Raw genomic sequence first — 56638 nt, 5'->3', positions numbered from 1 at the left:
TCGAGCAGCGGGCTGGCGATCGCGATCTCGGCGGCCTGGCGGGCGCGGTTGTCGCCGCGGGCGGCGCCGATGCCCATGAGGGCCGAGCCGGCGCCGCTCATGACCGACTTCACGTCGGCGAAGTCGAGGTTGATCAGGCCGGGCGTGGTGATCAGGTCGGTGATGCCCTGGACACCGGACAGCAGCACCTGGTCGGCGGCGCGGAACGCGTCCATGACCGAGACGTTGTGCTCGCTGATCTGCAGCAGGCGGTCGTTCGGGATGACGATGAGGGTGTCGCACTCGGCCCGCAGCGCCTCGATGCCGTCCTCGGCCTGGGTGGCGCGCTTCTTGCCCTCGAAGCTGAACGGGCGGGTGACGACGCCGATGGTGAGCGCGCCGAGCTTGCGGGCGATCGCGGCGACGACGGGCGCGCCGCCGGTGCCGGTGCCGCCGCCCTCGCCCGCGGTCACGAAGACCATGTCGGCGCCCTTGAGCACCTCTTCGAGCTCGTCGCGGTGGTCCTCGGCGGCCTTGCGGCCCACCTCGGGCTGCGCGCCGGCGCCGAGGCCGCGGGTGAGCTCGCGGCCGACGTCGAGCTTGACGTCGGCGTCGCTCATCAGCAGGGCCTGGGCGTCGGTGTTGACGGCGATGAACTCGACGCCCTTGAGGCCGACCTCGATCATCCGGTTGACGGCGTTGACGCCGCCGCCGCCGACGCCGACGACCTTGATGACCGCCAGGTAGTTGTGCGGTGCTGTCATGGGGAACTCCCGGGGGTTGCTGGTCTGTCGGGTCGGACGGGTCCTGGCTGAACCCTCACCCTCAGGTAAACGGTTAACGTTATGTCAACCTGGGATGTTGGGACCGAAGTTAGAACGCGCGCACGGCGAAGCGGCGCAGGCGCGCCGTACGACACGCCGGGGTTGCCGAACTGGGTCGTCAGCGGGTGACGGGACGGTCCGGGTCGGACACGTCGATCACCTGCTGCTGCGGCCGCCGGTCCTCGAGGACGGCGACGACGGTGGCCTTCTGCGCGCTGCGGGCGGCACTGCCCCACCGCACCAGCAGACCTCCGCGGAAGAGCACGGTGACACTGTTCGCGTCGAGCGCCTGCACGGTGCGCACCCGTGCGCGCAGGGCGGCGGGCAGGGCCGCCGCCACCTCGGCCACGGCCCGCGCGGTGGCCTTCGCGGCCGCGGACGTGCCCGTGGTCAGGCCGAGTTCGGGCAGCCCCGTCGGCATCGCCGTCCGCTCGCCGGCCACCGGCGGGTAGCGCACGCCGGTGCGGTCGACGAGCAGCGCACGCCCGGCCACGGCCACGTAGCCGACGGGCGTGCGTTCGCGCACGGTGATGACGAGCGTCGACGGGAACGACGTGCTCACCTGCACCGACTCGACCTGCGGCACCGCCTCGACACGAGCGGCCATCGCGGCGGTGTCGACGCGGACGAGCGGCTGACCGTAGTCGACCTGTGCCGCGCGTTCGACCGTCGTCGCGGTGAGCGTGCGCGCACCGTGCACCTCGACGCCACGGACGCCGAACACGGGCGAGAAGGCGACGAGCCACGTGCCGAACAGCGCGACCACGACGCCCAGCGCCACCCACAGCGCGACGCGCCGGCGGCGCCGGGCCGGCGCAGACACCCGCGCGGGACGCTCGTCGTCGGACGGGTCGCCCGAGAGGGTGGGCTCGTCCCAGTCGTCGGGCCCGCTGCGCGCGGGACGCCACTGGGTCGAGGTCACGACTCCGCTCCCCCGAGCCGTTCGGCGCACGCCTCGCGGATGTCGTCGCAGAGCAGGTAGACGTCGCCGATGCCCATGGTGACGACGAGGTCGCCCGGGCGTGCCAGCTCGGCCACGCGCGACGGCACCGCCACGTACCGCGGCTCGAACACCACCTCGACGCCCGGCGCGTCGATCAGGTCGCTGATCGTGGCGCCGGTGACGCCGGGGATCGGCTCCTCGCGGGCGGGGAAGATGTCCATGACGACCACGACGTCGGCCGTGGCCAGCGCGTCCGCGAACTCGCGGGCGAAGGTCTGGGTGCGGCTGTAGGTGCCCGGTTGGAACACGGCGACCAGCCGTCCGGTGCCGGCGAGCGCGGCGCGCGCCGCGGCGAGCGAGGCCGCGATCTCGGTGGGGTGGTGGGCGTAGTCGTCGTAGACCCGCACTCCCCCGCCCTCACCGTGCGGCTCGAAGCGACGGTGCACGCCGCCGAAGCCGGCCCACGAGGCAGCCGCAGCGTCGACGTCCAGGCCGAGGTCGGCGGCCAGCACCAGCGCGGCCGTGGCGTTGAGGGCCATGTGCTCGCCGATGAGGGCACCGACCCGCACCTGCCGCTCGCCCAGCAACGGTCCGCGGACGGTGAAGGTCACGGCATCGGCGCTCGAGCGCACGTCGGACACGCGTTCGTCCGCGTCCTCGCCCGTGCCGTACGTGTGCACCCGGCGTCCCTGCGCCCGCGCGTGCTCGGCCACCCGGCGCGCGCCGGCGTCGTCGGCGCACGTGAGCAGCAGACCGTCCGGTGCGATGCGGTCGACGAACAGCTCGAAGGCCCGGAAGATGCCCTCGAGGTCGCCGTGGTTCTCGAGGTGGTCGGCCTCGACGTTGGTGACGACGGCGGACGCCGGGCGCGTCAGCAGGAACGATCCGTCGCTCTCGTCCGCCTCGACCACGGCGAACGGTCCCGTGCCCAGGTGCGCGTTCTTGCCGGTCTCGTAGAGGTTGCCGCCGATGGCGAACGACGGGTCGGCGCCGCACGCCTGCGCAGCGACGACGAGCAACGACGTGGTGGAGGTCTTGCCGTGGGTGCCGGCGACCGCCACGCAGCTGCGGTCCTCGAGGGCGGCGGCGAGCGCGGCGGCGCGGCGCAGGAACAGCACGCGTCCCTGCTGTCCGGCCTCGCGGGCGGCCACGAACTCCTCGTGCCGCGGGTTGATCGCGGTCGTGAAGACGAAGGTGTCGGCGGCGTCGACGTGCGACGGCGAGTGGCCGATGTGCACGTCGGCGCCGAGCGCGCGCAGCCCCTTGACCGTCATCGACTCCCGGGCCTCGCACCCGCTGACGGGCACGCCGCGTTCGAGCAGGATGCGCGCGAGCGCGCTCATGCCCGAGCCCGCGATACCCATGATGTGCACGCGGCCGAGGTCGGCCAGGGGCGGGATGACGTCGGTCGCGGCGCTGCGGACGAGCGCGGCTCCCGGCGCGGCCCAGTCGTCCGGACGGTCGCCGTCGTGGTCGCGGGTCGGTCGGCTCACGGCAGCAAGTCCAGCACGGCGCGGGCCATCGTGGCACCGGCGTCCTGGAACCCGACCGATGCGGCGGCGAGCGCCATGCGCGAGATCTCCTCGGGATTGGCCAGGACGGGCACCAGACGGCGCTGGATCCACTCGGCGTCGAACTGCTCGTTGGCCACGATGATCGCGCCGCCGGCGGTCTCGACGGGGACGGCGTTGAGCCGCTGTTCACCGCCGCGCAGCGGCAACGGCACGTAGACCGCCGGGAGGCCGACCGCGCACAGTTCGGCGCACGTCATCGCGCCCGAGCGACACACGACGAAGTCGGCGGCCGCGTAGGCGTAGTGCATCTCGTCGACGTACGGGACGGCGACGTACGGCGGGGCGTCGGGACCAGCAGCCGGGACCTCGACGGTGTTCTTCGGACCGTGGATGTGCAGCACCTGCACACCCGCCTCGCGCAGCGGGCCCGCCGCCGCGGCGACCGCGGCGTTGATTGCCTGCGCGCCCTGCGAGCCGCCGGTGACCATGAGCACGACGCCGTCCTGCCGCAGTCCGAACCTTTCGCGCGCTTCCGCGCGAAGTGCCGGACGGTCGAGGTTGGCGATGGCGGGACGCAGCGGGATGCCGACGGGCTGCGCGTGCGGCAGCTTCACCGCGGCTGACGCGGTGAACACGTGCTCGGTGAACCGGGCGGCCACCCGGTTCGCGACGCCGGGACGCGCGTTGGCCTCGTGCACCACGAAGGGCACACCGAGCCGGCGGGCCGCGACATAGGCCGGCATCGCCACGTAGCCACCGAAGCCGACGACCACCTGCGCGCGGGTGCGCTCGATGACGGCGGCCGCGGCGCGCACCGACGCGCGCAGCGCCACGGGCGTCCGCAGCAGCGCGCCGTTCAGCTTGCGCTGCAGCGGCACCGGCGGGATGAGCTCGAGCGGGTAGCCGCGCGCCGGGATCAGCGTGGTGTCGAGGCCGCGCTCGGTGCCGAGAGCGGTGATCTCGGCGTCGGGCGCGAGCCGCCGCACGGCGTCGGCGAAGTTCATGGTGGGTTCGATGTGGCCCGCGGAGTGCCCGCCGGCGACGACCAGCCGGGGCGCGCTCATCCGGTCCGCCTGCGCGCGGCCGAGGTGCGGGGGGCGGTGCCCGGACGGGCCGGACGGGCCGACCGCGCCGCGGGCACGGCGCGCAGCGGCGTCGGGACGGCGGTGACGCGGCGGGCCGGTGCCTTCGGGGTCGTGGGGACGGACGGCACGGGGATGCGGCACCAGCGCTCGAGACGCGTGCGGCGGCCGAGCCGTTGGCGCTTGCGGGCGGCGTTGACCGCGTCGCGTTCGTGGCGGGCGAAGCTGGCCAGCATGCCCATGACGAAGAAGGTGATCAGCAGCGACGTGCCGCCCGCCGAGATCAGCGGCAGCGTGATGCCGGTGACGGGCAGCAGGCCCGTGACGTACCCGATGTTGATGACGGCCTGGCCGACCAGCCAGATGGTGGCGCCGCCCCCGGCGACGCGCACGAACGGGTCGGCGGTGCGGCGCACGATGCGCATGCCGGTGTAGGCGAACAGCGCGAACAACGCGATGACGGTGAGGCAGCCGACCAGGCCGAGTTCCTCACCGATGATCGCGAAGACGTAGTCGGAGTTGGCGTTCGGCACCCAGCCGTACTTCGACGTGCCCTGCCCGAGACCGACGCCGAAGATGCCGCCGGACGCGAGCGCGTAGAGACCCTCGACGGTGTGGTAACCCGACGACTGCGCGTCCTTCCACGGGTCGACGAACGTCGTGAGGCGTTCGAGCCGGTACGGCTCGACGACGGCGAGCACGGTGACGGCGAGCGCGACCACCGCGAGCATCAGGCCGAAGTACCGCATGGGCATGCCGACCATCCACAGCACGCCCAGCAGGATGAGCATGAAGCACAACGTGGTGCCGAGGTCGGGCTCGAGCATGACGAGCCCGATCATCATCACGAAGCCGGGCAGCAGCGGCACGAAGAGGTGGCGGGCCCGCTTCAGCGTCCGCAGCTGCTGCTTGCGGGTGAGCAGGTCGGCCGCCCAGAGCAGGATCGCCAGCTTGCCGAGCTCGGACGGCTGGAACTGGAACGGGCCGAGCGCGAGCCACCGCCGGGCCTCATTGATCTCGACGCCGACGCCCGGCACGAGCACGGCGACCAGCAGGATCGTCGAGACGATCAGCAGCGGGTACGCGAGCATCCGGAACCCCCGCGGCCGCATGCGCGCGGCCACCCAGAAGAACCCGAGGCCCACGATCACGTAGACGGCGGCCTTGACCGCCTGCCCCCAGATCGAGCCGCCCACGTTGCGGAAGTCGTCACTCTCGTGCGCGGCCGCGATGGTGGTCGACACGGCCATCAGCAGGCCGAAGCCGGCCAGGCCGGCACCGCAGAGGACGACGAGCTGCAACGACGCGTGCGGACGCGCGAGCAGACCGCGCAACGCGGTGCGCACCCGACCCGCACCGGCGACGCCTTCCGCGGCGCGTGTGGCGGTGCGCTCCGTCGGGCGTCCTGCGGTGGCGGTCACTGCTGCCCGCCGTCGAGTGCCCGCGCGGCCGCGGCGAAGGCGTCGCCCCGTGCGCCGAACCCGGCGAACATGTCGTACGACGCGGCGGCCGGTGCGAGCAGCACCGTGTCGCCCGGGCGTGCCAGCCGGGCCGCGGCGGCCACCACCTCGGTCATCGCTCCATCGTCACGGGTGTCGACCACGATCACGGGGACATCCGGCGCGTGTCGTGCGAGTGAGGCTGCGACCTCGGCGCGGTCCTGCCCGAGCAGCACCGCGGCGGCGATGCGGTGCGCGTGCCGCGCCACGAGCGGGTCGACGTCGACACCCTTCAACTGGCCGCCGGCGACCCACACGATGCGCGGGTACGCCGCGAGCGACGCGTCGGCGGCGTGGGGGTTCGTGGCCTTGCTGTCGTCGACCCAGCGCACGCCGCCGCGCTCGAGCACGAACTCGTTGCGGTGGGGGTCGGGGACGAAGGCGCGCAGCCCGTCGGCCACCGCGCCCGGCGCGACCCCGTGGGCGCGCGCGAGCGCCGCGGCCGCGAGGGCGTTCGCGACGTTGTGCCGGCCGGCGGGGCGGACGTCCGCGACGTCGGCGAGGACGGCGCCGTCGTCGCCGAACGCCCTGGACACCAGCCGGTCGCCGGTGACGCCGAGCTGCCCGTCCGCAGGCTCGCCGAGGGTGAAGGTGACCGCTCCGGGCGGCGTCAGCGCGGCGACACGGTCGTCGTCGGCGTTGGCGATCGCGACGTCGGCGAGCAGGATCCGCGCCTTCGCCTGCTCGTACGCCTCGAGCGAGCCGTGCCAGCTCAGGTGGTCGGGGGCGAGGTTGAGCAGCGCACCCGAGGCCGGGCGGACCGAGGGTGCGAAGTGCAGTTGCTGGCTCGACAGCTCGACGGCGAGCACGTCGTAGCGGTCGGACACGACGGCATCGATGAGCGGTTCGCCGACGTTGCCGACCGCGACCGCGCGCGAGCCCGCCGCGCGCAGGATCGACTCGAGCATGTGGACGGTCGTCGTCTTGCCGTTGGTGCCGGTGAGCGCGAGCCACGGCGCGGCGCCGGGACCGCGCAGCTGCCAGGCCAGCTCGACCTCGCCCCAGACCGGCACACCGCGCGCGGCCGCGTCCGCCAGCAGGGGGTGGTGCGGTGGGAGGCCGGGCGAGGCGACGACGAGGTCCGGCAACCCGCTGTCGGCGTCGGTGGGCACGGCCCGCAGCGGGCCGTGGACGCGGTGCACCTCGTCGACGACGTCGGCTTCCAGCTCGACCGGACCGTCGCTCGTCACCTCGACGATCGCGTGGGCCGCGAGGAGTGCGCGGACGGCAGAGCGTCCGGCGACGCCGTACCCGGCGACGAGCACGGTCCAGCCGCAGAGGAAGTGGCCGGGCGGCTCGCGGTCAGCCATTCCCGAGGAAGTCCGCGTAGAACAGGCCGACCCCGAACGCGACGGCCATGCCGGCCATGATCCAGAACCGCACGATGATCGTCACCTGCTCCCAGCCGGCGAGTTCGAAGTGGTGGTGCAGCGGGGCCATCCGGAAGACACGTTTACCCGTGCCGGTGCGTATTCGGGTGATCTTGAACCAGCCGGTCTGGATGATCGACGAGACCGTGATGGCCGCGAACAGGCCACCGAGCGCGATGAGCAGCAACTCGGTGCGCGCGAGGATGGCCAGCCCCGCCATGAGCCCGCCGAGCGCGAGTGAACCGGTGTCGCCCATGAAGATCTGCGCCGGCGGGGCGTTCCACCACAGGAACCCGAAGCACGCCGCCATCGCCGACGCCGCGACGATGGCGAGGTCGAGCGGGTCACGCACGTCGTAACAGCCGGGATAGGGACTGCCGGCGCAGAGATTGCGCGACTGCAGGAACGTGATCAGCGTGAACGCGCCGAACACCATCGCCGCCGCCCCCGCGGCGAGACCGTCGAGGCCGTCGGTGAGGTTCACCGCGTTCGAGGTCGCCGCGATGATCAAGTAGGACAGGATCACGAAGCCGACGGCGCCGAGCCCGATCGCGGCGATGTCGCGGACGTAGGACAGCTTCGTCGACGCCGGGGTCAACCCGTACTTGTTGTCGAACATCAGCGACATGACGGCGAAGGCCACGGCGACCACGAGCTGGCCGAGGAACTTGGCGCGGGCCCGCAGGCCGAGGCTGCGCTGCCGGCGGATCTTGATGAGGTCGTCCAGGAAGCCGACGGCGCCGAGTCCGACCATGAGGAACAGCGCCAGCAGGCCGGACGCCTGCGGTCCGCCTTCGCCGCTGAGGCCGCGGACGAGGCTGGCGACGCCGTAGCCGACCACGGTCGACAGCACGATGGCGACGCCGCCCATGGTCGGGGTCCCGCGCTTGACCAGGTGGGTCTGCGGGCCGTCGAGGCGGATCTCCTGTCCGAAGCCGCGGCGCCGGAAGTACACGACGACCAGCGGCGTGACCAGGATCGAGGTCAGCAGCGCGAAGATGGCGGCGATGAGGACGGTCTTCACCCGTGCCGCTCCTCTCCTGTCAGCGCGGCCGCGACATGTTCCAGTCCGGCCGACCGGGACGCCTTCACCAGCACGGCGTCGCCGGGCGCGGCCTCGGCCTGCACGAGGGCCGCCGCGGCCGCGGTGTCCGGCACCCACCGCGCCTCACCGCCCCACGAGCCTTCCAGAGCGGTTCCGCTCACGATGGGGCGGGCCGGTTCGCCGACGGCCACGACGTGCGCTACCCCCAGCTGAGCGGCGAGGCGTCCGACGGCCTCGTGCTCGGCGTCGGCCGCCTCGCCGAGCTCGGCCATGGGCCCGAGCACCGCCCATGACGCGCCGTCGCGGGCGGCGTCGACCCGTGCGAGCGTCTCGAGCGCCGCGCGCACCGACTCCGGGTTCGCGTTGTAGGCGTCGTTGATGACCATCAGTCCGTCCGCCCGTTCGGTGACCTCCATGCGCCAGCGGCTCACCGGACCGGCGGCGGACAACGCGGCGGCGACGTCGGGGACCGTGAGCCCGCACTCGAGCGCGATCGCGGCGGTGGCCAGGGCGTTGGACACGTGGTGGGCGCCGACCAGCCGCAGCGCCACCGGCGCCCGCTCGCCCGCGGCGACCAGGGTGAACGCCGCCCGGCCGAGCTCGTCGAGCCGGACGTCCGTGGCGTGCACGTCGGCCTCGGCCGACACCCCGAAGGTGACGACGCGGGCGGACGTGCGCGGCGCCATGCCGATCACGAGCGGGTCGTCGGCGTTGAGCACCGCCATCCCGCCCTCGTCCGCGGCGGGCAGCGCCTCGACCAGCTCGCCCTTGGCCTGCGCGATCGCCTCACGGGACCCGAACTCCCCGAGGTGGGCGCTGCCGACGTTGAGCACCGCGGCGATGCGCGGCGGGGCGATGCGGCACAGGTAGGCGATGTGGCCGACGCCGCGGGCACTGTTCTCGAGCACGAGGAAGCGGGTGCCGGTGTCGGCACGCAGCACCGTGTACGGATGGCCGAGCTCGTTGTTGAACGACCCGGGCGGCGCGACGGTCGTGCCTGCGGTTGCGAGCACCTGCGCGAGCAGGTCCTTGGTCGACGTCTTGCCCGACGACCCGGTGACGCCGACGACGACGGTGGCGGGCAACCGGCGGACGACGGCCGCCGCGAGCTTCGCCAGCGCGTCGAGCGCGTCGGCGACCACGATGGCGGCCGTTGCCCCGCCGGCCCCGGCCCGGGTGGGGTCGGTGGCCAGCGTGGCCACCGCACCGGCGGCGACGGCGGCGTCGATGTAGTCGTGGCCGTCGACGTGCTCGCCGGCGAAGGCGACGAACAGCCCGCCCGGCGTGACCTTGCGGCTGTCGAACTCGACGGTGCCGGTGACCACGGTGTCCGGGTCGCCGGAGACCACACGTCCGTCGGTGATCTGCGCGATCTCGCGCACAGTGAGTTGGATCATCGGACCGACTCGATCGCCTCGCGCAGCACGATCCGGTCGTCGAACGGGAGCACGACCCCCGAGACCTCCTGGCCCGTCTCGTGACCCTTGCCGGCGACGAGAACGGTGTCGCCGGGCTCGGCGCGCCTGACCGCCTCGACGACGGCGGCGCGCCGGTCGCCGATCTCGACGACCTCGCCGCGTTCGACGGCGGGCAGCGCGGTGATGCCGGCCAGCATGGCGCGCCGGATCGCCGCCGGGTCCTCGCTGCGGGGGTTGTCGTCGGTGGCCACCAGGACGTCCGCGTCGCGCGCTGCGATCTCGCCCATGTGCGGGCGCTTGCCGCGGTCGCGGTCACCGCCGCATCCGAGCACGATGATCAGCTTGCCCTTGGTCAGTGGTCGCAGGGCGGCGAGCGCGCCGGCCACGGCGGCGGGCTTGTGGCTGTAGTCGACGACGGCAAGGAAGGGCTGGCCGGCGTCGACCCGCTCCATGCGTCCCGGCACCTGCGCCGACGAGATCGCGGCGGCGACGTCCGGACCGGTGACGCCGACCGTCTCGAGCATGGTCCAGGCGAGCGCCACGTTGGCCACGTTGTACCGCCCGGGGATCGCGCTGCCCAGCTCCTGCGTCCCCCACGGGCCCGCCAGCCGGAAGGAGGTGGTGCCGTCGGCGCGCTCGCGCACGTCGGCCGCGCGCACCGCCGCGTCGCCGCCGTCCGTCGACAGCGTGGTGGAGCCCGGGATCTCGCGGGCGGCCCGGCGACCCCACTCGTCGTCGACCACGACGACCGCCTGCCGGGCCGCCGTCACGAAACGCATCTTGGTCGCGAAGTAGTCGTCCATGCCGTCGTGGAAGTCGAGATGGTCCTCGGACAGGTTCGTGAAGCCGCCCACGGCGAAGTCGATCGCGTCGCTGCGGTGCATGGCGATCGCGTGGCTCGACACCTCCATGGCGACGGTGTCGACGCCGCGCTCGACCATCACCGCGAGCAGTGACTGCAGTTCCGGTGCCTCGGGGGTCGTGAACGCGGCCTCGAGGGTCTCGTCCCCGATCATCGTGGCCACGGTGCCGATCAGGCCGACCGTGGCGCCCGACGCCTGCAGCCCCGCCCGCAGCAGGAACGTGGTCGTGGTCTTGCCGCTCGTCCCGGTGACCCCCAGCATCCGCAACCGGCGGGCCGGGTCGCCGTAGATGCGGGCCGCGACCGGCGCGAGCGCCGGGCGCACCTCGGGCACCACCACCACCGGCACGTCCGACGGCAACTGCTGCCGTCCGGCCTCGTCGGTCAGGACGGCGACCGCGCCACGCCCGAGGGCGTCGGCGGCGAAGCGGGCTCCGTGCGCGTTGCGTCCCGGCACGGCGGCGAACAGGTCACCGGGACGCACGGCGTCACTGGCGGCGGTGATGCCGGTGACGGACGCCTCGCCCGTGGCCGTGCCGCGGCCGTCGGCGAGGGCGGCCGTCGTCACGGGGGTGACGCGGGCGGGGCGGGGAACTGCGGTCGAACCGGCGGGCACGTCAGCAGACGTTAGCGGGCAGGAAGGCGGGGTTCTGTCCCTTGCACACCATCAGCGGCACGTGGCGCGGGTGCGAGCCGGTCGGCGGCACCTCCGCGCGCTGCAGCTCGTAGGTCGCGATGTGGTGGAACAGCGGCGCGGCCACGTCGCCGCCCTCGAGCCCGTGGGCGGGGTTGTCGACCATGATCGCCACGACGAACTGCGGGTCGTCCGCGGGCACCATGCCCGCGAAGGTGTCCCAGTTCATCGACGACGAGTACTTGCCCCCGTTGTTCGGGTCGGGTTGCTGCGCGGTGCCCGTCTTGCCGGCGACGCGGTAGCCGGGGACGGCCGCCTTCACGCCGGTGCCGCCGGGCATCACGACCGACTCGAGCATGGTGCGCACGGTGCGGGCGGTGTCGGCGTCGACGACGCGGATGCCCTTCGGCTGCTTCGTCGCGGTGACGGTGCCGTCGGCGGCGGTCACGGTCGACACGATGCGCGGCGGGATGCGGACGCCGTCGTTGGCGAGCGCCTGGTACGCCGACGCGAGCTGCAGGACGGTCATCGACAGGCCCTGCCCGAACGGCAGGTTCGCGAACGTCGAATCCGACCAGGACCTGTACGGCGGGATCTGGCCGGCGCTCTCGCCCGGCAGCTCGATGCCGGTGCGCTGGCCGATGCCGAACCTGTCCATGTAGTCGAGCCACGTGCGCGGCCCGAGCTTCTGCGCGATCTTCAGCGTCCCGACGTTCGAGGACTGCGCGAGGATGCCGGTCGCGGTGAACTTCTGCGTCGGGTGCACCCAGGCGTCGCTGACGCGCACACCGCCCATCGTGATCGCGCCCGGCACGTTCATCGTGGTGGCCTGCGACAGCTTGCCCTCCTGCACCGCGGCGGCGAAGGTCAGCGCCTTCTGCACGGAGCCGGGCTCGAACGCCGACATCACCGGCGGGTCGATGGGGACGTCCGGGTCGATCGTGTTCGGGTTGCGGGCGTCGAACGTGCCCGAGGACGCGAGCGCCAGCACCTGTCCGGTCTTCGCGTCCATCACCGTCAGCATGGCGCCGCGCGCACCCGACTGCTTGACGTCGGTGTCGAGCAGTTGCTGCGACGTGTACTGCAGGTCCTGGTCGATGGTCAGCGCGACGGTCGAGCCGTTCTGCGGCGGGGTCGTGATGGCGCGGCTGCTCGGGTTGACGCCGCCGACGTTGTCGACCGAGTAGGTCTGGCTGCCGTTCTTCCCGGCCAGGACCTTGTTGTAGTACGACTCGATCCCGGCGGCACCCACACCGTCGGAGTGCACGGTGCCGACGACGTTCGCGCCCGTCCGTCCGGCGGGGTACTGCCGCTGGGTGGTGGCCTGCGAGTAGATGCCGCCGTAGTCGAGCGCGGCGATCTGCTCGGCGCGCGCGAGCGGGATCGCGGTGCCCAGCAGGGCGTACTTGCCCGGCTTCGACAGCTGCGCGACCACGTCGGCCTGCGTGGTGCCGAGCAGCGGCGCGAGGTGGATCGCGTACTCCTCGCGGTCGGCGGCGTCGACCTGCGACGGGTCGGCGGTGATGTCGCGGGCGTCGGACGTGTAGGCCAGCGGCACGCCGTTGCGGTCGACGATGGACCCGCGCATGGCGTTGAGGGTGACAGTGTCGACCCGCTGCGCGGCGGCCGCGCCGGCGTAGTCCTTGTGGTCGACGCCCTGCAGCTGCACGAGCCGTCCGGCGATCACGAGCAGCAACACGCACACCGCAGCGAGGCACCAGGTGCGGCGACGCTCCGGGGTGCCGAGCCGCAGCGCGCGGGGTGGCCGCGGTGGACGGGTCGGACGCCGGGCGGCCTGACGAGGCGGCGGGGTGCGGCGGGGTGCGGCCGGGCGGGCCGGCCGGCGGTCGGGCTGACGGTTGGGCCGGCGGGTCGGCTGGTGGGTCGGCTGGTGGGTCGCGGTGCGGACGTCGTGGCGGGCCCGGTCCGGACCAGCCGGCCGGCCGGCGCTCCCCCGCTGCGGTTCCCCGCGGCGCGCGCCGGCCGGCGGCGGTCCGAAACGCTGCGGCCGTCCTGTCCCCTGGGGCGCAGCGTGTCCCCTCGGTCTGCCGGCCTCCCGGACCCCCCCATGGGTCCGGCGGCCGTCGGTGGTGTGGGTGCGAGGTGCCGCACCGGTGCGGGCGGACGGTCGGGACGGGCGGCGCTCGGTCATCGGGTGCCTCCCGGCGTGCTGGACGGTGTCGGCGAGGACGTCGGTGTCGAACGGGGGCCCCGGGATCGGTTGGTGGCCGTCCGCGTCCGCGTCGTGTCCTTGGACTTCGTCGTCCTCTGCTTCGACGTCGTCTTCTGCTTCGACTTCGGCTTCGGCTTCTCGGTGGTGCCGGACTTCGTCGTCTTCGCGGACTTCGACGACGTCGGCTTCGGCTTCGGCTTCGGCTTCGGCTTCGGCTTCGGCTTCGGCGGCTGCGGGGTGGGCGGCGCGGTGACCGGCGCCGGGTGCCCCATGACGCGCGCCTTGCCGTCCGCGCCGACGACGACGAAGGCCGGGTTGCCGGCCGGCACCATGCCGAGTGCGGCGGCGGCGCGGGCCAGCGCGTCCGGGGCCCCGCTGGCGGCGACCTCGGCGCGCAGCTGCTCGAGCCGGGCCGAGACGGCCTCGTCCTTCTGGTCGAGGTCGTGGCGGCGCAGCTCGTTGGCCGCCGACGCGGTGTTCAGCGCGAGCAGCAGAGCGAGCGCGCCGACGATCAGGCCGGTGACGAGCAGCGCGAACGGCACCCGCGGCGCGCGGCGGCCGGTCCGCTCGGTCTCGTCCGGCACCAGCGGCGGGCGGGTCACGAGGCCACCGCCGCGGGTCGGATGCGTTCGGCTGCGCGCAGGCGGACGGACGCCGCGCGCGGGTTGGCGACCGTCTCCTCCTCCGAGGCGCCCTCACCGCGGACGAGCAGCTCGAGCTGCGGTCCCCGGTCGGGCAGGGACACCGGCAGGTCGGGCGGGGTGGTGTCGCGGGCGAGCTCGGCGAAGGCCTGCTTGACGATGCGGTCCTCCAGCGAGTGGTAGGCGAGCACGACGACGCGGCCGCCGACGGTGAGGGCGTCCAGGGCGGCTGGCACCGCGGCGCGGACGGCGTCGAGCTCGCCGTTGACCTCGATGCGCAGCGCTTGGAACGTGCGTTTGGCCGGGTGGCCCCCGTGCCGGCGCGTCGCGGCGGGGATCGCCGTGCGCACCAGCTCGGCCAGTTCACTCGTCGATCGGAGCGGGGCCACCCGGCGCCGGCGATCGATGGCCTGGGCGATCCGCAGCGCGAACCGTTCCTCGCCGTACTCGCGCAGCACCCGGGCGAGGTCGGGCACGGCGTAGTCGTTCACCACCGACTCGGCCGTCATGCCGGTCGTCGGGTCCATCCGCATGTCCAGCGGGGCGTCCTGCGCGTAGGCGAACCCACGTTCGGGACGGTCGAGCTGCATCGACGAGACGCCGAGGTCGAACAGCACCCCGTCGACGCCGTCGATGCCCAGCTCGGCGAGCACGTCGGGCATGCGGTCGTAGACGGCGTGCACGAGGTGCACCCGGTCGGCGTAGGGGGCGAGCCGGTCGCGGCTGCGCGCGAGCGCCGCGGGGTCGCGGTCGAGGCCGACGAGGGTGAGCTGCGGGTGGGCGGCGAGCAGCGCCTCGGCGTGCCCCCCGAGGCCGAGGGTCGCGTCGACGGCCACCGCGGGACGGTCGCTGAGCGCCGGGGCGAGCAGGGCGAGGACGCGGTCGAGCATCACCGGCACGTGCTCGGGGGCCGGCCGCGGGTCGTCCGCTGCGTCCATCTGGGTGTGCTCCTGCCTGGGGGGTGGGGCGGAGTGGGGAAGTCGCGTCCTTCGCTCTGGTCCCCGCCCGTCCCGCCTGGCGCCGGGGAAGTGACGCCAGGAGGAGGACGGGTGGAGGCCGGACCGCAGGTCCGCTGGTGGTGAGGGGCTACAGCACGCCCGGCAGCACCTCCTCGGCGATGTCGGCGAACGTCGACTCGGCGGACTCGAGGTACTCGGCCCACGCGGCGGCGTCCCACACCTCGATCCGGGTGTTGGCGCCGTTGACGACGCAGTCCTTGGTGAGCCCCGCGTACTCGCGCAGCTGCGGCGGGACGGTGATGCGGCCCTGCCCGTCCGGGGTCTCGTTGGAGGCGCTGGCGAACAGCACGCGGCCGTAGTCGCGGACGCGCTTGTCGGTGGTGGGGGCGTTGCGCAGGGACTCGGTGAAGCGGGCGAACTCGGCGACCGGGAAGACGAAGAGGCACCGGTCCTGTCCCTTGCAGATCACCAGGCCTCCTTCCAGGTCCGGCCGGAACCGCGCCGGCAACGCCAGCCGTCCCTTGTCGTCGAGGCGCGGGGTGTGCGTTCCGAGAAACACCGGCCCGCACCTCCGCCGTCCGTCCGCGAGTGGCCCCTGGAGTCACCCCGACTCCCCACTCTCCCCCACTGTAACCCACTGCACTCCCCGGTCAATGCGAATCGAGGGCGTGGCGCACCACTTCTCAGGTACGGGGCGCCCGGACGGCCGGGGGCAGCGCCCGCCACCGGTTCCCCCTCCGCTCCCAGGCGCGGACGGCATACTTGGCACTCCACGGCGCTCCGCACGGCGGGGCCGACCGGCGACACACTGGCGAGGGACATCGGTGGATCACCTGCACGAGGACCTGCACCCGAACGGACGCACGAACGGCACGCCGAGCGGTGCACCGGTCGCCGCTCCCGGTGTCAGCCGGCACGGCGCGCCCGAGTCCCCCGGGCGGACGTTGACCGTCGCCGAGGTGCGCGACGCCGGTGCCCGCATCGCCGGCAACATCGAGCAGGTCATCGAGGGCAAGCAGACCGCCATCCGCCTCGGCCTCGCGGTGCTGCTCGCCGAGGGCCACCTGCTGCTCGAGGACGTGCCCGGCGTCGGCAAGACCAAGTACGCGAAGGCGCTGGCCCGCTCGATCGACTGCTCGGTGCGGCGCATCCAGTTCACGCCCGACCTGCTGCCCAGCGACGTCACCGGCGTCAGCGTCTACAACGCCGAGGACCGCGACTTCGAGTTCAAGCCCGGTCCGGTCTTCGCCAACCTCGTCGTCGGCGACGAGATCAACCGCGCCTCGCCGAAGACGCAGGCGGCGCTGCTCGAGTGCATGGAGGAGCGCCAGGTCACCGTCGACGGTGTCACCTACGGGCTCGAATCGCCGTTCATGGTGCTGGCCACGCAGAACCCGGTCGACATGGAGGGCACCTACCCGCTCCCCGAGGCGCAGCGCGACCGCTTCACCGCGCGCATCTCGATGGGCTACCCCGACCGCCGCGCCGAGGTCGCGATGCTCAACGAGCACGCCGCTCTCGACCCGCTCGACAGCCTGCGGGCGGTGTCGGACGCGACCGAGATCAGGGCGCTCATCGCGGCCGTCCGTTCCGTGTACGTCTCGGACGCGGTGAAGGAGTACGCCGTCGACCTCGTCGAGGCCACCCGCCGCTCGAGCGAGGTGCGGCTCGGCGCGTCCCCGCGCGCGACGCTGCAGCTGCTGCGCGCGTCGAAGGCGTGGGCCGCCCTGCACGGCCGCGAGTACGTGATCCCCGACGACCTGCAGTACCTGGTCACCCCCGTGCTCGCGCACCGCCTGCTGCTGACGGCCGAGGCGCACGTGGCCGGACGGTCGGCGTCCGACCTGCTGGGGCGCATCGTCCAGGCCACGCCGATCCCCCACTCCGCGGTGAGCGCCGCGCCAGGGACGTACTGACGCGTGGCCCCGTTCCGCACCGGCCGGCGCATCGGCTTCACCACCCGCGCGAGCTGCCTGCTCGCCGCGGGTCTGACGGCCGTCGTCTGCGGTCTGGTGCTCGGCGAGACCGATCTGGTTCGCGCCGGGGTCCTCGCCGCCGCAATCCCGATCGCGGCTGCGGTCGTGGTGCACCGCTCGCGCGTCCGCATCGCCAACCGCCGCACCGTCGAGCCGCGGCAGGCCGCGGCCGGGCAGTCGGTCACCACGCACCTGACGATCACCAACCGCTCCCGGCTGCCCACCGGCGCGCTGATGCTCGAGGACCAGCTGCCCGACCGCTTCACCGGACGGGCCCGTTTCGTGCTCGATTCGCTGCGCACCGGCGAGTCGCGGACGGTCTCCTACCGGCTGCCCGCGCTCGGACGGGGCCGGTACCGGGTCGGGCCGCTGCACGTGCGGCTGTCCGACCCGTTCCACATGATCGACCTGACCCGGTCGTTCACCGCCACCACCGAGTTCCTGGTGACGCCGACGATCGACCAGCTGCCCGGTGCCGAGCCGCCCCGCAGCGACGACCTCGGCGACGGGGCGGGCAGCCGGTCCGTCGGAGCCCACGGCGCCGACGACGCGTCCACCCGCGAGTACCGGATCGGCGACGACCTGCGCAAGATCCACTGGAAGTCGTCGGCTCGGGTCGGCTCGCTCATGGTGCGGCAGGAGGAGCGGCCGTGGCGCTCCCGCAGCACGCTGCTGCTCGACCTGCGCGCCGCCGCGCACGTCAGCGTCCCGGCCACCGACGCCTCCGGTGCCCCGATCGACCCGCGCGACGTCGACCCGCGCAGCCTCGACACCCTCGAGTGGGCCGTGAGCGCGGCGGCGTCCATCGCGATGCAGTCGGTGCGCGGACGGCGTGAGATCGCACTGCTCGACGACCCGGCCCGGCCGGAGCCGCTGCGCCTCGCCGGCCCCAACCACCTGGCCACCCACCTCGCGACCGTCCGCGCGGTGCACGTCGCCGACCTGACGCCCATGGCGGCGCAGCTGCGGGCGGCGGCGCGCGAGTCGAGCCTGCTGGCGGTGCTCGGACGGCTCGACGCGGCCACCCTGAACCTGCTGGTGTCGGCCACGCCGCGCGGCCGGTCGGCGCCCCACGCCCTGCTCATCGACACCGCGAGCTGGACCGCCCCCGGACGGGGACGGACCGTCCGCGAGGGCGACCCGACCTCGGACGTCCGCGCCGCCGCCACCGCGCTCGGCCATGCCGGCTGGCGGGTGGCGATCGTGCGCCGCGGCACGACCACCGCACAGGCCTGGCAGCTGCTGTCGTCCGTGCCGACCACAGGAACGGAGGCGCGGACATGACCGCCACCCTCGACCGTCCCACGGACCGCCCGTCCGGGTCCCGCCCACCGCGGCGCCGCGTCACCGGCTCCGCTGCCCGGCGCACTCTGCTCGCCTTCGTCGCCAGCGCGTGCGGCATCGTCCCGCTCAAGGGGCTGTTCACCGACACGGAGTGGCTCGTCGAGGTCTGGCTGGCCATGGCCGTGGTGCTGGTGCCGGCCGCGCTGCTGCGGTTGCGCCGGGCCCCCGGCGCACTCGACATCTGGCCCGGCATCGTGCTGCTCGTCCCCTGGCTCACCGCGCGCTTCCTGGGCGACACCGCGGCGCTCGGGTTCGTCCCCACGGGCGAGACGTGGACGCGGTTGTCGCAGCTGATGACGCAGCTGCACGAGACCACGCGCAACGAGGTCGCCCCGATCGAGACCACGCCGGCGGTGCGGCTCGTGGTGTGCGCGCTGCTCGCCCTGCTCGCCGCGCTCATCGACCTGATCGCCGTCGTCGGACGCCGGGCCGCGCTCGCCGGTGTCCCGCTGCTCGTCGTGTTCACGATCGCGGGCGCCGTCCCGCGGACGCCGGTGGCCTGGAGCTGGTTCGTCGTCGGAGCCGTCGGGTTCCTGCTGCTGCTCGCTCTCGACTCCGGTGACGACCTCGAACGGTGGGGGCGGCGGGTCCGCTCCCCCGACGGACGCACGCCCCGCACCGCGCTCGCCGTCGCGGCCCCGCGCATCGCGGTCGCCGCGCTGGTGGCCGCGGTCGCGCTGCCGCTGCTCGTGCCCGGCGAACCGCGCAACCTGCTCGCCGAGGCGTTCCGCGGCGGCGACGGCGGGTCGGGGGTCTTCGGCGGCGGCGGGGGCGACAACGGCCGCATCAGCCCGTTCGCGCAGCTCAAGGGCGAGCTCACCCGCAAGACCCCCCGGCAGCTCGCCGAGGTGCAGATGCTCTCGCGCGGTGACGCCGTGCCCTACTACCTGCGCGTCAACGTGCTGTCCGACTACACCGACGACGGCTGGCGCGCCGGCGAGCGCGGCGACGAGACCCCGGCCGCCGACGGCGACTACCCGGTCGAGGCCGAGGGCGACGGCGACACCGTCACCCTCGACGCGCGGGTGAACGTGACCGGCATGCGGGGCAACCCGCCCGTCTTCGCCCTTCCCGAGCGCATCGACGGCCTGCCCGGCGACACCCGCTGGAGCTCGCAGGACCAGCTGCTGCTCGGGTCCGACATCGGCGACGGGACGGTGCTCACGCAGCGGTTCCGGCAACCGGCCCCCACCGTCGAGCAGCTGCGCGCCGCCGGCGACCGCATCGACCCGGCCGTTCGCTCGCAGTTGACGGTGCCCGGAAGCCTGCCCGAGTTCGTCCGCACGACCGTGCGCGACACGATCGCCGGAGTGCGGGGGCAGTACGCGAAGGCCCGGGCGTTGAGCGATTTCTTCGCCGACCCCGAGAACGGGTTCGAGTACGACCTGCAGACGCAGGTCGGCGACTCGGGCAGCCTGCTCGTCGACTTCCTGCAGAACCGCCGCGGGTTCTGCCAGCAGTACGCCGCGGCGCTGGCGATCATGCTGCGCGTCGCGAAGGTCCCGGCGCGGGTGGTGCTCGGCTACATGCACCCCGACCCGAACGCGCAGGGCCGCTTCGCGGTGCGCTCGACCGACGCGCACGCGTGGGTCGAGGCCTGGTTCGAGGGCGTGGGCTGGGTGCCGTTCGACCCCACTCCCGCGGCCGGACGTTCCAGTGCCGAGAACAACCTGCCGTGGGCGCCGCAGAACAGCGAGTCCAACAGCCAGTCGTCGGCGCCGAGTGCGGCGACGTCGAGCGTTCCCACGCAGTCGTCGTCCGCGGCGCAGGCGTCCTCGAGCGCGGCGGCTCCGCGCGCCGAGTCGACCTCGGGCTCCTCGACCTCGCTCACGCCCTTCGTCGTGGCGCTGCTCGTGCTCGCCGTGCTCGCCCTGCTGTTCCTGCCGGCGCTGCTGCGGGCCGGACGACGGCGGCGCCGCCTCGCCGCCGCCCGCCGCGCCCACGACACCGAGTCGCTGTGGGCGGAGCTGTCCGACACCGCGGTCGATCTGGGCTACGTCTGGTCCGACGCACGCTCACCACGCCAGGTCGCGGCCTGGTTGGGCAAGGACGTCCCGACCTCCGCGGACGGATTGCAGCAGCTCGCCACCGCCGTCGAACGCGACCGGTACGCCGGCGGCAGCGCAGGCGGCGATCCCGACCAGCTCGAGCAGACGCTGCGCCGCGTCACCGACGAGCTGCGCGGACGGCGCACCGGCCGCGACCGCGCCCGCGCGCGCTTCGTCCCCGCCTCGCTCGGCTGGACCGCCGGCCTCGCCTCGCTGTTCAGCGGCCGCCGGCGGTGATTCCGGCGGGGCCGGCGGGGAGCGGTGGCGTCGCTCTGCCGCGATCTTGAGGTCTGCGCGCCGCCATACGGACGTCCGGCCATCAAGATCCACGCTTGACCCGCGATCTTGAGGTCTGCGCGCCGCCATACGGACGTCCGGCCATCAAGATCCACGCCGGGACGGGAGACGACGAAGGCCGGACCCGATCGGGTCCGGCCTGGCGTCGTGAACGGTGCGGGAGGGTCAGTTCTCCTCGAAGCGGCGACGGAGGCGGTCCTCCATGCGGTTGCGCAGGCCGCCGTTCTGCTGCTTCTGCTGGGCGCCGCTGCCGCGGATGGCGCCCTCGGGCGTGTCCGGGGTCTGCGAGCGGCCGCGGATCGCCTGGACGGCGAGCGCACACGACGCCACGACGAGGACGAAGCCGACCACGCTGAGCACGATGACCGGGACGACGAGACCGACCAGCACCAGGCCCAGGCCGAGCACCACGCCGAGCGCGCTGAGCAGGACCGAGCGTCGAGTGCGGGATTTGGCCCGGGCGGAACGCACGGACGCAGCGAACTTCGGATCCTCGGCGTAGAGCGCCTGCTCGATCTGATCGAGCAGCTTCTGCTCATGCTCGGAGAGCGGCACGGGGCCCTCCTTCGGTCAACCGGCCCGATCCCGGGGCGGCGAACTATCGGCGACTATGTCGTGTGAACCCGCAATTGGCTCCACACCACGAGCATACGAGCCGTTGCTGGGATCGGAAAGCGAACCCGGTCAGGAATTGCTCCTCCGTGACCGAGGAGATCGCCACGAACCCGAAGATCATCACCGATCGGGCGTGCGCGGCGGCGCCGCGGGCGGCGTCACGCCGGCTGCGAGGACCCCGGATCGCCCGGTCGACGCTCGGGCTGCGGCGCCGACAGCAACGTGCCGGACACGATGGCGGCGGACCCGAACCGGGCACGCGCGGCGTCGACGGCGCGGTCGGCGGACGGCCGGTCGGGCTGCGGCCGGACGGGTCGCGGCCGGACGGGGTGCGTCGGGGCCGGGTGCGGCGCGCCCGCGAGGGCGGCGGCGCCGGGACGCGGCTGGGGGTCGGCGGTGGCGACGTCGAGCGTGAGCTGGTGCGGCGCGTCGGTGGCCTCGCGCAGGTTCTCGGCCTTGACCCCGACGAGCCGGATCAGCGGGTCCTCGAGACCGAGCGCGTCGTACAGCTCGACGGCGATGGCGTGGATCTCGGACGTGGAGTCGGTCCAGCCCGGCAGGGTGCGCACCCGGGTGATGGTGCGGAAGTCGCTGAACCGGATCTTGATGCCGATGGTGCGGGCGACGAACCCACGCCCCCGCACCCGGGTGCCGACGTCGGTGGCGAGCCGCAACAGTTCGCGATGCACCTGCTCGGCGGTGGTGAGGTCGACGTCGAGCGTGCGATCGGAGCTGATCGACTTCTCGACCTCGTCGGGCTGCACGGGCCGGGGGTCGATGCCGGCGGCCAGCTCGCTGATGTGCTCGGCAGTGGCGTTGCCGACGGCGCGGCGCAGCGTGGCGAGCGGCGTGACGGACAGGTCGCGCACGGTGCGCACGCCCAGGCGGTGCAGCTGGTCGGCAGTGCGCTCCCCGACCCCCCAGATAGCGGTGACCGGCAGCGGGTGCAGGAATTCGAGCACGCGGCGGACGGGCACCACGAGCATGCCGTCGGGCTTGCACCGCGCGGACGCCAGCTTGGCGACGAACTTCGTCGGCGCCACGCCGACCGAGCAGGTCAGCCCGAGCTCGGCGACGACGCGGGCCCGGATGGCCGCGGCGATGACCCCCGGACGGCCGTGCAGCCGGACCGCACCGGACACGTCGAGGAAGGCTTCGTCGAGAGACAGTGGTTCGACCAGCGGCGTGACGTCGCGCAGGATCGCCATCACCCGTGCGGACGCTGCCGCGTACGCCTCGCGGTCCGGGGGCAACACGACGGCCTGCGGGCACAACCGCAGCGCCCGCGACATCGGCATGGCGCTGCGCACGCCGTAGCGGCGCGCCTCGTACGACGCGGCGGCGACGACACCGCGGACGCTGCCGCCGACCACGACCGGGCGGTGCCGCAGCTCGGGCCGCCGGCGGATCTCGACGCTGGCGAAGAACGCGTCCATGTCGACGTGCAGCATCGTGCAGCCGTCGTCGTCGCCGTCGAACTGCCCGGCGGTGCGGGGCAGTTCGTGACTGCGCCCCATCGGCTACCCGGGCCGGCGCAGGACGAGATGGATGCGTGACGCGATGGCGGCGTAGGGCTGGCGGTCGACGGCGGCCGCGTCGAGAGCGGCGATCGCCTCGCGACCCGCCGCCGTCTCGCCGGCCGAGCCCGGCATGAGGTCGGAGAAGGCGCCGATGCCGAAACGGCCGGCCACGTCGAGACCGGCGGCCGCGGCCAGCCGGACGATCTCGTCGGGTGCCGTGGCGTGGCCGCCGGATGCGGCCGCGCCGTCCCTGCGCAGCAGGTCGAGCGCGGCGGGCGCGTCGCCGGCGAGGGCGCGGCCGAGCACGGCGGCCACCGGGTTGGCGACGAGCACGCTGAGCACGCCGCCCGGACGGACGAGGGCGGCCATCGCCGAGAAGGCGGCGGACGGATCGGTGACCGCGTCGAGCACGCCGTGTGCCAGCACGAGGTCGAAGCGGCTGTCGTCGAAGAGATCTGCGAGGGAGTCGACGTCACCGGCGAGGTCGACGATGGACCCGTCGGGCAGGTTCTGTTCGGCAGCCCGGCGCCGCAGCGTGGCCAACGCATCGGCGCTGATGTCGACGACCGTGACCTGGGCGCCCTCGGCGGCCAACGGGACGGCATAGGTGCCGCTGCCGCCGCCGCAATCGAGCGCCCGAGCGCCGCGCACCCCGCCGAGGGCCTCGCCGAGCAGCTCGATCACGAGCCCGACGCGCGAGCGGCCGGCGCGTACCTGCGGTGGGTGCGTCACGTGCGCCAGCCTAGGCGGGCGCACCGACACCGGACGGGCAGCGCACCGCGGCTCAGGCGGCCAGCAGGCCCAGCCCGCTCTCGACCAGGGCGAGGAACTCGGTGGCGGCCCGGACCTGGTCGTCGGCCGCCCGCGTGGTCACCGCCGACACGGCACCGGCCTCGACGGCGGCGCGGACCTGCGCGCCCGCGGCGAAGAGCGCGGCCCAGTCGGACAGTTCGGGCGCCACCCGCTCGAGCAGCACCCACACGTTCATGAGCCGGCGCCGCGCCGAAGCAGGCCGGCCCCGGTCGGCCGCGACCGCGGCCGCGGTACGCAGCGCGGACAGGTGGGCCAGCCGGAAGCGCTCGCCGGCGTCGTCGGTGGCGACGGCCTCGAGCAGCACCGAGCGGGCCTGCGACAGCAGCGAGAACGCGGAGGTGCGTGCGAGGACGGAGGTCGGTGCGGCGGCCATGGCTACTCCCTCAATCGAATACGTGTTCGATAGTAGCGACGGGGCCGGCGGCTGTCGACCCCTCGTGGACACAGCGTGCCGAGGGGTACCGACAATTCCGGGCACAGGCGGTTCGTGACCAATCCGCGGAGGCGATGTGAGGAACGGGCGCGGCCGGACATCTCCCGGTGTGAAGCCACCCGCCCCGACCCGCCACGAGCGCGCGGTGCGCGCGACCGCGTCCGGCGATGCCGGGGACTTCGCCGAGGTCTACGACCGCTGCGCGCCCCGCGTCTACGCCTATGCGCGGCGGCACTGCGAGGCCGCCGACGCGCCGGACGTCGTCTCCGACACGTTCCTCGTCGCCTGGCGGCGGTGGGACGACGTGCCCCGCGACGATCCGCTGCCCTGGCTGCTGGTCGTGGCCCGCAACACCATCCGCACCCTGCGGCGTTCGGCCCTGCGCCGGGACTCGCTCACCGCGGCCGTCCGGCTGCAGGCGATCGCCGCCGCCGGACCGGCCGGACAGGGCGCCGACGACCGGACCGTCGACCGCGACGCGGTGCTGCGGGCGCTGGCGAGCCTCACCGACCGCGAACGCGAGGCCGTGCTGCTCGTCGCCTGGGACGGGCTGACCAACTCCGCCGCCGCGCGCGTCGCAGGCTGCTCGCAACGCGCCTTCGAGGTCCGGCTGTCCCGGGCCCGTGCCCGGCTCGAACGCTGTCTGGATCGCGACGACACCCGCGACGACGTCCGCGACGCCACTCCTCGCACGACCCGTGACGAACCCCGAACCCGCCCGAGCTGCGACGACGCCCGTCCTCGCCGCGTCGCCGGCGACCTCCACGAGCAGAGGTGACACCCGTGTCCAGAACCGACCCTGCCGGACGCCCCGGCATCGACGTCCTCGACGCCGTCCGCGCCCTGTCCCCCGACGACCGGACCCTGCAGCGCGACTGGCCGCCGGCGGCGCGGGCCCACCAGCGTGCGCTGGTGCTCGCGCCCTGCACCGCCGACTCCACGGACGTGGACGACGTGTTCGACCTCGTCGGCACGGCCGCCCCACCCGACGCGGTCGGCACGGTCGGCACCGCCGGCACGGCCCGCTTCCGCGCGCGCCGCGGCGTGGGGGTCCGGCTCGCCCCGATCGCCGCGGCCGTCGCCGTCGTGGTGGCGGGTGCCCTCGCCATGGCCGTGCTGTGGCCGTCCGGGGGCGACGAGCCGGGCCTGCGTCCGGGCGGGGCACCGTTCGCCGCCACGGACGTCGTCGACACCCCCAGGGTGGGCCCGGGCCAGTACGGCCGGATCGTCAGCGACGTGTTCACCGTCCGCGACGGACGGCTGGTGGCCACGGGTGAGCGCAGCCAGGACTGGATCGCCCCGGACGGAACCGTGTGGTCCTACCGCACGGGCGGGACGGGCGGCCCCGAGTGCTTCCGCTTCCCGCTCGACGGGGCCCCCGGCACCTCGAGCCCGACGCGCAGCTGGTTCGACGGGTTGCCGACCGACCCCGCCGCCCTGGACCGGTGGCTGCGCTCGCACGTGTCCGGCTCGACCTCGCGCGACGAAGCGGTGTTCGTGGCGGTCGGCGACATGCTGCGCGACGGTGGCCCGCTCGCGTCGTCGCGGCTGCGCGCCTCGCTGGTGAGCGTGCTCAGCCGCACCGGCGGGGTCACCGTCCACCGCGCCGTCACGGGCCCCGACGGACGAGCCGCCGTCCGCGCCGACTTCGTCGACCAGGACAAGCGGCCGGGCGAATTGCGGTCGCTCTACTTCGCGCCCGGCAGCTTCGAGCTCGTCGCCGAGACCTCGGCACGCACCGGGGGTCCGCGGACGGCGACCGGCGGGTCCCCCGCCTACTCGTCGCCGCCCCGGGCGGGAGCCACCGCCCGCGACCTGCCGGTGTCGGCGCTCAGCGGGGGGAGCACGTCGCGGGTGGCCGTCGTCGACACGCTTCCCGCGGACGTGAAGGACTGCCGCAGCGACGGCAGCTGATCGCTCAGCCGTCGACCGCTCAGCCGTCGACGGCCGGGGCCGACTCGCCCAGCACGTCGACGACCTCGCCCACCACGACGATGGCCGGGGCGCCGAGGCCTGCCGCCTCCGCGGCGTCGGCCAGCTCACCGAGCGGCGCCCGCAGCACCCGCTGGCCGGTGAGGGTTGCGCGGTGCACGACGGCGGCGGGGGTGTCGGCCGGACGGCCGTGGCGCACGAGGTCGCCGGTGATGACGCGCAGCCGCTCCATCGCCATGAGGACGACCAGCGTGCCGCGGTGGGAGGCGAGGCCCGGCCAGTCGACGCCGCTGCCCGCCGGCCGTCCGGGGTCGAGGTGGCCGGACACGATCGTCACGTCCGCGGCGACGCCGCGGTGCGTGACCGGGATGCCCGCGAGGGCGGGGGCCGCGAGGGCCGACGAGATGCCCGGCACGACCTCGACGGGAATGCCCGCGGCCGTGCACGCCAGCCATTCCTCGCCGCCACGGCCGAACACGAACGGGTCGCCGCCCTTCAGCCGCACCACCCGCTTGCCGGCCCGCGCCCGCTCGACGATCACGGTGTTGATCTGGTCCTGGGTGAGGTTGTGGCGGTGCGCCGACTTGCCGCAGTCGACGACCTCGACGTCGTCGGGGAGGTTCTCGAGCAGGGCGCGCGGCGCCAGCCGGTCGACGACGACCACGTCCGCGTCGGCGACCAGCCGCCGGCCGCGGACGGTGACGAGGTCGGGGTCGCCCGGGCCGCCGCCGACGAGCGCGACCGTTCCGACACCGTCCGCCGGAACGCGGCGATGGCGGCGCAACGGCAGGGCGCCGGTGTCGAGCGCGGTGGCGATCGCGTCGCGCAGCGCGACCGCGCGGCGGGGGTCGCCCCCGCCGCCGACGGCGACGGTGGCGTCGTCCGTCCGCACGACCGCGGGCACGCGGGCACTGCCGCCGGACGCGTCGTCGGCGCGGACGCAGAACACCCGCCGCGCGTCCGCCTCGGCCGCGACGACGGCGTTGACCCGGGCGTCGTCGGTGCAGGCGAGCGCGAGCCAGGCACCGTCGAGGTCGGCGGGGACGAAGGCCCGCTGCGTCACGGTCACCCCGGGCAGCGTCGTGATCGTGCGGTGGACGGACGGAGCGATGACATGGACGTCCGCGCCGGAGTCCGCCAGCGCCGTGACCCGGCGCGACGCGACCGCTCCTCCCCCCACGACGACGACACGACGGCCACGCAGGTCGAGCAGGAGGGGCAGGTCGGGTGTCTCGGCGCCGTTCGCACCGTCCGTTCGGTCGGTCGTCACGCAACGCATTGTCCCGGTCCGGCACCGAGGCCCCTTGCCCATAGGGCTTGTCGGCATGTGGCGCGTCCCGCGTGTGCTGCCGTCACCGCCGCCGCTGTGGGACCATGGTCGACATGACGACCCGCGGCACGCTGCGCACCGCGCAGCTGACTGCGCGTCGTCACATCGATCTGCTGCGGGTCACCACCGCGGCGTGTCGGGTCTGACGACTCCCCACCGGGCACCGTTCGGGCGCATCGTCGCGCCCTCCTCGTAGGCGCCCGCCTCGTCCCCGACCGAACCCCAGGGAAGGACCCGCGCATGCCGGCGCGACCCGACGTCGAACCTCGTTCCAAGCCCAAGAAGGCCCAGGGCCAGTGGGCCCTCGGCTACCGCGAACCGCTCAACCCGAACGAGCGCAGCAAGCGCGACGACCCCCCGCTCAACGTGCGGCGGCGCGTCGAGGAGATCTACTCCAAGCAGGGCTTCGACAGCATCGACCCCGCCGACCTGCGCGGCCGGCTGCGGTGGATGGGCCTGTACACCCAGCGCAAGGAGGGCATCCCGGGCGGCAAGACGGCCACCCTCGAGCCCGAGGAGCTCGACGCCGAGTACTTCATGATGCGGGTGCGCATCGACGGCGGCGCCCTCAGCGCCGAGCAACTGCGGGTCGTCGCCGACATCTCGACCGAGTTCGGACGCGACGTCGCCGACGTCAGTGACCGTCAGAACGTCCAGCTGCACTGGATCCGCATCGAGGACGTGCCCGAGATCTGGCGGCGGCTCGAGTCCGTGGGCCTGTCGACGACAGAGGCGTGCGGCGACTGCCCGCGCGTGATCCTGGGCTGCCCGGTCGAGGGCGTGGCCGCGGACGCCGTGTTCGACGCCGGTCCCGCGCTGCGGGCGACGGTCGAGAAGTACCTGGGCGACCCGGCCTTCCAGAACCTGCCCCGCAAGTTCAAGACGTCGATCTCGGCGTGCAGTCACCACTGCGTCAACCACGAGATCAACGACGTCGCGTTCGTCGGCGTGGTGAACGACGACGGCGAGCAGGGCTTCGACGTGTGGGTCGGCGGCGGGCTGTCGACCAACCCGCGCTTCGCCGAGCGGCTCGGTGTCTTCGTCCGTCCGGACGAGGTCAGCGACGTGTGGGCGGCCGTCGTGTCGATCTTCCGCGACTACGGGTATCGCCGGTCGCGCAATCACGCCCGGCTGAAGTTCCTGATGGCCGACTGGGGTGCCGAGTACTTCCGCCGCATCCTCGAGACCGAGTACCTCGACCGGGAGCTGCCCGACGGTCCTCCCCCGCCGCCCTCGCCGGCCCACCGGGGCCACGTCGGCATCGAGGCGCAGGTCGACGGGCTCGTCTCGATCGGTGCGACCACGGCGTCCGGACGCACGTCCGGCACGGCCCTGGCCGGTCTCGCCGCGCTCGCCGAGAAGCGCTCGCGCCGCGCCGACGGGTCCCGGGTGGCGCTCACGGCGCAGCAGGGCATCGTGCTGCTCGACGTCGACCCGTCCGAGGCGGACGCGGTCGTCGTCGAACTGCGGGAGCTCGGCTACGAGGCGCAGCCGTCCGCCTTCCGCCGCGGCACCATCGCGTGCACGGGCATCGAGTTCTGCAAGCTCGCCCTCGTCGAGACGAAGGGCCGCGCGAACGCGGTCCGCGAGGAGATGGAGCGGCGTCTGCCCGGCTTCGACACCCCGATCACGATCAACGTCAACGGTTGCCCGAACTCCTGCGCGCGCTTCCAGGTCGCCGACATCGGCTTCAAGGGCATGGTGTCGAAGGGTCCTGACGGCGACGTCGAGGCCTTCCAGGTGCACCTCGGCGGACAGATGGGCACCGATGCGGAATTCGGGCGCAAGTTCCGTGGTTTGAAGGTGACGGCGGACGAGGTGCCCGACTACGTCGAGCGGATCCTCACCGGCTACCTCGAACGGCGGGAAGGGGACGAGCCCTTCGCGGCCTACGTGTCGCGGGCGGACGAATCATGGTTGCTCTGACAGCGGACGGGACCACACCGGTCGACCGCATGACCCGTGACGAGCTGCGCGTGCTCGCCGAGAACGCCGGCCGTGACCTCGAGGGCGCGAGCGCGATCGAGATCCTCACGTGGGCGGACGACACCTTCGGCAGCTCGTGGGCCGTCGCCTCGTCGATGGCCGACGCCGTGGTGCCGAGTCTCGCGGCCAAGGTGCGCGAGGGCGTCGACATCCTGTTCCTCGACACGGGTTACCACTTCGCCGAGACGGTCGGCACGCGCGACGCCGTCGCCGCGTCCTTGCCGGTCAACGTGATTTCGATCGAACCCGCGCAAACGGTCGAGCAGCAGGACGCGTCGTTCGGTGCCCGGCTGTACGAACGCAACCCCGATCAGTGCTGCGCCCTGCGCAAGGTCATGCCCCTGCGCAAGACCCTGAAGGGCTACAAGGCCTGGGCGTCAGGTCTGCGCCGCGACGAGGCGCCGACGCGTGCCGGCACGAAGGTCGTCGTCTGGGACGACGGGCGCGGCATGGTGAAGCTGAACCCCATCGCGGCCTGGACCCAGGACGACGTCGACCGTTACATCGCCGAGAACGGCGTGCTCGTGAACCCGCTGCTGTTCGACGGGTACGGCTCGGTCGGCTGCGCGCCGTGCACCCGCCGGCTCAAGCCGGGCGAGGATGCGCGCGCCGGTCGCTGGTCCGGCAGCAACAAGATCGAGTGCGGCATCCACTGACCCGCACCGATCAGTTGTTGCTGCCGGACATGTTCTTGTAGAGGTAGTAGCCGCCGAGGACGAGGACGGCCACCACGATGATCGCGATGACGGCGCCCGCGCTCAGGCTGCCGTGACCGTGCGAGGTGTTGTGGTGGTAGTAGTGCGGCCGGGTGGCCAGCAGGACCAGATCGCTCGTGTTCGTCATAGGTCCATCACAACGCGGGCCGACGGCGGCCGCCATGGGAACCGCTGCCCCGGGAAGCGGTCCCCGCGGCCGCACTAGGGTGCTTGGCGTGCACCGCAACTGTGACGCCGTGAACGCCGTCCTCGAGCACGCGGGAGCGGCGGGCCGCGTGCGCATGCTGCCCGAGGCCGCGCCCACCGCGCAGTCGGCCGCCGACCAGCTCGGCGTCGAGGTCGGCGCGATCGCCAACTCGCTCGTGTTCGCCACCCCGACCGGCGAGGCCGTGCTGGTGATGACGAGCGGGGCCCACCGCGTCGACACCGACCGGGTCGCCACCGTTCTCGGCGTCGAGTCGCTGTCCCGCGCCGACAAGGACCTCGTGTACTCCGCGACCGGCCAACGCATCGGCGGCGTGGCGCCCGTGGCCCACCCCGCCCCGTTGCGCACCGTGGTCGACACCGCACTGGCCGCCCATCCCGAGGTGTGGGCCGCCGGTGGGGTTCCGCACGCCGTGTTCCCGACCACCTTCGACGAGCTGGTGCGCCTGACCGGTGGGACGCCCGCCGAGGTGGCGTGAACCGGACGGGTACCGCGCGCCCCTGTGACCTGCGGCGCGCCGTGGGGCACGATCACGGGGTGCGTTCCGCAGAACACCCGCCGGCCGGCGTCGACGTCCGCGTCGAGGCCTGGTCGCGGCGCCGGTTCGCCGCCCACGTCGCCGACGCGATGTCCATCTACGTGCAGGCGATGGGCTACCCCGAGCACACCGGCACGCAACGCGCGGTGAGCGCGCGCAAGCACGCCGACCACGAGGGGTTCGCCTGCCGCGCCGCCGTCACCGACGACGGCGTCCTCGTCGGCTTCGGCTACGGCTACACGACGTCGCCGGGTCAGTGGTGGCACGACCTCGTCCGCCGGGCGATCAGCCGCGAGCAGCACGAGGCCTGGCTGCACGACGCGTTCGAGCTCAGCGAGCTGCACGTGCTGCCCGAGTACCAGGGCCGCGGCATCGGGCGCCGGCTGCTGGTGTCGCTGGCCGAGGGGCTGCCCCACACGGCGCTGCTGCTGTCGACACCCGACTCCGACACCCGCGCGTTCCGGCTCTACCGCGACCTCGGCTTCGGCGACCTGGCCCGCAACTACCTGTTCCCGGGCGACGCCCGGCCCTTCGCGGTGCTGGGCGCCCGGCTGCCGCTCGGGTCCTAGTTCTCGAAACGGGCGCCGAGAGCCAGGTTCGCCCACACCTCACGCGTCGCCTTCGAGCGGTTCAGCGTGTAGAAGTGAATGCCCGGCACGCCTTCCTCCAGCAGCCGCTCGGCCAGCTTCGAGGTCTCGTAGATGCCCATGGCGCGTATCGACTTCGGGTCGTGGGCGACGGCGGCGAAGCGCCGTCCGAGCTTCTCCGGGAACGGCGAACCGGTGAGCTGTTCGGAGCGCCGGATCATGCCCATGTTGGTGACCGGCATCAGTCCCGCGATGATCGGCTTGTCGCACCCGGCCGCCTCGACGCGGTCGCGCAGCCGCAGGTAGTCGTCCGCCACGAAGAACATGTTGGTGATGGCGTAGGACGCGCCGGCGTCGAACTTCGCGACGAGGTGGCGGGTGTCGTCCTCGACGGACGTCGACCGGGGGTGGCCGTTCGGGAACGCGGCCACGCCGACACTGAAGTCGCCGAGGGTGCCCATGAGCTCCACCAGCTCGGCGGCGTACTCGAGCCCCTCGGGGTGCTTGACCCACTCCCCCTCGGGGTCGCCCGGCGGATCGCCCCGCAGCGCGAGCACGTCGGTGACGCCCGCGGCGGCGAGATGACCCGCGATGCCGCGCAACTCGGCCACCGAGTGTCCGATGGCGGTCAGGTGCGCGACGGGGGTGAGGGTGGTGTCGGACGCGATCTGCTCGGTGATCTCGACGGTGTGCTCGCGTGTCGAGCCACCGGCGCCGTAGGTGACGGACACCCACGACGGCTGCAGCGGCTCGAGCTCACGGATCGTCTTCCACAGCAGGGCGTCCTCGGTCTCGTTCTTCGGCGGGAAGAACTCGAAGGAGAACGTCGGTCCGGACTCGTTCAGCGCCTCGCGGACCGTCGGTGACATGCCGTCCAGGATAGGTGAAGCGCCGGTGACGACGCGCCACGAACGCGCGTGTGCGTGGTGGGCCACGGGTAGATCGGCGTCATGGTGCGACACCCGGGGGCCGAGAGCTTCGTTCCCGACACGACCCAGCTCGAGACGCTGGCGGACGCGGCCGCCGGCTGCCGCGGCTGCGACCTGTACGGCCCCGCCACGCAGACCGTGTTCGGTGAGGGCGAGCCGACCGCCCGCCTGCTGCTCGTCGGCGAGCAGCCCGGCGACCAGGAGGACCGAGCGGGCAGGCCGTTCGTCGGCCCGGCGGGACAGCTGCTGGCCCGGGCACTGGACGAGGCGGGCCTGGCCGACGTCCCGCGGTGGACGACGAACGCGGTGAAGCACTTCCGCTACACCGAGCGCGGCAAGCGCCGCATCCACGAGAAACCGACGGCGGCGCAGTCGACCGCCTGCCGGCCCTGGCTGCAGGCCGAGCTGCGGGCGCTGCGACCGGACGTCGTCGTCGCGCTGGGGGCCACGGCGGCGGGGTCGCTGTTCGGCCCCGGATTCACCCTGACCCCGAACCGCGGGGTGCCGCTGCCCTGGCCGCCCGCCAAGGGGCAGTTCGCCGGAAGCGACCTCGACGTGACGGCGTTCGCCACGATCCACCCGTCCGCCGTGCTGCGCGCCGCGGACGAGGACCGCGCGGCGTTCATGAACGGGCTCGTCAGCGACCTGAGGACCGTGGCCGCCGCGCTCTGACCTGGTGCTGTCGGTGGCCGGACCTACCCTCCCGGCATGACGGAACTCATCCCGATCGTCCTGGGCGGCGTCGGCGACGCGCACGAGCGACTGCGGGCCCGGCTGCGCGGGCTCACGCGTGACGAGTACTTCTGGGAGCCGGTGCCCGGCATGTGGTCGGTGCGGCTCGAGGACGGCACGTGGGTCCCGCACCCGAACACGCAGAGCGGGCCGCCGGCGACGATCGCGTGGCGGGTGTGGCACGTCGCCGAGTGCCTCGCCGGATACGTGACGCCGCACCTCGGCGAGTGGCCACTCGCCGCTTCCGACGGCACCTGGCACGGCGAGGTCGACCCCGCGCTCGCCGACCTCGAGACGTCGTGGCGGGTCTTCGCCGAGCGCATCCGCGGTCTGGGCGAGGACGGCATCCGCCGTCCGCTCGGCCCCGCGTGGGGCCCCTTCGCCGAGTCGTCGTGGGCCGACCTGGTGGTGCACGCCCTCGACGAGGTCGCCCATCACGGCGGCGAGATCGGCGTGCTGCGCGACCTCTACCCGCACCTCGGGCAAGGGGGTGCGACGATGACGCCATGACCGGCGCGCGCGAACTCGACGCCGCCGGCATCACCGGGGCCGCGCTGCGCGACAGCTACCTGCGCTGCCGGGCGCTGAACGCCCGCCACGGCCGCACCTACTACCTCGCGACCGCGCTGCTGCCGCGCGAGAAGCGTCCGTTCGTCCACGCGCTCTACGGCTTCGCCCGCTACGCCGACGACATCGTCGACGACTTCGGCGGTTCCGCCGACGAGCGGGGCGCCCGGCTGCAGTCGTGGTGGGACGACCTGCACGCCGACCTCGAATGGGGCGAGACCAGCGACCCGGTCGGACGGGCGGTGCTCGACACCGTTCGGCGCTTCGACATCCCCATGAACTACCTGGTCGACTTCATCGACTCGATGCGCTCCGACCTCACGGTCACCGAGTACGAGACCTACGCCGACCTCGAGAAGTACATGTGGGGCTCGGCGGCGGTCATCGGGCTCGAGATGCTGCCCATCCTCGGCCGGCGCGACGACGACGTCCGCTGGGACGTGCTCGAGTCGCACGCCATCGCCCTCGGTACGGCTTTCCAACTGACCAACTTCATCAGGGACGTCGGCGAGGACCTACGACGCGGTCGCGTCTACCTGCCCCAGGAGTCGTTGCGGCAGTTCGGCGTCGACCGCGACCGGCTGCGGCGCGGCACCGTCGACGAGTCGATCCGTGCCCTGCTGGCCTGGGAGATCGAGCGGGCACGCGGCCTGTACGCCCGGGCCCGTCCGGGCATCGCCCTGGTCGACCCCACGTCGCAGGACTGCCTGCGGACGGCGTTCACCCTCTACGGCGAGATCCTCGACGAGGTCGAGGCCAACGACTACGACGTGTTCTCGCGCCGGGCGCACGTCAGCACCCGCCGCCGCGCCGCCGTCGGCCTGAACGGGTTGCGCCGCGCGTACGCGGCCCGCCGCCGGCAGTCCTAGAACCCCTCGGCCTGGGCGCGCCGCTTGACCTCGCTGCCGCGGTTGCCGCGCAGGGCGTCGACGGGCGTGCCGGGCAGCGTGTCGTCCTCCCGTTGCAGCCACGCGACGATCTCGTCGTCGTCGAAGCGGGCGTCGCGCAGCAGCGTGACCACCTGCTGCAACGCCTTGAGCGGCGCGCCGTCCTGCAGGACCCAGCCGGGGATGCCGCGCTTGCCGTCGGGCGACGGCACGGCGACCAGCCTGCCCTCGCGCACCCACTGGTGCACCCGGGTCACGGGAACGCCGAGCAGGGCTGCGGCGTCGCGGAAGGTGAGCACGTCCGACACGTCCGGGTTCACGGTCGCACCCCCGAGATCAGGTGGCAGTCGTAGCTGACGGCGATGCCGCCGAGCTCGGCGACGGCGTCGCCGACGGCGTCGAGCAGCCGCGCCCGCTGCCCGTCGGGCAGCAGGTTGTGATCGCTGAACGTCTGGACCAACAGCACGTACTCCTCGGGTGTGTACCGGCGTTCCCAGGGGAAGTCGCGCTCGCCGACCTCGACGAAGCCGGCGCCGGTGAGCGCCTCGAGCACCGGTTCGCGCGGCGCGTTCTTGCCCCCGTACGTGCGGTTGCGGTGCACGAGCTGCGGGGCGACCGATTCGTAGGCGGCGTCGAGGGCGGCGCGGTCGTCGCCGGCCATCGTGTCCATGTTCCAGAACAGTCCGACCCGGCCGCCCGGCCGCAGCACGGCCGCGGCCTTCCGCGCGCCCGGTACCGGGTCGACCCAGTGCCAGGCCTGGCCGCTGACCAGCAGGTCGAAGTCGCGCCCGGCGGCGTCCCACTGCTCGAAGGTGGTCACCTCGACCTCGAGCCCGTGTTCGCGCGCCACCTCGGCCATCCCCGCGTCCGGCTCGACGCCGAGCACCCGGCACCCGCGCGCGGCGAGCAGCTGCCCCGCACGTCCGGTGCCGCAGCCGACGTCGAGCACGTCCACGGCGCCGTCACCGCCGGCGGTGACGCCGCTGAGCAGTTCGACGACGAGGGCGTCCGGGTAGGTGGGCCGGATGCGGTCGTAGATCGCGGCGACGGACCCGAACGACCGCGCGCGGTCCTGCTGTTCGTGCAACTCGCTCACCGGACGATCATCTCAGTCCCCGTCCCACTCCCCCACCCGCCACAGCGCGTCCGGGGGTTGCGGCGAGCGCATCGGGTCGGCGTCGGTGAGCGGACGGGCGCCGCCGACGAACCGCCGCAGCGACTCACCGGCCAGGACGCTGCGCGGGAACGCGGCCCGCGCCGCGGCCGAGCGCACCGTGTCGAGCGGCAGCGGGGCGCGCGAGGCCGCCAGCACGAGGTTGCCGAAGCGCCGTCCCTTGACCACCGCGGGATCGGCGAGCGCGAGCACCTGCGGCAGGTGCTCGCGCACGGTCGCGGCGAGTCGTCTGCCGTACGTGAGCGGCGGGCCGTCCGCCACGTTGACGAGCAGCACCCCGCCGGGCCGCAGCACCCGCGCGACGTCGGTGACGAACTCGCCGCTCGTCAGCTCGCCGGGCACCCGTCCGCCGTGGAAGGCGTCGAGCACGAGGACGTCGGCGCTCGCGTCCTTGAGCGCCGCGACGCCTCCCCGTCCGCCGACGGGGCGGATGCGGATGCGGGCGGTGCGGGCGAACGGCAGCCGGGCCCGCACCAGCTCGGTGACGGCGGTGTCGGGTTCGAGCACGATCTGCGGCGATCCCGGCCGGGTGGCCGCCACGTAGCGGGCCAGCGTGCACGCCCCGCCGCCGACGTGGGTGACCGCGAGAGCGGCGGCCGGGTCGTCCGGGGTGAGGGCGTCGACGACGTCGGCGAAGCACTGCACGTACTCGAAATCGAGGTAACGCGGGTCGTCGAGGTCGACGTAGCTCTGCCGGATGCGGTCGATCGTGAGCAGGAACCCGCCCGGTCGATCGGCATCGGCGAGCAGTTCGACCGTGCCGAGCGCGCCCTCCTCCACGGGCCCCACGGTATCGGCGGCGCGCCGTCTCACCCCGATCTCACGAGCGCGAGGGGGTGACGACCGTAGAATCACGGCGTGCAGATGGCGACCAAGGACCCCCTGGTCGGCCGCACGCTCGAAGGCCGCTACCGCCTCCTCGACCGCATCGCCCGCGGCGGGATGTCGACGGTGTACGCCGCCGTCGACCAGCGGCTCGACCGCATGGTCGCGGTGAAGGTCATGTCGTCCGCTTTGTCCGCAGATCCGGCTTTCAGCGACCGGTTCGCGCGCGAGGCGCGGGCCGCTGCACGACTCACCCACCTCAACGCGGTCAGCGTCTACGACCAGGGCTACGAGATCGCCCAGGACGGCCACCACGTCTTCCTGGTCATGGAACTCGTCGAGGGACGGACGCTGCGCGAGCTGATCCGCGAGCGCGGACGGCTCACGCCGGCCGAGGCCGTGTCGATCATGGAGCCCGTCCTCAGCGCCCTCTCGGCCGCACACCGCGCCGGGTTGGTGCACCGCGACATCAAGCCCGAGAACATCCTGCTGTCGGACGAGGGCGTCGTGAAGGTGGCCGACTTCGGCCTCGCCCGCGCCGTCGAGACCGACCCGACCTCGACCCGCACCGGCCTGATGATGGGCACGGTCGCCTACTGCGCCCCCGAGCAGATCACCCGCGGTCACGCCGACCCGCGCTCGGACGTGTACTCCGCAGGCATCGTCTTCTTCGAACTGCTGACGGGAACGCCGCCGTTCACCGGCGAGTCGGCCATGAACGTGGCCTACCAGCACGTGCACAGCCGGGTGCCCGCCCCGTCCTCGCGGGTGAAGTCCGGGCACGGGCAGGGCGAGATCCCGTCCGAGATCGACGAGATCGTGGTCGCCGCCACCGACAGCGACCCGGCGAGCCGTCCCACCGACGCCGGCGCGCTGCTCGCCGAGCTCGCCGACGTCCGCACCGAGCTGTCGCTGCCGATCACGCCGGTGCCGCCGCGTCCCCGCCCCAAGCGTGAGAACCGCACGCGGCCGGCCGAGCGCCGCGGGCCCGACTCCGACACCACGCAGAGCATCCGGCGCCGCCCGGGCAACGACACCGCGGTGGTGCCGTCCGGCGGCCCCTCGCGCAACGGAACCAGCCGCCTCGACGACCGCCGTCCCGAGCGGCGCGACACCGACCGCACCCGTCCGCCCGGCTCACCGCCGCCGCCGGTCGTCAGCCGTCCCGAGGACCGTCGCGCCCGCAAGCGGCGCCGTGCCGCCATCATCACGATCGTGGTGCTGCTGCTCGGCGTGGCGGCGTTCTTCGGCGCGAAGGCGTTCGTCGAGTGGCGCTTCGCGCACGTGCCGAAGGTCGTGGGCCAGACGCAGGCCGCCGCGGTCGAGAGCCTCAAGGACGCGGGCTACAAGGTGGTGGTCGACCCGGGCAAGGAGTTCAGCGAGAAGATCCCGCTGGACCACGTCTACCGCGTCAGCCCCGGCGAGGGCAGCCAGCTCTCGACCGGCAGCACCGTCCGGGTCACGCTCTCGGCGGGACGGCAGACGTGGCAGATCCCGACGACCCGCGGCCAGGAGTACACCGCCGCCGTCGACGAACTGCGCTCGGTCGGTCCGCTCAAGGTCGCGGCGTCGCCCAAGCAGAAGTACGACGCGAAGGTGCCCGAGAACCGGGTGCTCTACACGATCCCGGCAGCCGGTGCGCGTGTGACGCGCTCCGACACCGTCACGATCGTCGTGTCCCGGGGGCCGGCACCGGTGAAGGTGCCCGCCATCCCCCAGGGCACGCCGGCCGAGGACGCCAAGAACACGCTGCGCGCGAAGAACTTCGCCATCGACACCGTCGACCAGTTCGACGACAACGTGCCCGCCGGCCAGGTCATCTCCGTGTCACCCACCGGCACGCAGCCGAACGGCGCCACGATCACGATCACCGTGTCCAAGGGCCCCGAGATGGTGAAGGTCCCCGACATCGGCTTCGGGGACAAGCTGTCGGACGCGCTCGCCAAGCTGCAGGAGGCCGGGCTCGTCGCCGACGTGAACAACCCGACCGGTCGGTCGCCCGACGACGCTCGCGTCTACTCCGTGAACCCCGACGGCGGCACCACGGTGCGCGCGGGCTCCACCGTCACGCTCTTCGTGGTCTGAGGCACGCCCGGCCTCAGTAGGCTTCCCGCCATGGTCATCGTCATGGCTCCCGGCGCATCGGACACGGACGTCGACGGCGTCGTCACCCACATCGAGACCCACGGCGGGCAGGCGTTCGTCAGCCGCGGCGTGATGCGCACGATCGTCGGGGTCGTCGGCACCGAGGACGTGCTCGAGACCTTGGACGCCGGCGGCCTGCCGGGCGTCGTCGAGACGATGCGCATCACCGCGCCGTACAAGCTGGTGTCCGCGCAGAACTCACAGAACTCCGGCGAGGGCACGAAGCGCACGACGATCCGCGTCGGCGGGGTGCCGATCGGGCCCGACACGTTCACGCTCATCGCCGGCCCGTGCGCGGTCGAGACGCCGGAGCAGACGCTCGAGTCGGCGCGCATGGCGCAGCAGGCGGGCGCGACTCTGCTGCGCGGCGGCGCGTACAAGCCGCGCACCAGTCCCTACGCCTTCCAGGGGCTGGGTGAGGCGGGGCTGCGCATCCTCGCGGAGATCCGCGACGAGGTCGGCCTGCCGATCGTGACCGAGGTGGTCGATGCCGCCGACGTCGACGTCGTGGCCGAGCACGCCGACATGCTGCAGATCGGCACGCGCAACATGCAGAACTTCGGCCTGCTGCAGGCCGTCGGGCGGGCGGGCCGTCCGGTGATGCTCAAGCGGGGCCTCACCGCCACCTACGAGGAGTGGCTGATGGCGGCGGAGTACATCGCCCAGCGCGGCAACCTCGACATCGTGCTGTGCGAGCGGGGCGTCCGCTCGTTCGAACCGGCGATCCGCAACATGCTCGACGTGTCGGCCGTGCCCATGGTGCAGCGGTTGTCGCACCTGCCGGTCATCGTCGACCCCTCGCACGCCGCCGGGCGCCGTGACCTCGTCGTGCCGCTCGCCCGCGCCGGTATCGCCGCCGGTGCGGACGGGGTGATGGTCGACGTGCACCCGCACCCCGAGTCGGCCCTGTGCGACGGCGCGCAGGCCCTCGTCGGCGACTCGCTGCAGGAGCTCGCGCAGGCGGTGGCGACGATCCCGCCGCTGCTGGGCCGCACCAGCGCCGCGCACCTCGCCCGCTGAGGATCCACGCGGACGAGGCGGCGCCGGCCGCTCAGCGGGGCGAGCCGGAGCCGGGCGGCGGGGCCCCGTAGCCCGGCTGCGGCGGTCCGCTGAAGTAGCCGTTGCCGCCGCCGCGGTAGGCGGACGCGAGCTCGCGCTTGTGCCGTGACCGGCGGACGAGCCCGACGACCAGCAGCGCGACGGCGCCGAACACCAGCACCAGCCCGGGCGCGAAGGTGAGGACCCCGGCGATGATGCCCTCGTCGACGTTCTGCCCGAACGACATGGTGGTGCCCGGCGGCGCGTTGTCCGCCCGGATCGCGATGTCGTAGTCGCCGCTGCGCTCGATGGTGAAGGTGTACTGGGCGTCTCCGTTGCGTCCGTCGATCGCGTAGGTGAGCGTGCCGTCGTACCGCGTCGCGTCGACCGGGCCGCCCGGCCCGTCGACGGCCAGCGCCCCGAGGTCGGCGTCGTGACGACCGTCGACGGGGGTCTCGAGGTAGGCGATGTAGTCGCCACGGTCGAGGCGGACGGTCTGCGGTGCGCCGTTTGCGCTGATGCGCGCGAAGTCACCGGTGTTGAGCAGGGGCGCGTTGACGACGAGCACCACGCCGATTACGCAGAGCGCGACACCGAGGACGCCGAGCAGCGCGGCGACGCGCAGCGCAACCCGTCCGCGCAGTCTCGTTCGCGGGGCCGGACCCGTCACTGCGGCGGGCCGTACGCCGGCGGGTGACCCGGCTGCCCGTATCCACCGCCGTACTGGCGAAGTTCGCGTTTGTGTCCGCTGCGGCGAACGAGACCCACGATGAGCAGGATGATCGCGGCGATGAGCAGCAGCGCGCCGGGGACGATCAGCACGACGCCCAGCACGAGACCGTTGGCGATCGACTCGCCGAACGCCATGCGCGAGCCGGACGGCGCGTCGGAGCTCTCCGTGGCGACGCGGTACTGGCCGGACTCCGGGATCGAGAACGTGAACAGCGCCTCGCCGTTGTAACCGTCGATGTCGTTGTACTTCAGGCTCGAGGTGCTGCTGCCGTCGCGGCCGTAGAGCTTGACGGGTACCTCGGCGCCCGACGAGTCGACGATCGCGAGGCGGACGTTCGCCCGTCCGTCGCTGCCCGTGGGCGTCTCGAAGTAGCCGGTGTAGCCGCCGGTGCGGTCGAACCGGACGGTCTGCTCGGAACCGATGCGGACGCGCTCGAAGTCGCCGATCTTGGCCAGCGGCGAGTTGATCAGGGCGATGATGCCGCCGATCACCAGGCCGAGACCGATGACGCCGAAGATCGCGGCGAGTCGAAGCGGGATGCGGCCGCGCAGCTTCTGCTTTCCGGAGGGCGCGGGCGGTCCCGAGTAGGGCGGCGGGGCGGGCGGGTAGCTGCTCACCCCCCGGAGTCTGCCAACGACGTCAGGCGGCGGCGAGGGGTGCCAGCACCCGAATCGCCTGCTCGACCGCGGCGTCGTCGACGTCGAGGTGGGTGACGAGCCGCAGGAACCGCGGACCCAGCGCCGACACGAGCACACCCTGCTCGGCGGCAGTCCGGGCGACGCCGGCGGCGTCGGGCACGTTCAGCACCACGATGTTGGTGTCGGGACGCGGCACGCCGAGCGCCTCGGCGAGGCGGGTGGCGCGGGCGTGGTCGTCGGCCAGCCGGGCGACGTGGTGGTCGAGGGCGTGGTGCGCGGCGGCGGCGAGGATGCCCGCCTGCCGCATGCCGCCGCCCAGCCGCTTGCGCCAGACCCGCGCCTCGGCCACGGCGTCCGCGGATGCCACGAGCACCGAGCCGACCGGTGCGCCGAGCCCCTTCGACAGGCACACCGACACGGTGGCGAAGGGCTGCGCGAGCTCGTCCAACGCGGTGCCGGTGGCGACGTGCGCGTTCCAGAGGCGGGCGCCGTCGAGGTGCAACCCCAGCCCGTGGTCGGCCGCGAGCTTCGCCACCGCGGCGACCTCGTCCGGCGACTGCACGGTGCCGCCGCCGAAGTTGTGCGTGTTCTCGACCGCGATCGCCGTCGTCGACACCAGGTACGGGCCGGCGTTGGGCGCGATGAGGCCGGCGACGTCGTCGGCGCGCAGCCGTCCGTTCACCGCCGGCCACGTGCGGAAGGTGATGCCGCTGATCGCCGCGGCGGCGCCCAGCTCGGCACGCGCGATGTGGGCGGTGCTGTCGCAGACGATCTCCTGGCCCGGGCCGGCGTGCAGTCGCAGGCCGAGCTGGTTGCCCAGCGAGCCGGACGCGACGAACAGCCCTGCCTCCTTGCCGAGCAGCTCGGCGACCCGCGCCTCGAGTGCGTTGACGGTGGGGTCCTCGCCGTAGACGTCGTCGCCGACCTCGGCGTCGGCCATCGCGCGGCGCATGGCCGCGGTCGGGCGGGTGACGGTGTCGGAGCGGAGGTCGACGGTCACTGCGCGGGCCGCGAACGCCGTTCGGCGACCAGGCGCTCGGCCACGCGGAACGCGAGCTCGAGCGACTGCTCGATGTTCAGCCGCGGGTCGCACGCCGTCTCGTACCGGCGGCCGAGGTCGCCCGCGGTCAGCTCGGCGGTGCCTCCGATGCACTCGGTGACGTCGTCACCGGTGAGCTCGACGTGCAGGCCGCCGGGATGGGTGCCCAGCTCGGCGTGCACGTCGAAGAACCCGTCGACCTCGTCGATGATGCGGTCGAGGTGGCGCGTCTTCACGCCGTCGGCGGTCTCCTCGGTGTTGCCGTGCATCGGGTCGCAGTGCCACACGACCTGGTGGCCGGTGGAGGTCACCTTCTCGACGATCGCGGGCAGGGTATCGCGCACCTTCGCGTTCGACATGCGGCTGATGAGCGTGAGCCGGCCGGGCTCGTTGTGGGGGTCGAGCCGCTCGACCAGCTCGGCGGCGAACTCGGGCGTGGTCGTCGGCCCCAGCTTCACGCCGATCGGGTTGGCGATGCGCGAGACGTAGTCGAGGTGCGCGCCGTCGAGCTGACGGGTGCGCTCGCCGACCCACACGAAGTGTCCGGACAGGTCGTACGCCCGGCCGTCCTCGACCCGGGTCAGGGCCCGCTCGTACTCGAGGATGAGTGCCTCGTGGGACGCGTACAGCTCGACGCCCTCGAGCGCGGAGTCGTGCACACCGCAGGCGCGCATGAAGCGGACGGCCTGGTCGATCTCGGCGGCCAGCTTCTCGTAGCGGCTGCCGGTGTGGGTGGTGCGCGCGAACGCCGTGTTCCAGGCGTGGACGCGGTCGAGCGAGGCCAGGCCGCCCCCGGCGTAGGCGCGCAGCAGGTTCAGCGTCGAAGCGGCGGTCGAGTAGGCCTTCAGCAGCCGCCGCGGGTCGGGGGTGCGCTCGCCGTGCAGCTCGTTGACCATGTCGCCGCGGTACGACAGCTGTCCCGTCGCGTCGATGTCGGACGAGCGCGGCTTGGCGTACTGCCCGGCGATGCGGCCCAGCTTCACGACCGGCATCGACGCGCCGTAGGTCAGCACGACCGCCATCTGCAGCAGCACGCGCACCTTGCCGGCGATGTCGCGCTGCGAGCTGGTCACGAACGTCTCGGCGCAGTCGCCGCCCTGCAGCAGGAACGCCTCACCGCGGGCCACCATCGCCAGGCGCTCACGCAGCTGGTCGACCTCGGAGGCCACCACGAGCGGCGGCATGCCCGCCAGCTGCAGCGCGACCTCGCGCATCACGGTCTCGTCGGGCCACGTCGGCTGCTGCGCGGCGGGCAGTGCGCGCCACGCGTCGAGGTCCTCCGCGACCTCGTCGGGGCGGGACGGCGCGTCGCTGATGCTCACGGGTACAGGGTATTAGCCGCGTGCCGGCGACGTGTCACCGCAGACCCAGGACGTCCAGGTACCGCCCCAGCAGCCCGGCCGCCTGGCGGCACTGGGCGGCCGTGGCGTCGCGCGCGCCGGAGTAGTAGACCTCGAGGGTCTCGCCCCCGGCCTGCTTCGACGTGTACTTGCAGGTGCCGTCCGTCGTGCTGGTGTCGTAGAGCCGGTGGCCGGCCACGGTGACCGCCCTGCCCTCCGGCGTCGCGGACGGGTCGCGCAGCACACCGGCGGACACGAACAGCGAGGCGCGGTCGCTGTACGAGCACGAGGTGTCGTAGTCGGTGGGACGGGCGGTGGCGCCGGCGGCGAGCGTCGACGCCCCGAAACCCGCGGCGGACGCGACCTTGCACGCGTCGAGCGAGAGCAGCGACGACGGACCCGTGGGCAGCGCCGGCGGGGCGCCCTCCCCCGCCGCGAGGGCGGCGAACGGGGCGATCACCGCGTCGCTGACGCCGCACGAGGTCGCCCGTCCGCCGCGCAGGGTGCCGTAGAGCCGCACCGAGACGGTCGTCGTGGTGCCGCCGCTGCGCGAGACCAACGAGCGGACGCACGCGCCGTCGCGCTGGTAGGGGAAGGCGTAGACGGTCTGTCCCGAGACGGTGGTGCGCCGCGGCGTCGGGGACGTGTCGGGACCGCTGCGCAGCACGCTGACGACCATCGACGGGTCGTCCGTCACGCCGCTGCCCTTCAGCTCGAGCGAGCACGAGGCGGCGAGGGTGTCCGCGGGCCGCTCGAGCGCGACGCCGTACCTCGCGACGTCGGCCGACAGCACGACCTTGCAGACGTTGAGCACGGCCGGATCGCCCAGCGCGGTGTCGTAGACGTCGCGGACGAACTGCGCCCACCGCGCCGCCAACAGGGATCGCGACGAGCTGGGCGACGGCGACGGGACGCACGCGGGTGCCCGGCTCGCACCCGTCGACCCGCAGGGCACGGGGACGCCGCTCGTGACGACGCGGGAGCCCGTCCGCCCGGTGCCGTCGACCGTCGCCGTGCAGCCGGTCACCAGCAGCGCGGTCACCAGCAGCGCGGCTACCGGCACGGCGCCCCGGCGGATGATCACCGCTGCAGAGTAGGCCGCGATCAGCCGAAGAACACCTCGGACTCGGCGTAGAACGACGGCGGGACGGTCTTGAGCTGCGTGGTCGCGTCGGCGAGCGGCACCCGCACGATGTCGGTGCCGCGCAGGGCGACCATCGTGCCGTAGTCGCCGTCGGTGACGGCGTCGATGGCGTGCAGCCCGAACCGGGTGGCCAGCACGCGGTCGAAGGCGGTCGGGGTGCCGCCGCGCTGGATGTGGCCGAGCACCGTGGTGCGGGCCTCCTTGCCCGTCCGCTGCTCGATCTCGTTGGCCAGCCACTCGCCGATGCCGCCGAGCCGGACGTGTCCGAACGCGTCGAGACCCTTCTCGAGGACGGCGTTCTCGCCGCCGTCGGGCGTCGCGCCCTCGGCGACGACGATGATCGGCGCGTAGTGCGCCTGGAAGCGGCTCTCGACGTAGGCGCAGACGCGCTCGAGGTTGAACGGGAACTCGGGCAGCAGGATCACGTTGGCGCCACCGGCCAGGCCGGCGTGCAGCGCGATCCAGCCGGCGTGGCGGCCCATCACCTCGACGATGAGGGCGCGGTGGTGCGACTCGGCGGTGGTGTGCAGCCGGTCGATCGCCTCCATGGCGATGTTCACCGCGGTGTCGAAGCCGAACGTGTAGTCGGTAGCGTTGAGGTCGTTGTCGATCGTCTTGGGGACGCCGACGACGTTGACGCCGCTGTCGTGCAGCTTGGTCGCGACACCGAGCGTGTCCTCGCCGCCGATCGCGATCAGCGCCTCGATGCCGAGGGTGTGCAGGTTCTCGACCACCCGGCTGACGCCGTCGTCGACGGCGAACGGGTTGGTGCGCGACGAGCCGAGGATGGTGCCGCCGCGCGGCAGGATGCCGCGGACGTCCGGGATGCCGAGTGGCCGGGTCAGGTTCTCGAGCGGGCCGCGCCACCCGTCGCGGAAGCCGACGAACTCGTGGCCGTGGACCCCGGCACCCTTGCGGACGACGGCGCGGATCACCGCGTTCAGTCCGGGACAGTCGCCTCCGCCGGTCAGTACGCCAACCCTCATGAGCGAAAACGCTAGTGGGCGTCCTCGAGTGCGCGCCACCGGGCCAGGTTGTGGCGGGCGTCGGCGAGCGCGTCGTGCTGGTCGGGGGGTGCGGCCGGCAGCGGCGGCGAGCCGGCGTCCTCCCACCGTTGGCGCAGCTCGTGGGTGAACCGCGGGATCAGCCGCGGCAACGCCCGCATGTCACCCCAGAGCTGGCACAGCACCACGTGGTCGTAGGCCGACATCCACGCCCAGAGCTCGACGCTCCCGCCGTTCTCGGAGAAGAAGGCGAGCAGGTCCTCGCGGATGCGCTCGCGCGAACGCCACGCCTTGTCCGCAGGGCCGGGGAGCTTGTCCAGCACGTTGCGGCGCACCCAGTCGATGGCCCGCGACGGGTCGAACTCGGTCGAGACGGCGTAGAACTCGCGACCGTCCTCGGCGACGACACCGATCGAGACCAGCTCGATGGTCGTGCCGTCCTCGATGAACTCGCAGTCGTAGAAGTACCTCACGAAGCGCGCGTGTCCGGCATGCGGTCACCCAGCTCGCGGGTGCGTGCGCCGAACGCGATGTCGGCCCCCTGCGCCTTCTTCACGTCCGCCGCGTAGCGGTCGACGTACTCCTGACCCGACAGCTGCATCAGCTCGTACATGATCTCGTCGGTCATCGAGCGTTCGACGAAGCGGTCGCCGGCCATGCCCTCGTAGCGCGAGAAGTCGAGCGGCTTGCCCACCCGGACCCCCGGACGGGGCCGCAGCTTGGGGATCTTGCGGCCGGTCGGCTGGATGATCTCGGTGTTCACCATGGCGCACGGGATGACGACGGCGCCCGACTCGAGCGCCATGCGGGCGACACCGGTCTTGCCGCGGTACAGCCGGCCGTCGGGCGATCGGGTGCCCTCGGGGTAGATGCCCAGCAGGTTGCCGCCCCGCAGCACCCGCACCCCGGTCGTGAGGGCGGCCCGCGCGGCGTCCTTGTCGTCGCGGTCGATCGGCACCTGGCCGACGCCGGAGAAGAACATCCGGGAGAAGAACCCTTTCAGGCCGGGCGTCGTGAAGTACTCGGCCTTGGCCAGGAACGTCACCTTGCGCGGCATGAGCAACGGCATGAAGAACGAGTCGCAGAACGACAGGTGGTTGCTCGCCAGGATGGCCGGACGGTCGTCCGGGATGTTCTCGCGTCCCTCGATCCACGGCCGCCAGATCAGCCGCAGCAGCGGGCCCAGGAAGATGAACTTGGCCAGCCAGAACCCCATGTCGTGCTCCCCGGTCTCGCGCGGCTGCCCTGAGCAGGCAGATTAGTCGCCCGCAACGGCCGCGGGCCACTCCCGCACCACAGAGCCCGGGATGCATCATGGACGCATGTCAGGGACGACCGCGCCGCCCGCCGAGGACGCGGCGCCGTTCTCGGTCGACGGGGGCCGCATCGGAGTCGTGGTCAGCCACGGTTTCACCGGCACCCCGGCCAGCATGCGTCCGTGGGCGCAGCACCTCGCCGACGCCGGTTTCTCCGTCCGCCTGCCGTTGCTGCCGGGCCACGGCCGCACGTGGCGCGACATCAACCGCACCCGGTGGCCCCAGTGGTACGCCGCGATCGACGACGCCTACGGCGAGCTGCGCGAGCGCTGCGACACGGTCTTCGCGATGGGTCTGTCGATGGGCGGCACGCTCGTCACCCGGCTGGCCGAGCAGCACCCGGACGGTGTCGCGGGCGTCGTGCTCGTGAACCCGGCCTTCGGCACCCGCCGCTTCGACGCCAAGCTGGCGCCGATCATCGGTCCGATCATCCGCTCGCGTCCGTCGATCGGCGGCGACATCAAGAAGCCCGGCGTCGCCGAGCCCGCCGCCGACCGCACCCCGGTCGTCGCGTTCGGCTCGCTGCAGCAGCTGTGGAAGGTGACCGTCGCCGATCTGGGGCAGCTGAGCTCGCCGGTGCTCGTGTACCGCTCGCGCGAGGACCACGTCGTCGACGACCTCTCGATCGAGTTGCTGCGCTCGGGGGCGGTGAACACCACGGTGCGCGAGGTGGTGCTCGAGGACAGCTACCACGTCGCCACGCTCGACAACGACGCCCCACGCATCTTCGCCGGCAGCGTCGAGTTCGTCCGCGAGCACGTGCCCTCGGACGCGACGTGAGCACCCTCGACCCGGGGCCCGACGACCGTCCGGACCCGTCCGGACGGCTGGACAACGGCCTGCAGGCGCCCACGTACGTCCCGCTGACCGACGTGGAACCGGCCGTCGGCCGGCACCTGTTGACGGCGCTCGGCCGGGCCCGCATCGCCGCCTACCTGGGCGCCGACGGGGCCGGGGAGCGCCGCCGGTTGTTCGTCGCGTCCGAGGAACGTGTCGACGCGCGGACGATCGTCGCCGCCGCCGTCCGCGCGCTGGAGGCGGACGTCGAGCAGCCGTCCCCCACCGAACCCGCGCCCGACCCGCTGGCCGGCATCGACACCGACCGCGAGTTCGAGGCGCTCGTCGCCGACTGGCACGTCGACACGCACGTCGCGATCCGCCGCGCCGAGCGTGACCTCACCCGCGAGGACGAGGACTGGCGCGCCAACCTCGAGAAACCCGCCGCGACGGACGAGGACGAGTGGCTCGACGACGACCACTACGTGCCGCCGCCGCCTCCCCCGCTGCCGCGACTGGCCGGAGCGACGATCCTGGCCATCACGATCATGGCGGTGTCGATCGTGCTGCTCGGTTTCGGCGCCGAGCTGGGCCTGGCCGGCAACGTCGCGTTCGTCCTGGGCATCGTCGGGCTGCTGTCCGGCGGAGGCATCCTGCTCACGCGCGTGCGCACCACCCGCGGCGACGAGGACGACGACGGCGCGGCCGTCTGATCACCAGGTCTCGTCGCGCTCCCGGCGGGCGGACGGCTGCTCGGCGCCGACCGGGTCCGCAGCGGTCTGCTCGTCCGTGTCGTCGGCCGGGCCGCGATCGGACAGCAGCTCGCGCAGCCGCTCCCGCGAGCCGGCCGCCACCAGCGCGCCGACGCCGATGGCCAGGAAGGCCAGCACCATCGCCCACGCCCCCACTCCGGACGACGACAGGTAGTCGCCGTAGGTCGGCGTCGACGGCCGGATACCGGCCTTCGGAGCGCGCAACGGGTCGAACCCGATCAGGTAGAGGGCGTTGAGGGTGAGCACCACGCCGGCGAGGGCCAGGACCGCGGACACGGAGCTGCCGACCCGGCCCGCGCGGGCACCGGCGTCCGACCCGGCGGCGAACACCGCCGCCAGCACGGCCGCGGCGAGCACGAGGATGCCGAGCCAGCCGAAGAACGGCTTCGACACCCCGACGTCGACGAACCCGCCCAACCGGTCCTCGCGGTCGGAGTAGTACGCCAGCGTGGAACGCAGGGCGGACGGGCCGGAGCCGTTGGTGAGGATGCCGCCGAAGTCGCTGCGGAACCACGGCAGCGCCGTGAGGGCGAGCATGCCGAGCAACGCTCCCCCGACGACGAGCCCGAGGCCGGTCAGCGTGCGCCGTGTGCCCTGCATGCGTCCCAGGCTACGGACGCCGCCTGGGCGGCGTCCGCAGCCTGCCGGCAGATGTCAGCGGGGCAACGCGAAGTCGATGCCGGTGCGCGCGTCACCCGAGGCCACCGTGATCAGGGTCGCCTTCGCCAGCGGCGGGGGCACGGCCGGCGACGACCACACGGCCTTGCGCCAGCACACTGCGGTGTTCGCGCCGGCGCACACCGCGTACGAACCCGCGGCGAGGCCGCGCAGGACCCAGCGGCCGTCCTTGCCGGGCTCGGTGTAGGTCACGACGTCGGGACGGCGGCCGGCGAAGAGGATGACCGCGGCGCGGGACGTGTACCGGCCGGCGACCGAGACGCGCCCGCCGAGCGACGCGCCCTTCTGCATCGTGAGCCGGATCCCGGCAACGTTCTGGCCTGCCACCACCGCGACCGGATCGCCTCCGGTCGCCTTGCCCGGCACGCCACCGATGCACTGTGCGAGGTAGGCGCTGCCGGGCTTCTGCTGCGCGCACACCGTCTGCTGCCCGGGCCGGACACCGATGACGGTGAAGGTGCCGTCGGCCGCGGTGACGCTGAAGTCGCGCGGGCCCGGGCCGCCGAAATCGACGTCGTCGAAGAAGTCCGCACGCGGGTAGTCGTCGGCGGCCGAACCGCTCACCGCGACGCGGACGCCGGCAGCTGGTCCGCCGGACGACCTGGTCACGGTGCCGGAGACCGCTCCGCCCTGTGCGAGCGTCATCGTCGCCGACGTCAGCCGTCCCTTGGTCACGACGACGTCGAACGTCCGGCTGACGCACGAGTCGGCGTACCCGGTGGAGGATCCGCCGGCCGGCGTCGTCCCGTAGTAGGCGTAGAGACAGAGCGCGTAGCGCCCCGGACGCAGGCCCGTGATCGTCGCCGTGCCGTCGGCGTCGGTCATCACCGAACCGGCGACGTCGACGTCGGGATCGCCCTCGAGGGTGGGCGCGTTCGGACAGTAGTCGTCCTCCTCGTCGTCTTGGCAGCGCAGGAGTGCCGCCGCGTCGACGGCCGCCACCGGCAGGCCCTGCTCGTCCTGCACCGTCACCGAGATGCCGCTCGGCGCCGGCGTCCGGACGTCCGACCGGACGGTGCGTCCCGGGCGCACCGTCACTGCCGCGCCGCACTCGTAGACCGTGTCGTCCTCGAACGACGAGACGCACACCTTCACGCTCCCGGCCGCCAGCCCTCGCACCGTGTAACGGCCCTGGCCGTCGACAGCGGCGAACGCGCTGCTCTCGTCGTCCCTACCGGCGCGCCCGTAGACGTCGACGTACACGTCGGGCACGGGACGGCCGGTCGCGTCGCGCACGACCCCGCTCACCGCGGCACCCACCCGCACCCCGCCGTCGATGCCGGTGCGGCGGGTCCCCGCGAAGATCGGGAACGTCCGACCGTGGTTCCAGCACCCGGGCCGCGTGCCGGTCGCCGGCGAGCGCACAGCGGTGCCGTCGAAGCACGCCTTGTACCGCCCCGGGGCAAGACCCTTCACGACCCACTGGCCGTGACCGTCCGTGGTGTGCGTGTCGCCGTCCCCGAGATCCGAACCCTTGTCCCCTCCGGCCACGGTCACCCCGACGCCGGCGACCGGGCGACCGTCGGCGTCCCGCACCGTTCCGGTCGCCGCCGCGCCGCGTCCCAGCGTCACTCCCGCCCTGGTCACCGCCCCACGCGTGACGCGGACGGCCTGCTTCTCACACGTCGGGCGGAACCCCGCCCAGCTCGCGCGTTGCGCCAGTGCGGACGGTGATCCGCAGATCGTGTAGCTCGCCGTCGGGAGGTTGCTGATGGTGAAACGGCCGTCCCGCCCGGCGACGGCGTACCCGTTGCCGTCGGCTTCGCCGCGGGCGCTGACGTAGACCGCGCCGCCCACCGGAGTGCCGTCCGGCCGCCGCAGGACTCCGGTGACCCCGCCCCCGGTGGCCACCGGAGTCAACACGAGGTCGGGCAGCGTGCGGGAGGTGGTGGGCGCCACCACGGTCGCGCGCCGGGAGCACGACGTGCCGTACGCGCGGGGCAGGCCGCCGTCGACCCGGCCGGCCGAGGCGAAGGCGCAGATCCGGAACACCTGCTCCGGGTCGACGCCGCGGGCCGTCCAGCGCCCGTCGGGCGTGTAGTTGCCGGCGCCCTCCACGAACAGGTCGAAGGAGATGCCGTTGAGGCCGACGTACACCGGCACGTCGTCGGGATACACCGTCGCGTAGTCGACGCCGCGCCCGTGTGCGTCGACGATTCGTCCGCTGATCTCCGCGCCCGCGCGGAGCACCTGTTTGCCCGCCGACGTCGTCCGGCCGGCTCGGACCGCGATCGGGTCGGTGAAGTCGGCGACGTAGCCCGTGGCGTCGGAGTTGCCGCCCGCGGCGTGGTCACCGTCGACCACGATGACCCAGCTGCCCGGCGCGCGGTCGAGCGTCCAGGTACCTGTCGTATCGGTGCGGGCGACCGAGCCGCTCGAATCGGATTCGGGGTCAAGCGCGTACACGACGGCGTTCGTGAGGGGGTCGCCGTTGCTGTCGACGACCGTGCCGGTGAGCGTGCCCGGTTGCCTCGCCGGACCGGCATCGGCCGGGGTCGTGAACCGGACCACCGCGGGCGCGCCCGCGCGTCCGTACCGGTCGACGGCGAACACCGACGCCGAGTAGCGGGTGTTGCGGGCAAGGCCCTGCACCAGCGCCGCGTGCACCCGCGGCGCCTTCACCGCGATCCGCCGACCCTGCTTCAGGGTCGACGGCGCAGCAGCGCCCTTGGCGACCCGCACCGCGACCCGCGCGAGACCGGCGGACGGGTTGTGCCAGCGCAGCGTGATGCCGCCGCGCGACTGGTAGGCCCGCGGGAGGCGCGGCGTCGCCGTCAGCGTCGTCGCCCGCACCACCACCGGAGCCGAGACGTGGCCCCGCCCGTCGGTCGAGAAGATCGAGAACGTGTAGCGCGTCGCCGGCGCCAGCGTGCGCACCGTCAGCGAGTGGCGTCTCGTCCCGAGCCGGCCGCCGCGCCACCCCTGGGCGAGCGACCGGGCCGGCGCGCTGCCGCGCCGCACCCGCACCTCGACCGCCGCGACGGACGACCCGGGACGCTGCCACGCGAGAGCGATGCGGTTCGCGGTGAGCACCGACGCGTGCGCGCCGCGCACCGTCGCCGGGCCACTCGCCGCCTCCGCCGCGGAGGTCACCGCCACCGTCGTACCGGCCACTCCCGTTGCGACGGTCGCAGCCGCGACCCACACCCGTGCTCGACGCACATGCCCTCCCAGACAGCTGTTGCTGTGCGGACATTAAGCGACTGTGATCTTGAAAGCCAGGGACCTACGGGCCGTGAGACGAACCGGTGGAACAGACCGCGACGAACCGGGCGAACTCACCCCGGCAGGTCGACCTCGAGCCGGACACCACCGGCGAATGCCTCGCGTGCGGACACGACCAGCGAGTCGTCGCAGACCGAGGCGGCGCCGTCGGCCGGGAACACGATCAGCGGACGTCCGTCGGGCACGAGGTTTTGCGCGAAGTCACGCAATTCTGTTCCGGACGGTCCCGGGTCGCCCGCCGCGACGGTGAACGCCGCGCCCAGCCGTCGCAGCGCCGCGGCCACTCCCGCGCGCGGTCGCGGCGCGAGGGCGGAGGAGAACGTGACACCGTCGGAGGCCTCGACGTCGACCCCGAGGTCCGACAGCAGCAGGGCGCCGGCGCCGGTCCGTCCGCCCGCGACCACGACGAGGTTCGCCTCCCGCGCGATCGCGGCACAGCGCGACCGCCACCGGGGGCCGACGGGCGCGCCGTGCACGCAGGCCAGGTCGGCGTCCTGCGCCTCGACGGCGCGTGCCACCGCGTGCAGGTCGGGGAACTCGGACGCGACGACGCTGACGACACGCAGGGACGGCATTCCGGTGATCCTGCCCGACGGCCTCAGGCGAGTTCGGGGGCGTACCGGCGGGCGAGATCCGCGGCACCGACGAGGCCCGCCTCGGGACCGAGGTCGGCCCCGGCCACCCGCGCGTAGGGGCGGAAACCGCGGCCGGTGAGAGTGTGCGCGAACTCCTCGCGCGCCGGGGCCAGCAGCAGCTCCCCTGCCGCGACGACCCCGCCGCCGATGACGAACACGGACGGGTCGATGACCGCGGCGAGGTTCGCCAGGCCGCGACCCAGCCAGCGTCCGACGGTGGTGCAGATCGACTGCGCGGCCGGGTCGCCGTCGGCGGCGGCCGCCGTGACGACCTCACCGGTGATGGCCTCGATCGACCCGGCCCGCTCGACCATGCCGCCCGCGGCGACCGGCGACTCGGCGGCGAGCTCCTTCGCGTCGCGGGCCAGGGCCCGTCCGGACGCGTACATCTCCCAGCAGCCCCGGTTGCCGCAGGCGCAGAACCGTCCGTCGGGCACGAGGGTCATGTGCCCGTACTCGCAGGCGATGCCGTACGCGCCGCGGTAGACGGAACCGTGCGCGACGAGGCCGCCGCCGATGCCCGTCCCCAGCGTGACGCAGACGACGACGGGCTCGTCGCGGGCGGCGCCGAAGCGGTACTCGGCCCACGCGGCGGCGTTGGCGTCGTTCTCGACGACGACGGGCAGCCGGATGCGTCCGGCGAGCGACTCGCGCAGCGGTTCGTTGCGCCACGCGAGGTGCGGCGAGAACAGCACGGTGGCGTGGTCGTTGGCGATCCAGCCCGCGGCGCCGATGCCCACGGCCGTGACGCCCTCGTGCCGCTCGAGCAGCGTGTTGACCACCGACACGATGACCTGCTCGGTCTCGGCGACGTCCTTGCTGGGGGTGTCGGCGCGGTGGCGGTCGACGATGCGTCCCTCGCCGTCGACCACCCCGGCAGCGACCTTGGTCCCGCCGATGTCGACGCCGATGGCGAGTGCGCTCACGAGCCCTCCTCGGGCGGGTCGTCGTCCAGCACGATGCGGTGCACCCGGGACGGCGACGGGCGCCGCCGCGGTTCGGGAGCGGGCGGCGGCGGGGTGGCCCGTCCGCTCGCCGACTCGAGCAGGTCCCGGGCGGCAGCGACCAGCGCACCGAGCGAGTCCGCGAGACCCGCGACGATCTCGGGGTTCTCGCCGCGCAGCGCGCTGGCGAGCTGGCACAGCGGGCACCACTGACACTCCGGGCCACCGTGACCGGACGCCGGGGCGGGCAGGTTGCGCTGCGCCCAGTCCTGCACGATCGCCAGCGCCCTACGGGCGTCGCGCGCCGGGTCGGGGCCGGTCACCGTCCCGCCCCCGGGCGGGGGCGGGCGCGCCGGTGCCGGGAGCCGGAGGTGGGCGGCCGGCCGTACGGGGTCGGCCGTCCGGACGGCCAGCGGGCGGGGTCGGGACGGAAGCGCACGTTCAGCGCCCGTCCGTCGTAGTGGCCGCCGGTGACCTCGCAGCGCCGCAGCACCGCGGGCAGGTGCAGCACGCGGCGGTAGGTGCCGATGCCGACGATGAGGTCGTCGCCGGCGCGGGCGACCTCGACGTCGGAGCGTTCGGCGAGCGGCAGCGCCAGCTCGAGCCGGAACCCGTCCGCGGTGCTCTCGACGTGCAGCAGTCGCGAGTTGTCCGACGGCGGCGCCGGGTCGGTGCCGGGCAACGGCCCGTACAGCGCCTCGGCGAGCTCGCGCAGCGCCGCCTCGCCGACGGGTTCCGCGTCCCGGTAGGGCAGTTCGCGCACCGGCAGGCCGGCGAAGCTCTCCCGCACGGCGACCAGTTGCCGCTGCTGCGAACGTGCCCACGCCGCCCGCCAGGGGTCGGCGCCGTCGGTCGGGAAGACCCGGTTGGCGATCACCTGGTCGACGGAGTAGCCGTACAGCGCGAGGGCGGTGAACGTCCGCCGCGCCTCGGCCGTCACCACGGTCTCGGGCGTCAGGACCAGGCGGACGGACGTGATCGCAGGGTCGCCGAGCAACTGCCGCACGCCCTGCAACTCGTCCGCGAGCCGCAGCAGCGCCTCGAAGATCGTGTCCGGGGGGATCGCGTCGCGCTTGCCGAGCACGGTCGCGAGCGGACGCATCGTGCGGGCGATCTTGCGCTGCGCCGGGAAGACGCGGTCGAGGTACCAGCCCAGCGCCTCGGGCAGCGCGAGCAGCCGCAGCGTCTCGGCGGTCGGGGCGCAGTCGACGACCAGCACGTCCCAGTCGCCGGCGACGGCGAGCTCGCGGACGGCCAGCAGCGCGAGCACCTCGTCGAGGCCGGGCAGCACTGTCAGCTCGTCGGCGCTGATGGGGTCGACGCCGCCCTTGGCGAGCAGATCGATCAGGAACGTCTGCACGTCGCGCCAGCTGGCCTCGAACCGGCCCTGGGTGTCGACCTGCACCGCCCAGAGGTTGGCGGCGACCTCGGTGGGGTCGTCGCCGAGACGGACGTCCAGGGCGTCGCCCAGCGAGTGGGCGGTGTCGGTGGAGACGACCAGGGTGCGCTGCCCGCGGTCGGCCAGCCGCAGCGCCGACGCCGCGGCCGCCGTGGTCTTGCCGACGCCGCCCTTGCCGGTGAACAGCAGGATGCGCGGACTCATCCGGCCACCCCTCACACCACCCGCAGCGACTCGACGCGCTTCTTGAGCTCCTTGAGGGCCTGGTCCATGACCACGCGTTCGGCCTTGCGCTTGAGGGCGCCCAGCATCGGGATGTTCAGCTCGACGGCCAGCGAGTAGGTGACGGTCGAGCCGGCCGCGCCGGCCTCGACGACGTAGGACCCCTGCTGGGCCTTCATCATCTGGCCCTTCGTGAGGTGCCAGTCGACGCGGCTGTCGCCCGTCCAGGTGTACTCGAGCTCGTACTGGTCGCGCACGATGCCGGCGTCCAGCACGAACGCGACCCGCCGGGCCCGGCCGTCCGCGCCCGTCTCGAGCACGGTGGCCGACTTCACCGCACCGGCCCACTGCGGGTAGTTCGCGAAATCGGCGATGACGGCGAGAATCTCCCGCGGGGAGGCGTCGATGCCGATCGACTGTGTCGACTGGTCGCGCGCCGACTCCGAAGGCATGGGACCGGAGGTTACCGGTTTGCGGTGCCGCGGCCGTCCGGCCGGGCGGCGCGTCCGACGGCCGTCACACCGGGCGCGGGCTCAGATCACCGGACGGAACCGGTTGCGGCCGGTCACGCGACGCGCGATGCGGACGGCGAACGCGGCCAGCACGAGCGCCAGGAACAGCCGCCGCATCAGCTGCCCCGCGGCGTCCCCCAGCAGCGCCGTGGGCGTCAGCGACCAGGCCCAGGCCGAGACCAGGCCCGCCGCGACGAGGACGTAGAACAGCGTGAGGGTCGGGCTGCGCCGCAGCGCGAAGCGGACGAAGCGCCGGCGGTGCGGCGGCAGGTTCGCGACCACCCCGCGATAGACCCGGCCCGCCGCGCCCACCCCGACGCCGGTGGCGACAGCAGCCAGCACACGTCCGGCGACCACGCTGTCGATCCACCAGACCGGCAGCGCCGCCACCAGCAGCACGGTGTGGACGATGCCGGCCAGCCGGCTCGCGGCGGCGACCACGTTGTGCGCGGCCCGCGGGTCGTCCGGCGCGCGGCCCAGCTGTTCGGCGAACCAGGCGGACGCGCGGATCGGGTGGCCGCCGGCGGCGTCCGCGCGGGCGAGGTCGTCGCGGGCCGGCTCGTTCGCCGGGTCGAGCCGCAGCGCCTCCCCCAGTGCCGCCCGCGCCTCGGTGGTGCGACCGCGCTCGATCAGCAGCGCGCCCAGCAGGCGGTGCGCGTCGGCGTCCCAGGGCCGCAGC

General features: G+C 73.6%; 56 protein-coding genes (2 of these 56 running past the window's edge). 17 read left to right on the top strand and 39 right to left on the bottom strand.

The window, feature by feature from the left end; all coding sequences use genetic code 11:
* From ftsZ to mraZ, 13 genes are all read right to left on the bottom strand, one after another.
* A protein-coding gene (gene ftsZ, locus ACYVP9_RS04395; protein WP_460603479.1) for a cell division protein FtsZ crosses the window boundary here: on the bottom strand, positions 1–743 show its 5' portion. It extends 451 nt beyond the left edge of the window; the window shows 743 of its 1194 coding nt (coding positions 1–743); it begins with the start codon at positions 741–743; the stop codon falls past the left edge of the window.
* Between the two features lie 178 nt (positions 744–921).
* The gene (locus ACYVP9_RS04390) at positions 922–1725 is read right to left on the bottom strand and encodes a cell division protein FtsQ/DivIB (RefSeq protein WP_460603478.1); all 804 of its coding nucleotides are present in this window, start codon (positions 1723–1725) and stop codon (positions 922–924) included.
* Positions 1722–3239: a UDP-N-acetylmuramate--L-alanine ligase gene (gene murC / locus ACYVP9_RS04385; protein ID WP_460603477.1), complete on the bottom strand. Its 1518-nt coding sequence runs from the start codon at positions 3237–3239 to the stop codon at positions 1722–1724. The genes ACYVP9_RS04390 and murC overlap by 4 nt, the downstream gene beginning before the upstream one ends.
* Positions 3236–4324: a UDP-N-acetylglucosamine--N-acetylmuramyl-(pentapeptide) pyrophosphoryl-undecaprenol N-acetylglucosamine transferase gene (locus ACYVP9_RS04380; protein ID WP_460603476.1), complete on the bottom strand. Its 1089-nt coding sequence runs from the start codon at positions 4322–4324 to the stop codon at positions 3236–3238. Before ACYVP9_RS04380 ends, murC begins: the two co-directional genes overlap by 4 nt.
* Complete coding sequence (ftsW, locus tag ACYVP9_RS04375; protein WP_460603475.1) at positions 4321–5763, bottom strand: FtsW/RodA/SpoVE family cell cycle protein; 1443 nt, start codon at positions 5761–5763, stop codon at positions 4321–4323. Before ftsW ends, ACYVP9_RS04380 begins: the two co-directional genes overlap by 4 nt.
* A complete protein-coding gene (gene murD, locus ACYVP9_RS04370) occupies positions 5760–7151 on the bottom strand; it encodes a Mur ligase family protein (RefSeq protein WP_460603474.1) in 1392 nt (463 codons plus the stop codon). Before murD ends, ftsW begins: the two co-directional genes overlap by 4 nt.
* The gene (gene mraY, locus ACYVP9_RS04365) at positions 7144–8235 is read right to left on the bottom strand and encodes a phospho-N-acetylmuramoyl-pentapeptide-transferase (RefSeq protein WP_460603473.1); all 1092 of its coding nucleotides are present in this window, start codon (positions 8233–8235) and stop codon (positions 7144–7146) included. The genes murD and mraY overlap by 8 nt, the downstream gene beginning before the upstream one ends.
* Entirely contained in the window at positions 8232–9653 is a 1422-nt protein-coding gene (locus ACYVP9_RS04360) for a UDP-N-acetylmuramoyl-tripeptide--D-alanyl-D-alanine ligase (RefSeq protein WP_460603472.1), read from the bottom strand. Before ACYVP9_RS04360 ends, mraY begins: the two co-directional genes overlap by 4 nt.
* Positions 9650–11152: a Mur ligase family protein gene (locus ACYVP9_RS04355; RefSeq protein ID WP_460603471.1), complete on the bottom strand. Its 1503-nt coding sequence runs from the start codon at positions 11150–11152 to the stop codon at positions 9650–9652. The genes ACYVP9_RS04360 and ACYVP9_RS04355 overlap by 4 nt, the downstream gene beginning before the upstream one ends.
* Before the next feature lies 1 nt (position 11153).
* Entirely contained in the window at positions 11154–12869 is a 1716-nt protein-coding gene (locus ACYVP9_RS04350; protein ID WP_460603470.1) for a peptidoglycan D,D-transpeptidase FtsI family protein, read from the bottom strand.
* A gap of 449 nt (positions 12870–13318) precedes the next feature.
* Positions 13319–13945 (bottom strand): hypothetical protein, encoded by a 627-nt coding sequence (locus tag ACYVP9_RS04345; protein ID WP_460603469.1) that lies wholly within the window; start codon positions 13943–13945, stop codon positions 13319–13321.
* A complete protein-coding gene (rsmH, locus tag ACYVP9_RS04340; RefSeq protein ID WP_460603468.1) occupies positions 13942–14922 on the bottom strand; it encodes a 16S rRNA (cytosine(1402)-N(4))-methyltransferase in 981 nt (326 codons plus the stop codon). Before rsmH ends, ACYVP9_RS04345 begins: the two co-directional genes overlap by 4 nt.
* A 148-nt stretch (positions 14923–15070) precedes the next feature.
* The gene (gene mraZ, locus ACYVP9_RS04335) at positions 15071–15502 is read right to left on the bottom strand and encodes a division/cell wall cluster transcriptional repressor MraZ (RefSeq protein WP_460603467.1); all 432 of its coding nucleotides are present in this window, start codon (positions 15500–15502) and stop codon (positions 15071–15073) included.
* 265 nt (positions 15503–15767) lie between these two features.
* On the opposite strand from mraZ, the gene ACYVP9_RS04330 reads away from it, so the two are divergent.
* The 3 genes from ACYVP9_RS04330 to ACYVP9_RS04320 are packed head-to-tail and all read left to right on the top strand — an operon-like array spanning position 15768 to position 20548.
* Complete coding sequence (locus ACYVP9_RS04330; protein ID WP_460603466.1) at positions 15768–16859, top strand: AAA family ATPase; 1092 nt, start codon at positions 15768–15770, stop codon at positions 16857–16859.
* Positions 16860–16862: 3 nt separating this feature from the next.
* Entirely contained in the window at positions 16863–18203 is a 1341-nt protein-coding gene (locus ACYVP9_RS04325) for a DUF58 domain-containing protein (RefSeq protein ID WP_460603465.1), read from the top strand.
* Complete coding sequence (locus ACYVP9_RS04320; protein ID WP_460603464.1) at positions 18200–20548, top strand: transglutaminase TgpA family protein; 2349 nt, start codon at positions 18200–18202, stop codon at positions 20546–20548. Before ACYVP9_RS04325 ends, ACYVP9_RS04320 begins: the two co-directional genes overlap by 4 nt.
* A gap of 225 nt (positions 20549–20773) precedes the next feature.
* On the opposite strand, the gene ACYVP9_RS04315 is transcribed toward ACYVP9_RS04320, so the two are convergent.
* The 4 genes from ACYVP9_RS04315 to ACYVP9_RS04300 all read right to left on the bottom strand — a co-directional run bounded on the left by ACYVP9_RS04315 (position 20774) and on the right by ACYVP9_RS04300 (position 23929).
* Entirely contained in the window at positions 20774–21163 is a 390-nt protein-coding gene (locus ACYVP9_RS04315; RefSeq protein ID WP_460603463.1) for a DUF3040 domain-containing protein, read from the bottom strand.
* A 218-nt stretch (positions 21164–21381) separates the two neighbouring features.
* Entirely contained in the window at positions 21382–22740 is a 1359-nt protein-coding gene (dinB, locus tag ACYVP9_RS04310; protein WP_460603462.1) for a Y-family DNA polymerase, read from the bottom strand.
* A gap of 3 nt (positions 22741–22743) precedes the next feature.
* Positions 22744–23475, bottom strand: a complete 732-nt coding sequence (locus ACYVP9_RS04305) for a class I SAM-dependent methyltransferase (protein WP_460603461.1) — start codon at positions 23473–23475, stop codon at positions 22744–22746.
* A 52-nt stretch (positions 23476–23527) separates the two neighbouring features.
* On the bottom strand, positions 23528–23929 hold the full coding sequence (locus tag ACYVP9_RS04300; protein ID WP_460603460.1) for an SAV_6107 family HEPN domain-containing protein: 402 nt from the start codon (positions 23927–23929) through the stop codon (positions 23528–23530).
* Between the two features lie 169 nt (positions 23930–24098).
* On the opposite strand from ACYVP9_RS04300, the gene ACYVP9_RS04295 reads away from it, so the two are divergent.
* Together ACYVP9_RS04295 and ACYVP9_RS04290 are read left to right on the top strand one after the other, a co-directional pair.
* Positions 24099–24767, top strand: coding sequence for an RNA polymerase sigma factor (locus tag ACYVP9_RS04295; RefSeq protein WP_460603459.1), 669 nt, complete (start codon positions 24099–24101; stop codon positions 24765–24767).
* A 5-nt stretch (positions 24768–24772) separates the two neighbouring features.
* Positions 24773–25903 carry a hypothetical protein gene (locus ACYVP9_RS04290; protein WP_460603458.1) on the top strand — a complete coding sequence of 377 codons (1131 nt, stop codon included), beginning with the start codon at positions 24773–24775 and terminating at the stop codon, positions 25901–25903.
* 19 nt (positions 25904–25922) lie between these two features.
* Here ACYVP9_RS04290 and cobA read toward each other — a convergent pair whose 3' ends face one another.
* Positions 25923–27191, bottom strand: a complete 1269-nt coding sequence (gene cobA / locus ACYVP9_RS04285) for a uroporphyrinogen-III C-methyltransferase (RefSeq protein WP_460603457.1) — start codon at positions 27189–27191, stop codon at positions 25923–25925.
* 113 nt (positions 27192–27304) lie between these two features.
* On the opposite strand from cobA, the gene ACYVP9_RS04280 reads away from it, so the two are divergent.
* The 3 genes from ACYVP9_RS04280 to ACYVP9_RS04270 all read left to right on the top strand — a co-directional run bounded on the left by ACYVP9_RS04280 (position 27305) and on the right by ACYVP9_RS04270 (position 29893).
* Positions 27305–27397 carry a putative leader peptide gene (locus ACYVP9_RS04280; RefSeq protein ID WP_460603456.1) on the top strand — a complete coding sequence of 31 codons (93 nt, stop codon included), beginning with the start codon at positions 27305–27307 and terminating at the stop codon, positions 27395–27397.
* 94 nt (positions 27398–27491) lie between these two features.
* Positions 27492–29177 (top strand): nitrite/sulfite reductase, encoded by a 1686-nt coding sequence (locus ACYVP9_RS04275; RefSeq protein ID WP_460603455.1) that lies wholly within the window; start codon positions 27492–27494, stop codon positions 29175–29177.
* The gene (locus ACYVP9_RS04270) at positions 29165–29893 is read left to right on the top strand and encodes an adenylyl/phosphoadenylyl-sulfate reductase (RefSeq protein ID WP_460603454.1); all 729 of its coding nucleotides are present in this window, start codon (positions 29165–29167) and stop codon (positions 29891–29893) included. The genes ACYVP9_RS04275 and ACYVP9_RS04270 overlap by 13 nt, the downstream gene beginning before the upstream one ends.
* Before the next feature lie 10 nt (positions 29894–29903).
* On the opposite strand, the gene ACYVP9_RS04265 is transcribed toward ACYVP9_RS04270, so the two are convergent.
* Complete coding sequence (locus tag ACYVP9_RS04265) at positions 29904–30080, bottom strand: hypothetical protein (protein ID WP_460603453.1); 177 nt, start codon at positions 30078–30080, stop codon at positions 29904–29906.
* Positions 30081–30168: 88 nt separating this feature from the next.
* On the opposite strand from ACYVP9_RS04265, the gene ACYVP9_RS04260 reads away from it, so the two are divergent.
* Both ACYVP9_RS04260 and ACYVP9_RS04255 read left to right on the top strand, forming a co-directional pair.
* Positions 30169–30636: a YbaK/EbsC family protein gene (locus ACYVP9_RS04260; protein ID WP_460603452.1), complete on the top strand. Its 468-nt coding sequence runs from the start codon at positions 30169–30171 to the stop codon at positions 30634–30636.
* A 59-nt stretch (positions 30637–30695) separates the two neighbouring features.
* Complete coding sequence (locus ACYVP9_RS04255; protein ID WP_460603451.1) at positions 30696–31265, top strand: GNAT family N-acetyltransferase; 570 nt, start codon at positions 30696–30698, stop codon at positions 31263–31265.
* Here the strand turns inward: ACYVP9_RS04255 and metF are convergent.
* Positions 31262–32152, bottom strand: coding sequence for a methylenetetrahydrofolate reductase (gene metF, locus ACYVP9_RS04250; RefSeq protein WP_460603450.1), 891 nt, complete (start codon positions 32150–32152; stop codon positions 31262–31264). The two genes, ACYVP9_RS04255 and metF, sit on opposite strands and share 4 nt — an antisense overlap.
* A gap of 81 nt (positions 32153–32233) precedes the next feature.
* On the opposite strand from metF, the gene ACYVP9_RS04245 reads away from it, so the two are divergent.
* The 3 genes from ACYVP9_RS04245 to ACYVP9_RS04235 are packed head-to-tail and all read left to right on the top strand — an operon-like array spanning position 32234 to position 34380.
* Complete coding sequence (locus tag ACYVP9_RS04245) at positions 32234–32884, top strand: uracil-DNA glycosylase family protein (protein WP_460603449.1); 651 nt, start codon at positions 32234–32236, stop codon at positions 32882–32884.
* 36 nt (positions 32885–32920) lie between these two features.
* The gene (locus ACYVP9_RS04240; protein ID WP_460603448.1) at positions 32921–33454 is read left to right on the top strand and encodes a DinB family protein; all 534 of its coding nucleotides are present in this window, start codon (positions 32921–32923) and stop codon (positions 33452–33454) included.
* Entirely contained in the window at positions 33451–34380 is a 930-nt protein-coding gene (locus ACYVP9_RS04235; RefSeq protein ID WP_460603447.1) for a phytoene/squalene synthase family protein, read from the top strand. Before ACYVP9_RS04240 ends, ACYVP9_RS04235 begins: the two co-directional genes overlap by 4 nt.
* On the opposite strand, the gene ACYVP9_RS04230 is transcribed toward ACYVP9_RS04235, so the two are convergent.
* From ACYVP9_RS04230 to ACYVP9_RS04220, 3 genes are read right to left on the bottom strand one after another with little or no spacing between them, the layout of a single operon-like run.
* Positions 34377–34718, bottom strand: a complete 342-nt coding sequence (locus ACYVP9_RS04230; RefSeq protein WP_460603446.1) for an Rv2175c family DNA-binding protein — start codon at positions 34716–34718, stop codon at positions 34377–34379. The two genes, ACYVP9_RS04235 and ACYVP9_RS04230, sit on opposite strands and share 4 nt — an antisense overlap.
* Positions 34715–35494, bottom strand: a complete 780-nt coding sequence (locus ACYVP9_RS04225) for a methyltransferase domain-containing protein (RefSeq protein WP_460603445.1) — start codon at positions 35492–35494, stop codon at positions 34715–34717. Before ACYVP9_RS04225 ends, ACYVP9_RS04230 begins: the two co-directional genes overlap by 4 nt.
* 12 nt (positions 35495–35506) lie before the next feature.
* Complete coding sequence (locus tag ACYVP9_RS04220; protein WP_460603444.1) at positions 35507–36352, bottom strand: spermidine synthase; 846 nt, start codon at positions 36350–36352, stop codon at positions 35507–35509.
* Positions 36353–36436: 84 nt separating this feature from the next.
* Between ACYVP9_RS04220 and pknB the strand changes: the two genes are divergently transcribed.
* Positions 36437–38482: a Stk1 family PASTA domain-containing Ser/Thr kinase gene (gene pknB / locus ACYVP9_RS04215; RefSeq protein ID WP_460604283.1), complete on the top strand. Its 2046-nt coding sequence runs from the start codon at positions 36437–36439 to the stop codon at positions 38480–38482.
* A 30-nt stretch (positions 38483–38512) separates the two neighbouring features.
* Positions 38513–39562 carry a 3-deoxy-7-phosphoheptulonate synthase gene (aroF, locus tag ACYVP9_RS04210; protein ID WP_460603443.1) on the top strand — a complete coding sequence of 350 codons (1050 nt, stop codon included), beginning with the start codon at positions 38513–38515 and terminating at the stop codon, positions 39560–39562.
* Positions 39563–39593: 31 nt separating this feature from the next.
* Here the strand turns inward: aroF and ACYVP9_RS04205 are convergent, their stop codons facing one another.
* The 8 genes from ACYVP9_RS04205 to ACYVP9_RS04170 are packed head-to-tail and all read right to left on the bottom strand — an operon-like array spanning position 39594 to position 46694.
* On the bottom strand, positions 39594–40250 hold the full coding sequence (locus tag ACYVP9_RS04205) for a hypothetical protein (RefSeq protein ID WP_460603442.1): 657 nt from the start codon (positions 40248–40250) through the stop codon (positions 39594–39596).
* Positions 40247–40930, bottom strand: a complete 684-nt coding sequence (locus ACYVP9_RS04200) for a hypothetical protein (protein WP_460603441.1) — start codon at positions 40928–40930, stop codon at positions 40247–40249. Before ACYVP9_RS04200 ends, ACYVP9_RS04205 begins: the two co-directional genes overlap by 4 nt.
* A gap of 22 nt (positions 40931–40952) precedes the next feature.
* A complete protein-coding gene (locus ACYVP9_RS04195) occupies positions 40953–41951 on the bottom strand; it encodes a threonine aldolase family protein (RefSeq protein ID WP_460603440.1) in 999 nt (332 codons plus the stop codon).
* Positions 41948–43312 (bottom strand): 3-deoxy-7-phosphoheptulonate synthase class II, encoded by a 1365-nt coding sequence (locus ACYVP9_RS04190; protein ID WP_460603439.1) that lies wholly within the window; start codon positions 43310–43312, stop codon positions 41948–41950. Before ACYVP9_RS04190 ends, ACYVP9_RS04195 begins: the two co-directional genes overlap by 4 nt.
* Before the next feature lie 34 nt (positions 43313–43346).
* Entirely contained in the window at positions 43347–44414 is a 1068-nt protein-coding gene (locus ACYVP9_RS04185; RefSeq protein ID WP_460603438.1) for a hypothetical protein, read from the bottom strand.
* Between the two features lie 20 nt (positions 44415–44434).
* Positions 44435–45460, bottom strand: a complete 1026-nt coding sequence (locus tag ACYVP9_RS04180; RefSeq protein WP_460603437.1) for a 6-phosphofructokinase — start codon at positions 45458–45460, stop codon at positions 44435–44437.
* 11 nt (positions 45461–45471) lie between these two features.
* On the bottom strand, positions 45472–45951 hold the full coding sequence (locus tag ACYVP9_RS04175; RefSeq protein WP_460603436.1) for a polyadenylate-specific 3'-exoribonuclease AS: 480 nt from the start codon (positions 45949–45951) through the stop codon (positions 45472–45474).
* Positions 45948–46694 carry a lysophospholipid acyltransferase family protein gene (locus ACYVP9_RS04170; protein ID WP_460603435.1) on the bottom strand — a complete coding sequence of 249 codons (747 nt, stop codon included), beginning with the start codon at positions 46692–46694 and terminating at the stop codon, positions 45948–45950. Before ACYVP9_RS04170 ends, ACYVP9_RS04175 begins: the two co-directional genes overlap by 4 nt.
* A gap of 106 nt (positions 46695–46800) precedes the next feature.
* On the opposite strand from ACYVP9_RS04170, the gene ACYVP9_RS04165 reads away from it, so the two are divergent.
* Together ACYVP9_RS04165 and ACYVP9_RS04160 are read left to right on the top strand one after the other, a co-directional pair.
* On the top strand, positions 46801–47574 hold the full coding sequence (locus ACYVP9_RS04165) for an alpha/beta hydrolase (protein ID WP_460603434.1): 774 nt from the start codon (positions 46801–46803) through the stop codon (positions 47572–47574).
* A complete protein-coding gene (locus ACYVP9_RS04160; protein ID WP_460603433.1) occupies positions 47571–48284 on the top strand; it encodes a hypothetical protein in 714 nt (237 codons plus the stop codon). Before ACYVP9_RS04165 ends, ACYVP9_RS04160 begins: the two co-directional genes overlap by 4 nt.
* On the opposite strand, the gene ACYVP9_RS04155 is transcribed toward ACYVP9_RS04160, so the two are convergent.
* The 8 genes from ACYVP9_RS04155 to ACYVP9_RS04120 form a co-directional block, all read right to left on the bottom strand.
* The gene (locus ACYVP9_RS04155) at positions 48285–48944 is read right to left on the bottom strand and encodes a hypothetical protein (RefSeq protein ID WP_460603432.1); all 660 of its coding nucleotides are present in this window, start codon (positions 48942–48944) and stop codon (positions 48285–48287) included.
* Positions 48945–48998: 54 nt separating this feature from the next.
* Positions 48999–52115 carry a fibronectin type III domain-containing protein gene (locus tag ACYVP9_RS04150; protein ID WP_460603431.1) on the bottom strand — a complete coding sequence of 1039 codons (3117 nt, stop codon included), beginning with the start codon at positions 52113–52115 and terminating at the stop codon, positions 48999–49001.
* A 185-nt stretch (positions 52116–52300) separates the two neighbouring features.
* On the bottom strand, positions 52301–52822 hold the full coding sequence (locus tag ACYVP9_RS04145) for a hypothetical protein (protein ID WP_460603430.1): 522 nt from the start codon (positions 52820–52822) through the stop codon (positions 52301–52303).
* Between the two features lie 23 nt (positions 52823–52845).
* Positions 52846–53808 (bottom strand): ROK family glucokinase, encoded by a 963-nt coding sequence (locus tag ACYVP9_RS04140; protein WP_460603429.1) that lies wholly within the window; start codon positions 53806–53808, stop codon positions 52846–52848.
* Complete coding sequence (locus ACYVP9_RS04135; RefSeq protein ID WP_460603428.1) at positions 53805–54149, bottom strand: hypothetical protein; 345 nt, start codon at positions 54147–54149, stop codon at positions 53805–53807. The genes ACYVP9_RS04140 and ACYVP9_RS04135 overlap by 4 nt, the downstream gene beginning before the upstream one ends.
* Positions 54146–55429, bottom strand: coding sequence for an ArsA family ATPase (locus tag ACYVP9_RS04130; protein ID WP_460603427.1), 1284 nt, complete (start codon positions 55427–55429; stop codon positions 54146–54148). The genes ACYVP9_RS04135 and ACYVP9_RS04130 overlap by 4 nt, the downstream gene beginning before the upstream one ends.
* Positions 55430–55440: 11 nt before the next feature.
* The gene (locus ACYVP9_RS04125; RefSeq protein ID WP_460603426.1) at positions 55441–55899 is read right to left on the bottom strand and encodes an SRPBCC family protein; all 459 of its coding nucleotides are present in this window, start codon (positions 55897–55899) and stop codon (positions 55441–55443) included.
* 81 nt (positions 55900–55980) lie between these two features.
* Positions 55981–56638, bottom strand: partial view of a tetratricopeptide repeat protein gene (locus ACYVP9_RS04120; RefSeq protein WP_460603425.1) — the 3' portion only. 437 nt of this gene lie beyond the right edge of the window; the window shows 658 of its 1095 coding nt (coding positions 438–1095); its start codon lies beyond the right edge, outside the window; it ends in the stop codon at positions 55981–55983.

The sequence above is a fragment of the Jatrophihabitans fulvus genome (assembly GCF_054781375.1).
Note: the sequence above shows the minus strand (reverse complement) of the source record. Positions and strands in the feature narration are given on the sequence as shown.

Bases quoted from the DNA above. Each gene is read 5' to 3' on its own strand.
- ACYVP9_RS04380 (WP_460603476.1), bottom strand. From the start codon at position 4,324: ATGAGCGCGCCCCGGCTGGTCGTCGCCGGCGGGCACTCCGCGGGCCAC.
- murD (WP_460603474.1), bottom strand. From the start codon at position 7,151: ATGGCTGACCGCGAGCCGCCCGGCCACTTCCTCTGCGGCTGGACCGTG.
- ACYVP9_RS04360 (WP_460603472.1), bottom strand. From the start codon at position 9,653: ATGATCCAACTCACTGTGCGCGAGATCGCGCAGATCACCGACGGACGT.
- rsmH (WP_460603468.1), bottom strand. From the start codon at position 14,922: ATGGACGCAGCGGACGACCCGCGGCCGGCCCCCGAGCACGTGCCGGTG.
- ACYVP9_RS04320 (WP_460603464.1), top strand. From the start codon at position 18,200: ATGACCGCCACCCTCGACCGTCCCACGGACCGCCCGTCCGGGTCCCGC.
- dinB (WP_460603462.1), bottom strand. From the start codon at position 22,740: ATGGGGCGCAGTCACGAACTGCCCCGCACCGCCGGGCAGTTCGACGGC.
- ACYVP9_RS04300 (WP_460603460.1), bottom strand. From the start codon at position 23,929: ATGGCCGCCGCACCGACCTCCGTCCTCGCACGCACCTCCGCGTTCTCG.
- ACYVP9_RS04280 (WP_460603456.1), top strand. From the start codon at position 27,305: ATGACGACCCGCGGCACGCTGCGCACCGCGCAGCTGACTGCGCGTCGT.
- ACYVP9_RS04275 (WP_460603455.1), top strand. From the start codon at position 27,492: ATGCCGGCGCGACCCGACGTCGAACCTCGTTCCAAGCCCAAGAAGGCC.
- ACYVP9_RS04270 (WP_460603454.1), top strand. From the start codon at position 29,165: ATGGTTGCTCTGACAGCGGACGGGACCACACCGGTCGACCGCATGACC.
- ACYVP9_RS04265 (WP_460603453.1), bottom strand. From the start codon at position 30,080: ATGACGAACACGAGCGATCTGGTCCTGCTGGCCACCCGGCCGCACTAC.
- metF (WP_460603450.1), bottom strand. From the start codon at position 32,152: ATGTCACCGACGGTCCGCGAGGCGCTGAACGAGTCCGGACCGACGTTC.
- ACYVP9_RS04245 (WP_460603449.1), top strand. From the start codon at position 32,234: ATGGTGCGACACCCGGGGGCCGAGAGCTTCGTTCCCGACACGACCCAG.
- ACYVP9_RS04240 (WP_460603448.1), top strand. From the start codon at position 32,921: ATGACGGAACTCATCCCGATCGTCCTGGGCGGCGTCGGCGACGCGCAC.
- ACYVP9_RS04235 (WP_460603447.1), top strand. From the start codon at position 33,451: ATGACCGGCGCGCGCGAACTCGACGCCGCCGGCATCACCGGGGCCGCG.
- pknB (WP_460604283.1), top strand. From the start codon at position 36,437: ATGGCGACCAAGGACCCCCTGGTCGGCCGCACGCTCGAAGGCCGCTAC.
- aroF (WP_460603443.1), top strand. From the start codon at position 38,513: ATGGTCATCGTCATGGCTCCCGGCGCATCGGACACGGACGTCGACGGC.
- ACYVP9_RS04180 (WP_460603437.1), bottom strand. From the start codon at position 45,460: ATGAGGGTTGGCGTACTGACCGGCGGAGGCGACTGTCCCGGACTGAAC.
- ACYVP9_RS04170 (WP_460603435.1), bottom strand. From the start codon at position 46,694: ATGGGGTTCTGGCTGGCCAAGTTCATCTTCCTGGGCCCGCTGCTGCGG.
- ACYVP9_RS04165 (WP_460603434.1), top strand. From the start codon at position 46,801: ATGTCAGGGACGACCGCGCCGCCCGCCGAGGACGCGGCGCCGTTCTCG.
- ACYVP9_RS04155 (WP_460603432.1), bottom strand. From the start codon at position 48,944: ATGCAGGGCACACGGCGCACGCTGACCGGCCTCGGGCTCGTCGTCGGG.
- ACYVP9_RS04145 (WP_460603430.1), bottom strand. From the start codon at position 52,822: ATGCCGTCCCTGCGTGTCGTCAGCGTCGTCGCGTCCGAGTTCCCCGAC.
- ACYVP9_RS04130 (WP_460603427.1), bottom strand. From the start codon at position 55,429: ATGAGTCCGCGCATCCTGCTGTTCACCGGCAAGGGCGGCGTCGGCAAG.
- ACYVP9_RS04125 (WP_460603426.1), bottom strand. From the start codon at position 55,899: ATGCCTTCGGAGTCGGCGCGCGACCAGTCGACACAGTCGATCGGCATC.